The 57,671-nt window shown below is 46.4% G+C and carries 60 protein-coding genes (2 of these 60 only partly in view); 7 read left to right on the top strand and 53 right to left on the bottom strand.

Going from position 1 to position 57,671, the window contains the following annotated elements; genetic code table 11:
- The 4 genes from rapZ to KI350_RS06100 all read right to left on the bottom strand — a co-directional run.
- Positions 1-110 carry the 5' end (the start) of an RNase adapter RapZ gene (gene rapZ, locus KI350_RS06115; RefSeq protein ID WP_020453060.1) on the bottom strand. It extends 778 nt beyond the left edge of the window, so 110 of the gene's 888 nt are visible here — the first part of the coding sequence; its start codon is at positions 108-110; its stop codon lies beyond the left edge, outside the window.
- A 21-nt stretch (positions 111-131) separates the two neighbouring features.
- Positions 132-596, bottom strand: a complete 465-nt coding sequence (locus tag KI350_RS06110) for an 8-oxo-dGTP diphosphatase (protein WP_003185583.1) — start codon at positions 594-596, stop codon at positions 132-134.
- 420 nt (positions 597-1,016) lie between these two features.
- Entirely contained in the window at positions 1,017-1,967 is a 951-nt protein-coding gene (trxB, locus tag KI350_RS06105; protein ID WP_065644286.1) for a thioredoxin-disulfide reductase, read from the bottom strand.
- Positions 1,968-2,133: 166 nt separating this feature from the next.
- Positions 2,134-3,594: a tetratricopeptide repeat protein gene (locus KI350_RS06100; protein ID WP_065644285.1), complete on the bottom strand. Its 1,461-nt coding sequence runs from the start codon at positions 3,592-3,594 to the stop codon at positions 2,134-2,136.
- Positions 3,595-3,888: 294 nt separating this feature from the next.
- Here KI350_RS06100 and KI350_RS06095 point away from each other — a divergent pair, with 294 nt between their 5' ends.
- Positions 3,889-4,368 carry a GNAT family N-acetyltransferase gene (locus KI350_RS06095; RefSeq protein WP_065644284.1) on the top strand — a complete coding sequence of 160 codons (480 nt, stop codon included), beginning with the start codon at positions 3,889-3,891 and terminating at the stop codon, positions 4,366-4,368.
- A 58-nt stretch (positions 4,369-4,426) separates the two neighbouring features.
- Here the strand turns inward: KI350_RS06095 and hisIE are convergent, their stop codons facing one another.
- Genes hisIE through KI350_RS06055 form a run of 8 tightly spaced genes read right to left on the bottom strand, consistent with a single transcriptional unit; the run spans position 4,427 to position 10,854 of the window.
- Positions 4,427-5,059 (bottom strand): bifunctional phosphoribosyl-AMP cyclohydrolase/phosphoribosyl-ATP diphosphatase HisIE, encoded by a 633-nt coding sequence (hisIE, locus tag KI350_RS06090; protein ID WP_065644283.1) that lies wholly within the window; start codon positions 5,057-5,059, stop codon positions 4,427-4,429.
- Positions 5,056-5,814 carry an imidazole glycerol phosphate synthase subunit HisF gene (gene hisF / locus KI350_RS06085; protein WP_020453065.1) on the bottom strand — a complete coding sequence of 253 codons (759 nt, stop codon included), beginning with the start codon at positions 5,812-5,814 and terminating at the stop codon, positions 5,056-5,058. Before hisF ends, hisIE begins: the two co-directional genes overlap by 4 nt.
- Complete coding sequence (hisA, locus tag KI350_RS06080) at positions 5,811-6,548, bottom strand: 1-(5-phosphoribosyl)-5-[(5-phosphoribosylamino)methylideneamino]imidazole-4-carboxamide isomerase (RefSeq protein WP_020453066.1); 738 nt, start codon at positions 6,546-6,548, stop codon at positions 5,811-5,813. The genes hisF and hisA overlap by 4 nt, the downstream gene beginning before the upstream one ends.
- Positions 6,545-7,183 carry an imidazole glycerol phosphate synthase subunit HisH gene (hisH, locus tag KI350_RS06075; protein ID WP_020453067.1) on the bottom strand — a complete coding sequence of 213 codons (639 nt, stop codon included), beginning with the start codon at positions 7,181-7,183 and terminating at the stop codon, positions 6,545-6,547. Before hisH ends, hisA begins: the two co-directional genes overlap by 4 nt.
- Positions 7,184-7,768, bottom strand: a complete 585-nt coding sequence (hisB, locus tag KI350_RS06070) for an imidazoleglycerol-phosphate dehydratase HisB (protein WP_020453068.1) — start codon at positions 7,766-7,768, stop codon at positions 7,184-7,186.
- Complete coding sequence (gene hisD / locus KI350_RS06065; protein WP_065644282.1) at positions 7,768-9,048, bottom strand: histidinol dehydrogenase; 1,281 nt, start codon at positions 9,046-9,048, stop codon at positions 7,768-7,770. The genes hisB and hisD overlap by 1 nt, the downstream gene beginning before the upstream one ends.
- Positions 9,045-9,686, bottom strand: coding sequence for an ATP phosphoribosyltransferase (gene hisG / locus KI350_RS06060; protein WP_065644281.1), 642 nt, complete (start codon positions 9,684-9,686; stop codon positions 9,045-9,047). Before hisG ends, hisD begins: the two co-directional genes overlap by 4 nt.
- Entirely contained in the window at positions 9,679-10,854 is a 1,176-nt protein-coding gene (locus KI350_RS06055) for an ATP phosphoribosyltransferase regulatory subunit (protein ID WP_065644280.1), read from the bottom strand. Before KI350_RS06055 ends, hisG begins: the two co-directional genes overlap by 8 nt.
- A gap of 232 nt (positions 10,855-11,086) precedes the next feature.
- Here KI350_RS06055 and KI350_RS06050 point away from each other — a divergent pair, with 232 nt between their 5' ends.
- Positions 11,087-11,812, top strand: a complete 726-nt coding sequence (locus tag KI350_RS06050) for a C39 family peptidase (protein WP_065644279.1) — start codon at positions 11,087-11,089, stop codon at positions 11,810-11,812.
- Positions 11,813-12,094: 282 nt separating this feature from the next.
- The gene (locus KI350_RS06045; protein WP_081303607.1) at positions 12,095-12,763 is read left to right on the top strand and encodes a pectate lyase; all 669 of its coding nucleotides are present in this window, start codon (positions 12,095-12,097) and stop codon (positions 12,761-12,763) included.
- Between the two features lie 29 nt (positions 12,764-12,792).
- Here KI350_RS06045 and KI350_RS06040 read toward each other — a convergent pair whose 3' ends face one another.
- From KI350_RS06040 to hprK, 5 genes are read right to left on the bottom strand one after another with little or no spacing between them, the layout of a single operon-like run.
- Positions 12,793-13,311, bottom strand: coding sequence for an acyltransferase (locus tag KI350_RS06040; RefSeq protein WP_059230976.1), 519 nt, complete (start codon positions 13,309-13,311; stop codon positions 12,793-12,795).
- A complete protein-coding gene (gene ppaX, locus KI350_RS06035) occupies positions 13,308-13,955 on the bottom strand; it encodes a pyrophosphatase PpaX (protein WP_059230978.1) in 648 nt (215 codons plus the stop codon). Before ppaX ends, KI350_RS06040 begins: the two co-directional genes overlap by 4 nt.
- Positions 13,945-14,892 carry a nucleoside recognition domain-containing protein gene (locus KI350_RS06030; RefSeq protein WP_059230981.1) on the bottom strand — a complete coding sequence of 316 codons (948 nt, stop codon included), beginning with the start codon at positions 14,890-14,892 and terminating at the stop codon, positions 13,945-13,947. Before KI350_RS06030 ends, ppaX begins: the two co-directional genes overlap by 11 nt.
- 24 nt (positions 14,893-14,916) lie before the next feature.
- Positions 14,917-15,729, bottom strand: a complete 813-nt coding sequence (lgt, locus tag KI350_RS06025) for a prolipoprotein diacylglyceryl transferase (protein ID WP_059230982.1) — start codon at positions 15,727-15,729, stop codon at positions 14,917-14,919.
- Positions 15,730-15,740: 11 nt separating this feature from the next.
- Complete coding sequence (hprK, locus tag KI350_RS06020) at positions 15,741-16,673, bottom strand: HPr(Ser) kinase/phosphatase (protein ID WP_020453078.1); 933 nt, start codon at positions 16,671-16,673, stop codon at positions 15,741-15,743.
- 182 nt (positions 16,674-16,855) lie between these two features.
- On the opposite strand from hprK, the gene KI350_RS06015 reads away from it, so the two are divergent.
- Both KI350_RS06015 and KI350_RS06010 read left to right on the top strand, forming a co-directional pair.
- Complete coding sequence (locus KI350_RS06015; RefSeq protein WP_065644278.1) at positions 16,856-17,335, top strand: MarR family transcriptional regulator; 480 nt, start codon at positions 16,856-16,858, stop codon at positions 17,333-17,335.
- 139 nt (positions 17,336-17,474) lie between these two features.
- The gene (locus KI350_RS06010) at positions 17,475-19,034 is read left to right on the top strand and encodes an MFS transporter (RefSeq protein WP_059230986.1); all 1,560 of its coding nucleotides are present in this window, start codon (positions 17,475-17,477) and stop codon (positions 19,032-19,034) included.
- Between the two features lie 16 nt (positions 19,035-19,050).
- Here KI350_RS06010 and KI350_RS06005 read toward each other — a convergent pair whose 3' ends face one another.
- From KI350_RS06005 to KI350_RS05985, 5 genes are all read right to left on the bottom strand, one after another.
- Positions 19,051-23,061, bottom strand: coding sequence for a lamin tail domain-containing metallophosphoesterase family protein (locus KI350_RS06005; protein ID WP_065644277.1), 4,011 nt, complete (start codon positions 23,059-23,061; stop codon positions 19,051-19,053).
- 97 nt (positions 23,062-23,158) lie between these two features.
- Positions 23,159-23,518, bottom strand: a complete 360-nt coding sequence (locus KI350_RS06000; protein WP_065644276.1) for a phage holin family protein — start codon at positions 23,516-23,518, stop codon at positions 23,159-23,161.
- Positions 23,515-23,715 (bottom strand): PspC domain-containing protein, encoded by a 201-nt coding sequence (locus KI350_RS05995; protein ID WP_065644275.1) that lies wholly within the window; start codon positions 23,713-23,715, stop codon positions 23,515-23,517. Before KI350_RS05995 ends, KI350_RS06000 begins: the two co-directional genes overlap by 4 nt.
- A 4-nt stretch (positions 23,716-23,719) precedes the next feature.
- Complete coding sequence (locus KI350_RS05990) at positions 23,720-24,814, bottom strand: DUF4097 family beta strand repeat-containing protein (protein ID WP_065644274.1); 1,095 nt, start codon at positions 24,812-24,814, stop codon at positions 23,720-23,722.
- A 25-nt stretch (positions 24,815-24,839) separates the two neighbouring features.
- Positions 24,840-25,166 (bottom strand): DUF4870 domain-containing protein, encoded by a 327-nt coding sequence (locus KI350_RS05985; RefSeq protein ID WP_065644273.1) that lies wholly within the window; start codon positions 25,164-25,166, stop codon positions 24,840-24,842.
- Positions 25,167-25,380: 214 nt separating this feature from the next.
- On the opposite strand from KI350_RS05985, the gene KI350_RS05980 reads away from it, so the two are divergent.
- A complete protein-coding gene (locus KI350_RS05980; RefSeq protein WP_026580162.1) occupies positions 25,381-25,611 on the top strand; it encodes a hypothetical protein in 231 nt (76 codons plus the stop codon).
- Here the strand turns inward: KI350_RS05980 and KI350_RS05975 are convergent.
- The 25 genes from KI350_RS05975 to flaG form a co-directional block, all read right to left on the bottom strand.
- Positions 25,608-26,000, bottom strand: coding sequence for a VOC family protein (locus KI350_RS05975; RefSeq protein WP_205687121.1), 393 nt, complete (start codon positions 25,998-26,000; stop codon positions 25,608-25,610). The two genes, KI350_RS05980 and KI350_RS05975, sit on opposite strands and share 4 nt — an antisense overlap.
- A gap of 141 nt (positions 26,001-26,141) precedes the next feature.
- A complete protein-coding gene (gene uvrA / locus KI350_RS05970) occupies positions 26,142-29,015 on the bottom strand; it encodes an excinuclease ABC subunit UvrA (RefSeq protein WP_065644271.1) in 2,874 nt (957 codons plus the stop codon).
- Between the two features lie 7 nt (positions 29,016-29,022).
- Positions 29,023-31,008 (bottom strand): excinuclease ABC subunit UvrB, encoded by a 1,986-nt coding sequence (gene uvrB, locus KI350_RS05965; RefSeq protein ID WP_059230992.1) that lies wholly within the window; start codon positions 31,006-31,008, stop codon positions 29,023-29,025.
- 183 nt (positions 31,009-31,191) lie between these two features.
- Positions 31,192-31,425, bottom strand: coding sequence for a CsbA family protein (locus tag KI350_RS05960; protein ID WP_020453089.1), 234 nt, complete (start codon positions 31,423-31,425; stop codon positions 31,192-31,194).
- A 118-nt stretch (positions 31,426-31,543) separates the two neighbouring features.
- Positions 31,544-31,837, bottom strand: a complete 294-nt coding sequence (locus KI350_RS05955) for a DUF5316 domain-containing protein (protein WP_059230994.1) — start codon at positions 31,835-31,837, stop codon at positions 31,544-31,546.
- A 125-nt stretch (positions 31,838-31,962) separates the two neighbouring features.
- Positions 31,963-33,198, bottom strand: a complete 1,236-nt coding sequence (locus tag KI350_RS05950; protein ID WP_081303605.1) for a PDZ domain-containing protein — start codon at positions 33,196-33,198, stop codon at positions 31,963-31,965.
- 273 nt (positions 33,199-33,471) lie between these two features.
- Complete coding sequence (gene swrA / locus KI350_RS05945) at positions 33,472-33,825, bottom strand: swarming motility protein SwrAA (protein WP_003185659.1); 354 nt, start codon at positions 33,823-33,825, stop codon at positions 33,472-33,474.
- 351 nt (positions 33,826-34,176) lie between these two features.
- Positions 34,177-35,595 carry a carboxy-terminal processing protease CtpB gene (gene ctpB, locus KI350_RS05940; protein WP_065644270.1) on the bottom strand — a complete coding sequence of 473 codons (1,419 nt, stop codon included), beginning with the start codon at positions 35,593-35,595 and terminating at the stop codon, positions 34,177-34,179.
- Positions 35,596-35,723: 128 nt separating this feature from the next.
- Entirely contained in the window at positions 35,724-36,782 is a 1,059-nt protein-coding gene (locus tag KI350_RS05935) for a tartrate dehydrogenase (RefSeq protein ID WP_059230998.1), read from the bottom strand.
- Between the two features lie 322 nt (positions 36,783-37,104).
- Positions 37,105-37,800, bottom strand: a complete 696-nt coding sequence (locus KI350_RS05930; RefSeq protein WP_065644269.1) for an ABC transporter permease — start codon at positions 37,798-37,800, stop codon at positions 37,105-37,107.
- Positions 37,800-38,648: an ABC transporter ATP-binding protein gene (locus tag KI350_RS05925; RefSeq protein WP_065644268.1), complete on the bottom strand. Its 849-nt coding sequence runs from the start codon at positions 38,646-38,648 to the stop codon at positions 37,800-37,802. Before KI350_RS05925 ends, KI350_RS05930 begins: the two co-directional genes overlap by 1 nt.
- Before the next feature lie 154 nt (positions 38,649-38,802).
- Positions 38,803-39,756, bottom strand: a complete 954-nt coding sequence (locus KI350_RS05920; RefSeq protein ID WP_236808612.1) for a LytTR family transcriptional regulator DNA-binding domain-containing protein — start codon at positions 39,754-39,756, stop codon at positions 38,803-38,805.
- 187 nt (positions 39,757-39,943) lie between these two features.
- Positions 39,944-41,194, bottom strand: coding sequence for a murein hydrolase activator EnvC family protein (locus KI350_RS05915; protein ID WP_065644266.1), 1,251 nt, complete (start codon positions 41,192-41,194; stop codon positions 39,944-39,946).
- A gap of 92 nt (positions 41,195-41,286) precedes the next feature.
- Positions 41,287-42,177: a permease-like cell division protein FtsX gene (gene ftsX, locus KI350_RS05910; protein WP_065644265.1), complete on the bottom strand. Its 891-nt coding sequence runs from the start codon at positions 42,175-42,177 to the stop codon at positions 41,287-41,289.
- Positions 42,170-42,856, bottom strand: a complete 687-nt coding sequence (gene ftsE / locus KI350_RS05905) for a cell division ATP-binding protein FtsE (RefSeq protein WP_003185670.1) — start codon at positions 42,854-42,856, stop codon at positions 42,170-42,172. The genes ftsX and ftsE overlap by 8 nt, the downstream gene beginning before the upstream one ends.
- A 350-nt stretch (positions 42,857-43,206) precedes the next feature.
- Complete coding sequence (cccB, locus tag KI350_RS05900; RefSeq protein ID WP_065644264.1) at positions 43,207-43,533, bottom strand: cytochrome c551; 327 nt, start codon at positions 43,531-43,533, stop codon at positions 43,207-43,209.
- 48 nt (positions 43,534-43,581) lie between these two features.
- Positions 43,582-44,436, bottom strand: a complete 855-nt coding sequence (locus tag KI350_RS05895) for a YitT family protein (RefSeq protein WP_081303604.1) — start codon at positions 44,434-44,436, stop codon at positions 43,582-43,584.
- Positions 44,437-44,637: 201 nt separating this feature from the next.
- Positions 44,638-45,739, bottom strand: a protein-coding gene (gene prfB, locus KI350_RS05890) for a peptide chain release factor 2 (RefSeq protein ID WP_096748347.1) whose coding sequence is annotated in 2 segments (ribosomal slippage) — positions 44,638-45,666 and positions 45,668-45,739 — 1,101 coding nt in all. Because the reading frame shifts where the segments join, the coding sequence is not laid out codon by codon here.
- Between the two features lie 63 nt (positions 45,740-45,802).
- Complete coding sequence (secA, locus tag KI350_RS05885) at positions 45,803-48,328, bottom strand: preprotein translocase subunit SecA (protein ID WP_065644263.1); 2,526 nt, start codon at positions 48,326-48,328, stop codon at positions 45,803-45,805.
- 160 nt (positions 48,329-48,488) lie between these two features.
- Positions 48,489-49,049: a ribosome hibernation-promoting factor, HPF/YfiA family gene (gene hpf, locus KI350_RS05880; protein ID WP_065644262.1), complete on the bottom strand. Its 561-nt coding sequence runs from the start codon at positions 49,047-49,049 to the stop codon at positions 48,489-48,491.
- Positions 49,050-49,291: 242 nt separating this feature from the next.
- A complete protein-coding gene (locus tag KI350_RS05875; protein ID WP_020453101.1) occupies positions 49,292-49,669 on the bottom strand; it encodes a DUF8042 domain-containing protein in 378 nt (125 codons plus the stop codon).
- A 9-nt stretch (positions 49,670-49,678) separates the two neighbouring features.
- Positions 49,679-50,020, bottom strand: coding sequence for a flagellar protein FliT (fliT, locus tag KI350_RS05870; RefSeq protein ID WP_065644261.1), 342 nt, complete (start codon positions 50,018-50,020; stop codon positions 49,679-49,681).
- Positions 50,020-50,421, bottom strand: coding sequence for a flagellar export chaperone FliS (fliS, locus tag KI350_RS05865; RefSeq protein ID WP_020453103.1), 402 nt, complete (start codon positions 50,419-50,421; stop codon positions 50,020-50,022). Before fliS ends, fliT begins: the two co-directional genes overlap by 1 nt.
- A gap of 18 nt (positions 50,422-50,439) precedes the next feature.
- Complete coding sequence (locus KI350_RS05860) at positions 50,440-51,921, bottom strand: flagellar hook-associated protein 2 (protein WP_065644260.1); 1,482 nt, start codon at positions 51,919-51,921, stop codon at positions 50,440-50,442.
- Positions 51,922-51,939: 18 nt separating this feature from the next.
- Positions 51,940-52,281, bottom strand: coding sequence for a flagellar protein FlaG (gene flaG / locus KI350_RS05855; protein WP_065644259.1), 342 nt, complete (start codon positions 52,279-52,281; stop codon positions 51,940-51,942).
- A 273-nt stretch (positions 52,282-52,554) separates the two neighbouring features.
- Here flaG and KI350_RS05850 point away from each other — a divergent pair, with 273 nt between their 5' ends.
- Positions 52,555-52,941 (top strand): hypothetical protein, encoded by a 387-nt coding sequence (locus tag KI350_RS05850; protein WP_065644258.1) that lies wholly within the window; start codon positions 52,555-52,557, stop codon positions 52,939-52,941.
- A 141-nt stretch (positions 52,942-53,082) separates the two neighbouring features.
- Here KI350_RS05850 and hag read toward each other — a convergent pair whose 3' ends face one another.
- The 6 genes from hag to flgK form a co-directional block, all read right to left on the bottom strand.
- On the bottom strand, positions 53,083-54,030 hold the full coding sequence (gene hag / locus KI350_RS05845) for a flagellin Hag (RefSeq protein ID WP_065644257.1): 948 nt from the start codon (positions 54,028-54,030) through the stop codon (positions 53,083-53,085).
- Between the two features lie 134 nt (positions 54,031-54,164).
- Positions 54,165-54,389, bottom strand: a complete 225-nt coding sequence (csrA, locus tag KI350_RS05840) for a carbon storage regulator CsrA (protein WP_065644256.1) — start codon at positions 54,387-54,389, stop codon at positions 54,165-54,167.
- A complete protein-coding gene (fliW, locus tag KI350_RS05835) occupies positions 54,383-54,814 on the bottom strand; it encodes a flagellar assembly protein FliW (RefSeq protein ID WP_065644255.1) in 432 nt (143 codons plus the stop codon). The genes csrA and fliW overlap by 7 nt, the downstream gene beginning before the upstream one ends.
- A 21-nt stretch (positions 54,815-54,835) precedes the next feature.
- A complete protein-coding gene (locus KI350_RS05830; protein ID WP_065644254.1) occupies positions 54,836-55,402 on the bottom strand; it encodes a DUF6470 family protein in 567 nt (188 codons plus the stop codon).
- Positions 55,403-55,451: 49 nt separating this feature from the next.
- Positions 55,452-56,363: a flagellar hook-associated protein FlgL gene (gene flgL, locus KI350_RS05825; protein ID WP_065644253.1), complete on the bottom strand. Its 912-nt coding sequence runs from the start codon at positions 56,361-56,363 to the stop codon at positions 55,452-55,454.
- A 10-nt stretch (positions 56,364-56,373) separates the two neighbouring features.
- On the bottom strand, positions 56,374-57,671 hold the 3' portion of the coding sequence (gene flgK / locus KI350_RS05820) for a flagellar hook-associated protein FlgK (protein ID WP_059231001.1). 226 nt of this gene lie beyond the right edge of the window; the window shows 1,298 of its 1,524 coding nt (coding positions 227-1,524); its start codon lies off the right edge, out of view — the gene reads right to left on this strand; it ends in the stop codon at positions 56,374-56,376.

Here is a 57,671-nt window from a genome sequence, read left to right as displayed (position 1 = left end):
ACACAGAAAAAACCGAGATCCTCAAAGCTTTGAATCGCCACTGTTTTTCCTGCCCCTGACATTCCGGTTATGATCACAAGCTGTATATCATGGCCTCCATTCGCATTCATGCTTCTCTCCCCCTCTTATGTTTATTCGCCTTGCGGGTCGAGGCGATAGGACAGCAATTCAAAGTCAGGCGTATACGTAAAGGTGCCGTGAAGCAGTCCTTTGCCTTTCAGCATAAAATCCAGAATATGGACGTCTCCCGGCGCCATCGGCAGGCTCCCGACGTCTCCCGCCTGATGCCACCTGATGATGCCTTCTTCCGATTCTTCTACATGTTTACCTGTATAATGATCGGCGACGAATGTGAACATCATCCATTCAGATACGACCTGATCATTTTCTTTTATGATAAAGGTGAATATCCCTTTCAGCTGCGGGTTCAGCACATACAGGCCCGTCTCTTCGCGGTATTCCCTGATGACGGCATCCCTGACGGTTTCCCCGCTTTCCATTTTGCCGCCGGGGGCTACCCACCAGCCGCGTCTGGGCTTTTGCAGCAACAGGACTTTATCACCTGAAGTCAGCACACAATTCGTCACTCTTTGCAAAGTCTGTCACCCATCCTTTTATTCCTTCAATTCTTTTTTCTATTATACCGCTTCCTGTCCCCGCTCACAATGAACATGCAGTTCCGCCGTGAAAATCGCTTTTTTCCGGACTGCTTTAAGGCTTTTCCCTGGTAAAGCTTAAAGAAACGGTTTTTTCAGCGAATGGAAGCGCTTGCGAAAACCGTTCTTTTATTCTATTTTACAGCAAAAACGGACGTTTCAATATTAAAATTTGAACAACTTGTGAAATTTGTAAAAAATTCTCTTTATAGGAAAATAAAACAAAAAAAGGACACGGATAAGATCATCCGTGCCAATAAAATTCATTATAAAAGGGGGTCAATTACTATACCCATCATAACGAATAATTGTTTCACTGGTGTTACAGGGCGGTTAAATCATGATGACGATAAAAATACGTTATTTTACAGCCTTTTCTTTCTCTTTCAGCTCTTCGATATAGTGCTGAACGCTCTGTGCGGCAATGCTTCCGTCGCCTGTTGCCGTTACGATTTGGCGAAGGGTTTTCTCACGGATATCGCCCGCTGCAAAAATACCTTCGACTTTTGTTTCCATCTGTTCATTTGTCACGATGTAGCCCTCTTCATTTGTAATGCCGAGGTTTTTGAACGGCTCTGAAAGCGGCAGCATACCGATGTAGATAAAGACGCCGTCAGTCCGGAACTCTTCTTCGTCGCCCGTGACCGTATCGACCAGCGTTACTTTGCCGACCTTTCCGTCTTTTTCATGAATTTCCTTGACTGTCTTGTTCCAGAGAAAGTCGACTTTTTCGTTGTCAAACGCGCGCGCCTGAAGGATGCTTTGCGCTCTCAGCTTATCGCGGCGGTGGACGATCGTTACTTTCGAAGCGAAACGGGTTAAGTACACGCCTTCTTCAACAGCAGAGTCCCCTCCTCCGACAACGACGAGCTCTTTGTTTTTAAAGAATGCGCCGTCACAAACCGCACAATAAGATACACCGCGGCCGCCAAGCTCTTTTTCGCCAGGTACGCCGAGCTTCTTATATTCGGCGCCTGCTGTAATGATGACTGCGCGCGCTTTAAATTCTTTTGATCCCGCTTTGACGATCTTGTAGTCTCCTTCATCGACGACTTCTTTAATATCGCCATACGCATACTCAGCGCCGAACTTTTTCGCATGTTCAAACATTTTATTTGAAAGCTCGGGTCCCAGAATGCTTTCAAATCCCGGATAGTTTTCGACATCCTCCGTATTGGCCATCTGTCCGCCCGGAACGCCTCTTTCAACCATCAAAGTCGACAGGTTCGCCCTTGACGTATAAACGGCTGCCGTCATTCCCGCAGGACCTGCTCCGATAATAATGACGTCATACATTTTTTCTTCTGACACAATGTTCACTCCTTCATGAATCTTATGCTGCCAAGCAGTCCATTCCTGTTTAATAAGATTCCCTTCTTATATCTTCCTTACCCATATCCTATAAAATATCATGAATAATCGCTATTTTTTTGCTCACATAATAAAACAGGCTGAACAGTGAAGTTCACACCTGTTTCTATAGATGTTCTTTTAATGTACGTTCGTACTTAGAAAGCGTTCCGGGCGATATATGGAAAATTTTTGCAGTTTCAGCTTTTGTCAGCCGCTCCTGATGCTCTGTCTTCCAAATGTAATAGATCGCCGCGGCAAGCCCGCCGGCATTTTTCAGCTGAAGGCCGTAAGCCCTGATCTGCTGAATGACATGAAAAATCCAAAAGCACATGGCCTCCTGTTCCATCGCTGACTGATCCGCTTGTTCAATCGCTTTCGCAGTTCTGTAAGCAAGAAGCGCGTCTTTTGAATCAACGGCTGCACTGCTTTCCCCGTAAAGCACAAGCCTGACAAACTGATCTTCAAACGGCGTTTTTGCCATCTGTGAATCAAGCACCGCTTTCAGCTGGGCTTTTTCCCCTTTTCTTCCGCTGATATAGTACGCGGCAAGGCGCTCCTCAAGCGGCCGCTGGACAGGTTTCTTTTCCTTCCGTTCTTTCCACGGCTCCATGCGGGCGTCATCCGGATACTCTTCCTGCATCTTTTTCCATACAGACCGGGCAAATTGAGTACGGCCGGTGTAATAAGCCGAGCAGGCGAGCCAGTAATAAAAGGTCTCATCACCTTCAAACCCCATGCGGTAGAGTGATTTCAGCCATTTATAGCCGAGATCGTATCTGCCGACGAGGGACAGCGTGGCGCCGAGCTTATACCTTTGCTCAAACAGCATCGGATAAACATTGGAAAGCTGTTCGGAAAGCGACTCGACCTTATCGTCCCGTCGTTCATAGTGATAAAAAATGAGAAGATTGCAAAGCGCATGCAGGTTTCCATGGCTTTTTTCCAAGACCGTAAAAATCGTCGTTTTGGCTTTCTGAATGTCTCCGGCATAAAAATATGCCAGTGCAAGGTTGTTGTAAGCCGACCAAAACTCGGGGTAATCGGAAGTGATTTCTTCAAGCATCACGATTGATTCCTGAAGCTGTCCATTTTCCAGCAGTGATTTCGCCCGATCCTGTTTCAGAATCAAGTCGTCCTGATCGAACTGCGAATAGCCCTCATCTTCCTCTCCCATATCCAATAAATCAAGGAGCTCCGCATTTTCCTCGCTGAACTCGCCGTCCGGGTCTTCTTTTAAATAAGTCTCCGCTGCTTTGTAGGCTTCGTGAAAAAGACCGAGGTGCGCATAGTTGTTTGCTTTAAAATAGTAGCATTCAGTCATTTTTTCGTTGATGTTCTTCAGGATAAAGTCCAAAAGTTCATTTGATTGCTGATAAAATCCCATTTCCGTGTAAATAACCGCAAGTTGGGACAGCATTCCCGTGTTTTCCGGTTCAAGAAAAATCGCTCTCTGAATGAGCTTGCTCGCGCGGGATAAATTGCGTTCTCTATATGCTTTGAGCCCTTTATGATAAAAATATTGCCCATCTTGGAACAGTTGGACAATTCTCGAATCTTTATGGTGTTCAGAAGTGTACTTTCCCACAGATACCCTCCATTTCAAACTATATACCGTGAGTAGTATAACATAGTTCCCCGCCGGCTTAACAGGTCAAAAACAAGTTTCGAGAAAATTCTCTTCATTTTCCACATATGGTTTTTTCACCATTTTATTCCGGACGTTTGGAGCACCGGAGCGCATAGGGCTTTCAGAAGGCTCAAGGCAGGTTTTTTATCGGAAGTGCGCTTTTTATTTTCATCCGGGCAAAATCTTTTTTTAGCACTAGATGGTGACGAATGTACGTTCCCATTGTATGATAATAGAAAGGGGGATCATCATGTGAAAAAAAGCGGATCAATAGAATTGAAGCATTTCTCGGAAGTACATTCAGCTGCGCTTCTCGAATTCGAGCTTCCTGAAGAACAGCATCGATTTACCGCGCTGCCGAAAGAGGTTTTAAAACGGACGGACGGTCAGTTTCCAATCGTAATGTTAAGCGAAGGCAAGCCCGTCGGATTTTTTATCCTGCATGCGACCGAGAGGGTAAAAGACTACTCGGACAACCCGGAAGCCATGCTGTTAACGGCGCTATCCGTCGACAGAAAGCACCAGGGAAAAGGTTTTGCAAAAGAAGGAATGCTCAAGCTTCCTGAGTTTGTCGCCAAGGCGTTCACCCATTGTCATGAAATCGTGCTGGTTGTGAACGTGAAAAACACCGCGGCCCAGCACCTGTATGTGAAAGCCGGATTTGCAGACACAGGGGAAAGAAAAACGGGGCCGATCGGAGAGCAAATCGTGATGAAATTAAACATCAAATAGCTCCCCTATCGGGAAAACACCCAAAAGGCAGTTTGCTTTTTAGGTGTAAGCAATACGCTTATGATTCAGCGCCTTCATGGCGCTCTTTCAGGACGCCAAGCACATCATCAAGCGGAAGGGACTGCTCCCTCAGCAAAACGAGCAGATGGTAAAGAAGGTCAGCCGCTTCCCATTTCAGCTCTTCAGAATCCCGGTTTTTTGCAGCGATAATGACTTCCGCCGCTTCTTCGCCAACCTTCTTCAAAATCTTGTCAACGCCTTCACGGAACAAATATGTCGTATATGCGCCTTCATGCATTTCAGCCTGCCGTTTGGCAATCACCGTTTCAAGTTCATTGATGATGTCAAAGCGGCCGCCGCCAGTCTGTCTGATATGTTCGCCGGGCGAGAAACAGCTGTAGCTTCCTGTATGACAGGCCGGTCCCGCCGGTTCGACCAGCACGATGAGCGCATCCTGATCACAGTCAAGCCTGATGTCTATCACACGCTGAATGTTTCCTGACGTCGCTCCCTTATGCCAGAGCTCTCCTCGCGACCTGCTGAAAAACCATGTCTCCTTCGTTTCCTGCGTTTTTTCAAACGATTCTTTGTTCATATAAGCAAGTGTCAGCACTTCCTTGCTCACTGCATCCTGGACAATCGCCGGAATCAAGCCGGCTTCATTAAATGTCAACTCGTCTGCCTTGATCATCTTACATTCACCCCGCGCTCTTTTAAATAAGCTTTTACTTCTTTTACAGATGTTTCTTTGTAATGAAAGATAGATGCGGCAAGAGCCGCGTCCGCCTGCCCTTCTGCAAATGCATCATACATGTGGTCCGCATGACCTGCGCCTCCGGATGCAATGACCGGGACTGAAACGGCTTCTGATACACACTTTGTGAGCCTGCAGTCAAATCCGTTCTTTTCTCCGTCTGCATCCATGCTTGTCAGCAGGATTTCACCGGCTCCCCGCTGAACGGCTTCCTTTGCCCATGAAACGGCCTCAAGGTCCGTCTTTTTACGTCCGCCGTGTGTATAAACATAATACTGATCAGCTTCCGGATCGAATTTTGCATCAATCGCGACGACAATGCATTGAGAGCCGAAAAAGTCAGCGCCTTCCGTTATCAGTTCCGGACGGAGAACGGCAGCCGTATTAACGGAAACTTTGTCGGCTCCGGCCCGCAGGATCGTTTTCATATCATCCAAACGATTAATGCCGCCGCCGACGGTAAATGGGATCGCCAGCTTGGCCGCCACTCTTTCAACGACGTCAACCATCGTTTTTCTCCCCTCGTGGGATGCCGAGATATCGAGAAAAACAAGCTCATCAGCGCCTTCACGATCATATACTTCAGCCAGCTCAACGGGGTCGCCGGCATCTTTCAATTCAACAAACTGTACACCTTTGACAACGCGGCCGTCTTTTACGTCTAAACACGGGATAATTCGTTTTGTGATCACTTTTCCGCCACCCTTTCAAGCGCTTCAGCCACGGTAAATTGATTGGTATACAGCGCTTTTCCGACAATGGCGCCAGAGACGCCTTCCGCAGCCCGGGAAGCGAGTGCCTCAAGATCGGCGAGAGAGCTGACACCGCCGGAGGCAATGACTTGTTTACCGGTTGCCCTGGCAAGCTCCACTGTACTGCTGATATTCGGTCCTGACAGCATTCCGTCAGTCGCAATGTCGGTAAAGATAAACACTTCCGCACCTTCATTCGCAAGCTCGCGGCCAAGCTCTTCCGCTCTAACGGAGGAGGTCTCAAGCCATCCTTCAGTCGAAACAAATCCGTCTCTTGCGTCAAGACCGATTGCGATATGCCGGCCGTAAGCTTTCAGCATGTTTTTGACAAACTCGGGATTTGATACGGCCGAGCTGCCTAAGATCACCCTTTCAACACCTTGCGACAAGTAGTCATACACGTCTTTTTCGGTCCTGATGCCGCCGCCGACCTGCACTTTAACGTTGAGCTCATCAGCAATGCTTATGACGTGGCTGTCGTTCACTTTTTTGCCTTCTCTTGCCCCGTCCAAATCGACAAGATGAATCCAGTCTGCCCCCGCTTCAGCAAACCGGGAGGCCATATCCAGAGGGGAATGACCGTAAATCGTTTCTTTTTCGTAATCTCCCTGGATGAGCCTGACGCATTTGCCGTTTCTCATGTCAATGGCAGGGTATACAGTAAACTCGCTCATTTTTTCACCTTCTGTTCTTGTGTAAGCTGCTTGAAACGCTTTAAGATCGACATGCCGACCGCACTGCTTTTTTCCGGATGGAACTGGGCGCCGTATACATTGCCAAGACCGACGACAGCGGGCACACGCACACCGTATTCGGCGCTGGCAAGCAAAGCCTCCTCTTCGATTCCGCTGACATAATACGAATGAACGAAATACGCATATCCTTCTTTCGTCTTTGGTAAAAGCGGAGAGTCGCGGTGGACCGTGAGCAGATTCCAGCCCATGTGAGGCACTTTTAAGCGATCTCCCGCTTGATCACGGTCTTTCAGTTTAACGATTTTTCCTTTCAAAAGGCCGAGTCCTTCTGACGCCCCGCGTTCTTCGCTTTCTTCAAACAAAAGCTGCATGCCGAGGCATATGCCGAGAAAAGGTTTTCCTTCGCTTACGGCATCTTGAATAAATGTTTTCAGGCCGGTCTGGCTTAAAGTCTCCATCGCATCCCGAAAAGCGCCGACTCCCGGAAGGATATAGCTGTCCGCTTTCTTAAGTTCATCCGGATGCTCGGACACGAAATAAGGAGCATCGATCCGTTCAAGCGCTTTAGAGACGCTGTACAGGTTTCCCATTCCGTAATCTATGACACCGATCATTTACAGCATTCCTTTCGTTGACGGAATTCCTTTGACCCGCGGATCGATCAATGTCGCTTCATCAAGCGCACGTCCCAACGCTTTAAAAATCGCCTCGATCATGTGGTGGGTATTCGTACCGTAATGAACGATGACATGAAGATTCATTCGCGCTTCCAGCGCAAACTTCCACAAAAATTCATGGACAAGCTCTGTATCAAATGTTCCGACTTTCCGGCTCGGGAATTCGGCTCTGAACTCGAGGTGCGGCCTGTTGCTCAGATCAATCGCAACCTGGGCGAGCGCTTCATCCATCGGCACCATGCTCGAACCGTAGCGTTTGATTCCTTGTTTATCTCCGAGCGCTTCCAAAAGCGCCTGTCCGAGACAAATACCGATATCTTCCGTCGTATGGTGGTCGTCGATTTCAACATCGCCTTTCGCTTCAACTGAAAGGTCAAACTGCCCGTGTTTTGTAAATAAATCGAGCATATGTGTCATAAACGGGACATCTGTTTGAATATCCGCTTTCCCTTCTCCATCAATATGAAAGGATAATTTAATATCAGTTTCATTGGTTTTTCTTGCCCGTTCGGCTTTTCTCATCAGTTTTCCTCCCGGTTTCTGGATTCAATGGCTCTTGCATGGGCTTCAAGTCCTTCTAATCTTGCAAAGGCTGCGATGTTCTCGGCATTCTCGCGGAATGCATCCCTGCTGTAGGAAATGATGCTGGAGCGCTTTTGGAAGTCAGTCACATTTAGCGGGCTTGAAAATCTGGCTGTGCCGTTAGTCGGCAGAACATGATTAGGGCCTGCAAAATAATCGCCCACCGGCTCTGAACTGTAGCGGCCCAGAAAAATGGCGCCCGCGTGTTTAATCTGTCCGAGCAGGGCGTCAGGCTGAGCTGTTAAAATTTCCAAATGTTCAGGAGCGAGCTCATTGATGACGGAAACGGCTTCATGCATCGTCTTTGTAACATAGATCAAACCGTGGTTGTCAATCGACTGCCGTGCAATCTCTTTTCTCGGAAGATGTTCGAGCTGTTCGTAAACCTCTTTTAAAACAGATTCGGCAAGCTCCTTTGAGTCGGTGACAAGAATGCTCGATGCCATCGCATCGTGCTCAGCCTGTGAAAGTAGATCAGCGGCGATTTCCCGGTGGTTTGCCGTACTGTCAGCGAGGATGGCGATTTCACTGGGGCCCGCGATCATATCGATATCAACCTGGCCGAATACTTCCCGTTTAGCCAAGGCGACGTAAATATTGCCAGGTCCGGTGATTTTATCGACGGGGGAAATGGATTCCGTTCCGTAAGCCAATGCGGCAATCGCCTGAGCGCCGCCCATTTTGTAAATCTCTGTGACGCCAAGCTCGGCCGCAGCCGCCAGCACTCCCGCCGACAATTTGCCGTCTTTTCCCGGAGGTGAGGCAAGGACAATGCGATCGACGCCGGCAACAAGCGCCGGAATGACATTCATCAGGACGGATGATGGGTAAGCAGCCGTTCCGCCGGGCACGTACACTCCCGCTGAATCAAGCGGCGTAATTTTCTGGCCGAGCATCGTTCCGTCCTTGCGGTGGTAAAACCATGATGATGCGAGCTGCCGCTCATGATATTCTTTAATGTTGAAAATCGCCGCCCGAATAATCTCGAGATCCCGTTTTTTGAGCGTGGTGTATGCTTCCTTGATTTCGTCTTCAGAAACGCGAAAGTCAGCCACATCCGCTCCGTCAAATTGCCTTGTGAATGCGGAAACAGCTGAATTCCCGTTCTTTTTCACTTCTTCGATAATGCGGCGGACTGCTTTTCTTTGTTCTTCTGTTCCGGCGTCAATGGTCCGCTTTAGTGAAACCGACGTATTTCCGCTGATGGATTTGATCTTCATTTTGCTTTTTCCCCTTCCACAATAAGAGAAAGTTTTGAAGCCATTTCATCGATGACTGCGTCTTTCATTCGGTAGCTGACAGGATTTACGATGAAACGCGACGTGATATCGCAAATTTTTTCGGTTTCAACCAGACCGTTTTCCCTTAAAGTCTGTCCTGTTGATACGATATCAACGATTCGGCCGGCAAGCCCGATCAAGGGAGCGAGTTCAATCGAACCGTTGAGCTTGATGATTTCCACTTGTTCTCCCTGCTCCCTGAAGTAGCTTGACGCGACATTTGGATACTTGGTCGCAACCCGGGGTGCAACGCTGTCGGCCGCCGTCTCTGGCAGGCCGGCTACGGCAAGACGGCATTTGCTGATGTTTAAATCAAGAACCTCGTAGACATCGCGTTCTTCTTCCAGCAGGACATCTTTGCCGGCGATTCCGACATCGGCCACCCCGTGCTCGACATATGTTGTGACATCCATCGGCTTGGCGAGGATAAAGCGAAGGTTTTCTTCAGGCACTTGAATGATCAGCTTTCTCGAATCGTCGAATTCTTCAGGGAGCTGATAGCCTGCTTTTCGAAGCATATCGGCAGCTTCCTCAAATATCCGCCCTTTCGGCATCGCAATCGTCAATTCCTTACCCATGCTTCTCTTCCTTTCTGGCCCCGATAAAATAGGTCACGTTTTGAAAAGACTTTGTCATTTGGTCAATATCTCCGATTCCCGCTAAGTCCTGTATGACGACTTTTTTGCCTTTTCTTCGCTCTTCTTCGGCAAATTTGATCGCCTCTTTTCTCTGTTCCGTGCTGAAGATGACGACATCGATTTTTTCTTGCTCTTCCGCCGGCTTCAATGCTTCCAGCAGCCTGTCAGTCCTGATGCCGAAACCGGTTGCCGGAGCGGGTGAGTCGAAGCGGCCGAGAAGCTGGTCATATCTGCCGCCGTTTCCGATCGGAAAGCCGACGTTTTCAGCATAGATTTCAAACAAAACGCCGGTATAGTAGCTCATATGGCTGACCATGCCTAAATCGAGCTTAATGTCGTCCGTGCAACCATAGTCGCCGAGCGTCTCCCAAAGCGTCTTCAGTTCTGAAACCGCGCGTTTTCCTTTTTCAGAATCGATGATCGATGCCGCCTTGCTGCACGTTTCAATACCGCCTCTCAACTCCAAAAGCTCGAGCAGCCTGCTTTTATCAATTGAGGATAAATTGAGGGATTTTACATGCTCCCGGTAGCCGACATAGTTCTTTTCGTATAAATAGCGCCGCAGGACATGAGCCCTTTCTTCGTTTCCTAAAACCTCCACAAACAGAGCGTCTGAAATTCCGACATGGCCGATCGAGATTTTAAATGAAGTCAGGCCGGCTTTTTTAAGCGAAAAAATGACGAGCGCAATCACTTCTGCGTCAGCGCTTGTAGATCCATCGCCGATCAGTTCGACGCCGACTTGCTCAAATTCGGCGGCACGCCCGCCTTCACGCTCCTGTGCCCTGAACACATTTGCAGCATAGCCCACTCTGAGCGGGTGATCATCTTTATGAAGTTTTGAGGCCGCTACCCTTGCGATCGGAGCCGTCATATCAGGTCTTAACACGAGCGTCTGCCCCTCCTGATCGAGGAGTTTAAACAACTGCTGATCCAATATGGCCGACTGCACACCAACCGTATCATAAAATTCAAGGGCCGGTGTCTCCATGAACTGATACCCCCACAGAGCCATCACCTCTGTTAATGAAGAGCGCACCTTTTTCTTTGTTTCGTAAAGCACAGGCAGCGTATCCCGCATGCCATGCGGTTTTTCAAACATAAACATCTACACTTGCACCCCCATAACCGTTTGAAGGAAAATTCCGAATCCTTTAGTTCGCTAATATGATAATATGCTAACAGATAAAAGAATCAAAATCAACAGCCGTTCTTAAAATAGACTCCGGCCCGTATCGGAAATGATAACTTTTATGTAATGAACATCTTGATGGTATAATATAAACGATCGCAAATCTTTGCCTTAACCAAACCAGCAACGGGAAGACAGGAGACTCAGAATGAAATTTTTCAAAACTCTTTTTTTTATTTTCTTCGTAGCAGCTCTTATGACCGCCGTTCTTATACTGTTTTCTAAAGATGCGTTAAGCCCGTTAGCCGAAATGCTGCACAGCAGCCATAAGAATGCTGCTGACAATAAAGAAGTACGTCAGCCGCTTGACGTCCCGCTGATCAACCAAATGGACTCGCCGAAGCTTTATAACGGCTGTGAAGTCGCCAGCCTGGCGATGATCTTAAACTACAGCGGATATCATGTCACAAAAAATGAGCTTGCCAATGAGGTGAAAAAAGTGCCTCTGCACTATGAAAACGGCTTAAAGGGAAATCCTAACGACGGCTTTGTCGGAGATATGGAAAACGGACCCGGACTGAGTGTCTACCATGGCCCGATTTACGATTTGGCCTATTCATACGCAGGTACTAAAGCTGTCGATTTGACGGGAAGTGAGCCGGAGAAAATATATGAACAGCTGAATCAGGGAAGACCGGTTTGGGTGATCACCACTGTACATTTCACCCCAGTCAACGATATGGAAACATGGAATACACCGTCAGGCAAAGTCGATGTGACGTACAGCGTTCACAGTGTTGCCGTGACAGGCTATGATGAAGATTACGTTTATGTGAATGATCCGTACGGATATAAAAACAGAAAAACAAACAGAGAACATTTTGAAAAATCATGGAAACAGATGGGCAGTCAGGCGATCGTGATCGCCGCTTAAAAAGGCAGATTAACCCTCTGCCTTTTTTTAGTTCTTTCAACCCCTATTAAAATAAGCCCCTTTACCCTTTCGTCACATCCAAAATACAGAAAACAACCCCATTTCACGTGTTTTATTTACTGTTTTTTCACAATATTCAAATTATTTGTTTACACGTCAGCAAACTCGCATATATGATAGTACCGAAATAGGTGTCTCATCTTATTGCAAATGGACCAGAAACTGCTTTCACCTACGGGAGACAAAATCTGTTTTGAACAATATGTCATGAGGAGGATGAAAATGATGAAGAGATTAGCAGGTACGGTTATTTTGTCAGGTTTGCTCGTCTGCGGGTTTGGACAGGCTCTGTCCGAAAAAGCCTCGGCCGCCGAGGTTGTTCACAAAACGATCGTAGTCGAAAAAGGACAAACGTATGACGGGAAAGGCAAGCGGCTGATTGCAGGTCCGGAGCTCGGGGACGGCAGCCAGCGCGAAGATCAAAAACCGATTTTTAAAGTGGAGAATGGTGCAACGCTCAAAAATGTCGTGCTTGGCGCTCCTGCTGCTGATGGTGTTCACACTTATGGCAACGCTTCCATAAACAACGTTGTTTGGGAAGATGTCGGCGAAGATGCCCTGACTGTCAAAAGCGAAGGAAATGTCACGATTAACGGAGGATCGGCCCGGCTTGCCGCGGACAAAATCTTTCAAATTAATAAAGCGAGCACATTTACCGTGAAAAATTTCACTGCCGATCAAGGAGGCAAATTCATTCGCCAGCTCGGAGGCTCGACATTTAAGGCCGTGGTCAATATTGATAACTGTACGATTACAAACATGAAAGAGGCGATCTTCAGAACCGACAGCAGTACAAGTTCCGTTACGATGACAAATACAAGGTACTCAAAAGTCGGAAAGAAATGGATCGGTGTGAAGCATATTACGGAAAGGAACAATCATGAATTTTAACGGTGATTGCAAATAAAGGCCCCCGTTCCTTATTCAGCGGGGGTCTCCAATCTTTTTTCCATTTCTTCTTTTGTATAGATCAGCCGCATCGGATTGCCGCCGACAAAAGCGCCCGGAGGCACATCTTTATGAACGAGCGTACCGGCGGAAATGACGGCGCCGTCTCCGATTTCGACGCCTGGAAGGATCGTCGTATTGGCTCCGATCATGACTTCATCGCCGATGACAACCTCGCCGAGCCGATATTCTTTTATTAAATACTCGTGCGCCAAAATGGTCGTATTGTAGCCGATCACGGTGTTACGCCCGACGGAGATCTTTTCAGGAAACATGATATCCGGCATAACCATTAAAGCAAATGAGCATTTCTCTCCGATTTTCATCTGCAAAAACGTCCGGTACATCCAATTTTTCATTCCAAGAAACGGCGTATAGCGCGCCGCCTGAATGACGATAAAGTTTTTGATCACTTTAAAAAACGGAACCGTCTGATAGATGTGCCATAAGGAATTGGGGCCGGACACCGGATAGCGCTTCGTTTTTCTCAAGCTTTCTCCACCTCAAGAATGCGAAGGAGATCGCTCATTTGCTGAAGCATAAAATCAGGCTCGTGTTTGGCAAGGCTTTTTTCTCCTTTTATCGTCCACGCAACGCCTGCTGTTTTCGTTCCGGCATTCTTCCCTGCTAATATATCGTGGTAATTGTCACCGATCATGATCGCTTCTTCCGGACGGCTGCCAAGCTTGGAAAGGGCGAGCAAAACAGGCTCGGGATCAGGCTTCGCCCGCTTAACGTCATCCAGCGTCACAACCGTCTCGAAAAAGGCATCAAGCCCGGTCAGTTTAAGCCCCATGATAACGGTGTCCCGCAGCTTTGTCGTGACAATCCCGAGCTTATACCCTTCTTCCGTAAGACGTTCAAGCGTCTCGTAAACCGTCTCATACTCGGTTACCAGTTCATCATGCTTCTGATGATTAAATGTCCGGTACATGCTGATCATTTCTTCAGCCTTATCCTTTTGAATGCTTGAGAACGTTTCATAAAGGGAAGGTCCGATAAAAGCAAGGACATCCTCCCGTTTATAGCGTCCCGGTGCATAATGTTCGAGCGTGTGCAAAAATGAGGCAATAATCAGCTCATTTGTATTGATGAGCGTTCCATCCAAATCAAATAAAACCGTATTAACTTTCATACAAAGCTTCCTTTCTGCGAACGGAATAACCCGGCTTTCTCCAGAAGCGCGAAATCGCGATCGTCAGCAGGACCGCGGTCACAAGCCTGATCAACAAAAGAGGCCAGACCGGAATGCCGAGCGGGATAAATACCAATGTGTCTTCAACAACCGCGTGGCAGGCGACGAGAAAAATAAACGCGAGCGTTACATCTCTTTTGCTGACGCCGTCTTCTTCGACCGCTTTGATCATGACACCGGCCCCGTATGCAAGACCGATCGTCAGCCCGGCAACCATCGTCATTGAGGTGTTCTCCTTCATTCCGAGCATTCTCGTCAGCGGTGCAAACCACTTTGAAAAAGTATGCAGCCAGCCGAGGTCTCTCATATATTGAATGATGATCATCAGCGGTATCACGATGGCTGCAAGCTGAAGGACACCAAGGCCCGCCTTGGTGACGGCTTCAAGCGCAATGTCAAGCCAGCCGGAAGGAGCGGCGCTTTTCGCAGAGATCAAGCCGTATTTAGCCGCATCCTGACCGCCGTGCCAGACAAGGTTAATGATAAAAGCCGAAAAAACGGCGAGACCGATGCGCACGAGCAAAATAAGCCATATTTTAATTCCGACCCTTGAAGCAACGGTCGATTCGATAATCAAATTGTGGCAAAACGACAGCATCACCGCTAAAATAAACACTTCTTTAACCGTCAAATCAAGCGTTAAAATCCCCGCAATTCCGGCATACAAGTTCAGCATGTTTCCGAGCACAAGCGGTATCGCCGCTTCCCCTGACAACCCGAAAATCTTCATCGCCGGCGTGATCAGTTTGATCAACCAGTCCATCACCGGTGTATGCTGAAGCAGGCTGACAATCAGCGTGACAGGAAAAATCACTTTTCCGAGCGTCCACGTCGTTTTCAGCCCCGCCGCAGCGCCGGCTTTTAAAGTTCCCTTCATCGCTGTCTCCCCTTTGTAAAATCGCTACATCTCCTGATACCGTTTAATCTCTCTGCCTTTGAAACGTCTGTAGGCTATCAGCGCAGCCGCACAGAGGATCAGGACGATCGAAATCACCTGTGCGATGCGAAGGTTCGCCGTCAGCATCAGACTGTCCGTTCTAAGGCCTTCGATATAGTAGCGTCCCATCGAATACCAAATGACATAGATTAAGAACAGCTCGCCTCGCTTTAAATTCGCTTTTCTTAAAAGAAGCAGAACGACGACTCCCGTGAAGCTCCACAGCGATTCATACAAAAAGGTAGGCTGATAGTACTGTCCGTCGATATACATTTGATTGATGATAAAATCAGGCAGGTGGAGGTTTTCTAAAAACGCTCTTGACACCGCCCCACCGTGCGCTTCCTGGTTCATAAAGTTTCCCCAGCGGCCGATCGCCTGACCGAGCAGGATGCTTGGAGCAGCGATATCAGCCAGCTTCCAAAACGAAAGCCCTTTGACCTTCGCATAAATGATTCCCGTCAGCACGGCGCCGATCAGACCGCCGTGGATCGCAAGGCCGCCGTTCCATATTTGAATAATCTGGTCCGGGTGTTCACTGTAATAGCCCCATTGAAAAATGACATAGTACGCCCTTGCGCATAAAATCGCAATCGGGATCGCAAAAAGCACCAAATCGACAAAGGTGTCCTTATGCAGTCCCCTCCGTTCGCCTTCCCTGACCGCCAGCCACAAGCCCAGCAAAGCGCCAAGGCCGATGATAATGCCGTACCAGTGGACAGCAATCGGCCCCAGGTGAAAAGCAATCGGATTTAAAGGTTCAATCGTTTCATTCATATTGTCAGCTCCTATTCTTCAAGCTCACCATCTTCAATCACATCCGCAAGCTTATGGGTAAATTGCTCAGCGGCATTCAGCCCCATTCTCTTCAGTCTGAAGTTCATTGCGGCCACTTCGATGATAACGGCAAGGTTTCTTCCCGGACGAACCGGAATTGTCAGCTTCGGAACGTCTGTATCAATAATTTTCATCGTGTCTTCTTCAAGCCCTAAGCGGTCATACTGCTTTCCTTGCTCCCAAAGCTCCAGACTCATGACAAGGGTAATCCGTTTAAAGCTTCTGACCGCCCCCGCGCCGAATAACGTCATGACATTGATAATGCCAAGACCTCTGATTTCCAGGAGATGCTCAATTAATTCAGGCGCGCTTCCGATCAATGTATCCTGGTCTTCCTGTCTGATCTCAACGCAGTCATCCGCCACAAGGCGATGGCCTCTTTTGACAAGTTCCAAAGCCGTTTCGCTTTTTCCGACGCCGCTCTTTCCGATAATGAGCACCCCGACGCCGTAAACGTCGACGAGGACGCCGTGAATCGCAGTTGTCGGAGCAAGCTGGCTTTCAAGAAAATTCGTCAGACGGCTCGTCAGGCGCGTCGTCTTCAACGGGGATCGAAGCACAGGCACACCGTTTTCTTCGGAAGCCTCGATGAGTTCAGGCGGAATCGGCAAATCACGGGAAAGGATGATCGCCGGTGTAATTTCCGTGCATAACGACAGCATCCGCTGCTTTTTTTCTTCCTCTGGAAGCTTTTCAAAAAAGGTAATCTCGGTCTTCCCAAGCAGCTGAACCCTCTCTTTAGGATAGTATGTAAAATAACCAGCCATTTCAAGGCCCGGTCTTGATAAATCGCTCATCGTAATCGGGCGGTTGATCCCTTCTTCTCCGCTGATGAGCTCAAGCTTAAATTTATCCATCACATCTTTTGTTCGAACTTTCGGCACGATTGATGCACCCTCCTCTTCTCAGATGAAGAACTAGACATTCAGCTTTATTCTATCACTTTCAAAATGAACCTAAAACATTTTTTGAAAATGGCCGCCTTGACACTTCGATGAAGTGCTTTCTTTCAAAGCGAAAAATCAGTAGTATGTAAAGAGGAACGCGAAAAGGAAGTGAAGAACCGTTGAAATACAATATCCATGATACAACCGTGCTGAACGAAGACATTTTGACCCCGGAAGAAAAAGAGACATGGGTTCTCTATATGAAAGTACTGACCGCTGCCGGCCTGGGGGATGTCTCCGAATGGATGAAGCTCGATCTCAGCATGCCGCAAATGAAGGTTTTAATGCTTCTGAACAACCACGGCACACTGAAAGTCTCCGAGATCGCTGAAAAAATGGGCGCTTCCCTTTCAAATATGACCGGACTGCTCAGCCGCCTTGAACAAGCGAACTTCATCAAAAGAACACATTCCGAGCAAGATCGGAGAACGATTGTTGTTGAACTAACCGAAGATGCAAAGGGGATTTTTCGAAGCCTTTACAAAAAAGGCCACGAAAAGCTCAAAAAAGCGCTCCAGAAGCTGAATGAACAGGAAAAAATCAAAGTGAATGAAGGCCTTACCATTCTTGAACAAGCGTTAAAAGCTGACGATGAATAGACAAGCTGCCCGGAAACCGGCGCAGCTTTTTTTGTTGAAAAATTTCTTTTGACAAAACGTGTTTTTTTAAGGATGATTAAAATAGTTCACTCAAAGTGAATTATTCATTTTGAATTAATAAAAAAGGAGGATAAATGGTGTGAACCAAAAGTGGGCCGTTTTATTATTTACGATCGGCGTGTTTATGGCTGCTTTAGACAATGGCATCATTTCAGCCGCACTGACGACAATCAACGATTCGTTTCAAGTATCCCCCTCATGGGGAGCTTGGGGCATCACGCTTTATACGCTCGGTTTGGCAGTCAGCGTCCCGATCGTCGGAAAGCTGTCTGACCGGTATGGACGAAAAAAGCTGTTTATCATCGAAGTCTTGCTGTTTGGCGCCGGTTCGCTGCTGGTTGCATTGAGCCAAAACTTCCCGATGTTTTTATTGGCGAGGCTGATTCAGTCGCTTGGCGGCGGCGGAATCTTCATTATCGGAAGCTCGCATATTCTCACTGCGCTGCCTAAAGAAAAACAGGGAACCGCACTGGGGCTTTTAGGTGCGATGAACGGGATCGCGGCAGTGCTCGGTCCGAATATCGGCAGCTTTATTTTGGATATGACCGGAAGCTGGCACTGGCTGTTTTTGATCAACCTTCCGATTGCCGCAGCGCTGATCATTCTCAGCGTTCCATTGATGAAGGAAACAAAAGGCGGAACACAGAAGCCGCTCGATCTGGCCGGAACTGTGCTGTTGTCTCTCGCGATTTTAGCTGTGATGTACGGAATAACGAATATAAACGGCCAGCACATGTCCGCCGCCCTGTCCGATCCAAAAGTATACTGTTTTCTTCTGATCGGCTGCGCGCTTTTTGCGGGACTCATCTTTTACGAAAAACGCATAGAACTGAAAGGCGGCGACCCGATACTTGCCTACAGCTTATTAAAAAACAAGGTGTTTCAATGGACGCTTTTTATCGGATTTTTATCCGGCGGACTCTTGGCAGCCGTCATTTTCATTCCTGCATATGCGGAACAATATTTGCATGTCGCTCCTGAAAAAGCGGGGTATTGGATGACGCCTCTGGCGCTGGCTTCAGGAATAGGAGCAGGGCTCGGCGGAATGCTCGCCGATCGGAAAGGACCGGTAAAGGCGGCATGGCTTTCGGGAATCATTTCGTTCGCCGGGTTTTTACTTTTATCCGTCTGGGTGACAGAGAAGTGGGAATTTGTTTTGGCAAGCATTATCGCAGGGATCGGTTTTGGTTTTCTGTTAGGCGCGCCGTTAAATATGCTTGTATCAGAGGCAGCAAAACAGGATTACGGGACAGCGCTCGGTACATTATCGCTCGTCAGGCAGATGGGGATGACTTTGGCGCCCGCGCTGTATGCGGGATATATAACGGCCGGCTACGAAAATATCGGCACACATATCAAACAAAAACTGAATGATGCAGGGACGCCTTTAAATGAATTTACAGGCGGCGAGACGGACTTATCGCGTCTGAACGAGTCACTCAGCCAGATTCCCGACCCAAAAGTCAAGGACATCATAAGCGAAGCGATCCATGAAAGTGTGGGAACGGGGTTTTTCAACCTCTATTTCACAGCCGCCGTCCTTTCCCTTGCCGTCATCGCTTCTGTCAGCATTTTATCGCTTTACAGAAAAAAACAAACCGACACGGCAACCCGTCTGAAAAAAGATGTGACAAACTAAAAAGCATTTGCTCCCCTTAGGAAAACAAATGCTTTTTACGTTCACAAATGAATACCGCCGCCAGCCAAAAGCCGATTACAGCCATTGGGAGGTTTTTTATACATGACGGCTCAAGTGTCGCTTGCTTTAACATCATGCCGGCCGGCGGAAGGCTCCCCGACAATTGCCGCCGGGCTGAGCCCGCCCCTGCTGTTTGGTCTATTAAAAAGGATTTCATGCCATCATCTTTTGTCGTCAATTTCCACATCTGAGACCTGCTTTTGCCGCCGTATTGATCAGAAGCTGCGGCGTACCAGAAATAGGTTGTATTCGGCTGTAAATCCTTCCATGTCACTGAAGCCGTCTTTCCGCTTTTCACCGTTTTTGCTTTCCCAATTTCCTTGTTCGAAAAGACATTCAGCTCAAAATAATCGGTTTCAACCTTTTTCTTCCGCGGTTTCAGATCCGTTTTGATGTTGAACTCGTCTTTCGGGCCGAATTGGTGCGGATCATAAAAATTATAGTCGTCGAGATATGGCGAATACGTTTTGACATGGATCGTGTCATGCTTCGGATCCACATGAAGAATTCTTAAATAACCTTGGCCTCCTTCAGGACCGCCCTGATAGTCGGCAAGCATTTGATACACTTTGCGATCCGGCTTGCCGTCCCCGTTATCATCAAGCTTATCGACTTTTAAGTTGGAGCTGTGATAGTGGCCGCTCAACACGGCGATCACATTCGGATTCCGCTTGATGATCTGTTCAAATATTTTCTCCCCGATTGGACTTCTGCTTCCGCTGACAAGCAAAAACTCGTGAAATGACAAAATCGCTTTTCGATCGGGATGGCGTTTCAGAACATCATCTATCCACTTCAGTTCTTTTTTTCCGATTCCCCACCCCATCGATACCATGATATAGTCGTTTCCTCCGCTGGAAATGAGATCGTAATGCCCTTTGTTATTCTGATAAGACCCGCCGTAATGCGGTTTTTGTTTAAAACGTCTTTCACCGAAATACCTGCCGAATTTCAAATAAGAGCGGTCTTTATGGCTGACATCGTGATTGCCCGCCAGCACGCCGTAAGGAACTTGATGGTCGTCGAGAACTTTCATGAACTGGTCGGCGCGCTTCCATTGCAGCGGCTGATCCGCTTCATCCACAAGATCCCCTGTATGAAAGACGTACTGAATGTTCAGCTTGTCCTTTTGTTCGGCGATCCACTTGACCTGACGTTCAAAAATGTGCGGATAGCTTTCCGAATAATATTGCGTATCAGACATCCACACAAATGTATAGTCATTTTGCGAAAGCTGAATTTGATCCTGAATGATGATGCTCGCCTTGGATTGTCGGACATAATCGGCAGCTTTGATGCTTCCTTTGAGGGTGAAAGATTTGTCATCCTTTGCAACATGGAATGTCAGCGTCTCCCACCTCTTGCTCGACCAATTCCAGGCGAACATGGAGACTTTTCTGCCGGGAAGCGAACTCCCGCGCCACAGCACTTCCACCTTGTCGTTCGGCCCCGTATTTTCATCCACTTTGACATCAAAGCGATGGTACGGAAACTTTGTTGTTGATGACATTTCAAAACCTTTACCGTCAGGTGCGGACATGCTGCTGCGCTCTTCTTTTGTCAGTGCCTTTTCCCCGCTGACCGCAAAGCTTTGCGGAGGTTCCGTCACGCTTTCGTTCGCTGACACATCAACATGCTCTTCGTCTTTTACAGTGTACTGAAACCCTTGATGGAATGACACTCTCATCTTATCTTTTGTCGGGTCCTTGACGCGGACGGCCAGCTTAGCCTGTGTGCTGCCGGGGGCATTTTTGACTTGGGCGGGCTTGTCCGGCTTTTCCTCTTTAATATAAAATGCCTTTTTCACGATTGACAGGTTGCCGGCGCTGTCCTCCGCTTTTATTTTCAATTCGTGCTTTCCCGCATCCAGGCCGGCGGAAGATATAAAATAGGGAAGCGCTATTTTTTTGCCGTCAAGAACGGCTTTGATGCTTTTCACGCCGCTCCATTTATCGTGTGCGGCCGCATTGATCTCAAACGATCCTTTATACGTCCTGCCGCCTTTTAATGACGTTTTGATCTCAGGGCCTGTGTTATCGATTGTCACCCTGCGGATGAGCCTTTCTTCGCCATTTTCCGCTTCAACGATGTGCGGCCCTTCATCCCAGGCGCGTGTATGCCATTGACTGACGAGCGATGTAAACTTGGCTTTCGGAATCGAAAAACGGAATTCATACCATTCGCGCGCCCCTGGGCCGTCGCCGGCCGGAAGCTCAGCTTTCGGATCGTCATACCGCTCATCGCGGATGATGGTTCCATCCGCTAAGATAAGGCGGGGATTCTTGAGGACAAAATCATCCCTGTTTTCTTCTGCAGATTGTTCAAATGGGGTTGACTTCGTGCCTGAACGAACTTTAATCGTAAACGGCTTTCCTTTTTTAAATTCCTCCGGAGAAACCGGAACCGTAATCGTCGTATACCGGCGGCGCGAATCGTCAAAAACTTTTTGAACCCTCGTGCCGATAGTTACAGCATTTTTAAAATACAGATTTGTTTGATTGACATCGAAGGCAAAGTAGGCTTTTTTTTCAAGCGCTGATTCACCTTTTTTTTGTTCAATTCCGTCAATCCGAATTGTCGTTTCAGAAGGCGGCTTTTCTGATGTGGCTTTCAGCAGCATCTTTCCGGAAACGGTTCCGCCTTCGCTTACATTCAGCCTGAGTCCCTTCAAAATCCGCTGATCAAGCGGTATCGTTTTCTTTTCAGTCGCCGTAACATTTGATCCATCGCCGGCCCGCATATAGTATTCCACTTTTTCTTTACCAATGAGCTCGGCAAAATAGATATTGTGACGGTACAAACCGTCATTGCGGCTTTTTTCAACACGGACTTCAGTAAACGGCTCATCATCATTCATACGGTAGAAAAACTGCGCCTGTTTCACTTGCCGATTGTCTTTCATATCAGCTAAGAGCTGAATCGTTTCACCCGGTTTGACCGCTTGATGATCCGTCATATCATGGATCGCCGGCTTTTCTCTGTCAGGCATGACCGTCACCGTCTGTGAAGGAACCTGCGCCTTCAGGAGCGAACCAGGAGACGGTTTTTCTTCCCCGGCCGATATCATTTTCATATGCTTCGTTCCGTCCAGCGGATATCGATAAAGAAGCGCTTTATTTTTAGTGACATCGGTTTTATCCGGCTCGCTTTGATAACGGGCGGATGCGACCTCTTCCCCGCTGTTTGTGCAGATGATCACTTCCCTCGGCCCGGTATTCGCCATGCCGCTCCCTTTGAGAACAGAAAGCGTTTTGCCTTCATGAAGGTGAACACCGTAATGCTGATTGAAGTCATCTTCCGTCAAATGCCCGTTTGAGCGGTTTTTTACCCAAAACACGTGTGTTTGACCGGAAGGAATCGTCACATCATCATGTTCAAAAGGCCAGGTGGTATCTGATTCCTTGCCCTTTTCAGGATGTCTGTATTTCATTTTGTAGCTGTTCAGATGAACAGCTTTATTGGTATTGTTATAAACTTCAATAAATTCATAGCCATCCTTTGCACCGGTGTTTGACGTGTCGACAGCCATTTCTGTGATCAACAGTTCCGGAAGCTTTTGGGTATCTGTACGCATGCCTTTCAGGGCGACAGTATACACATCCGTCTTCACAGAGGAACGACCGGCTTGAGCTTCAATGTAATACTGGACTTTGTCGGATGCTATGGATTCGCTTTCCAATTTGGCAATATAGCCGTTCTGTTTGCCCGGCTCCACTTCCATCGGAATCGCCCGATACGGCAATTCGTCATGCTGCTTGTAATACAGAATGACCGTGTCGGCGGCCGCCTCCGCGGAAAAATATAAGTCGTCTCCTTTTTTTACTTGTTCAACAGAAGTATGCCTGATGGCCGGTGAACGAGGCTGAATGCGCTCTTTTCCCGCCGCGGACGAAATCGGCATCTGTAAGGCAAAAAGCAAAACTGCGGCCAGAAACAAAAGGGTTTGGCGATTTCTGTACTTTTTCATCGTCTACCTCCCTTTCGTATTTTGCCTTTACAGATCATTTTTATGAAAGAGACATCCGTGCAAAAAAAAGAAGCCTGATGATTCATCAGACTTCAGTTTATTTTTTGGACATCGGTTCGATAATTGCTTTTTGAATGAGCAAGTGGAAAACCGACAGGACGATCGACGCAAAAATGGCTGTCCCAAAGCCGTCAAGGTCAAAACTGTCCCCCATAATGGACGCGGTCATATAAAGAGTAATCGCATTGATGATAAACAAAAATAAACCTAACGTAATCACCGTGACAGGCAGCGTCAAAATCACGAGCACCGGCTTCACAAACATATTTAAGATCGATAAAATCACGCTTGCCGTAATGGCTGCCCCGATGCTTCTGACGTGAACCGCATCAAAGTAACCGGCAATGACGATTAATAATAAGGCATTGACAAGAACGTTTATGATCCATTTCATCATCTGTCGACTTCCCCTTCATTCGGCACTAGGAATACCCAGACTATATAAATCAGCAGGACGGGAAATCCGATCGAAAATATAAATAATAGAACCGTAATGATTCTCAGCAACGACGCATCCATATTTAAATATTCAGCAAGACCCCCGACGACCCCGGCAATCTTTCTGTCTGTTTCGGATCGAAATAGCCTTTTCATTGTATCACTCCTGTGTATGGTTTAAATGGATCGATCCTGTCTTCGATTCCAAAAAAACAGTCATGCTATGATCATGATTTTGATTTGCTTTTAGATACATTTCTTTCTGGATTGTCTCGTTTTTTTCTTTTAAAATTTCCGCATCTGACAGATCATGAGACAGAGAACCGAGATTGCTTTTCAGCTCCGCTGTTACAGCGCAGTCCCGGGGAACATTCAGCTCTACGCTTCCAGTCGTTGTTTTCACATATGCCGTCCGGCAGTGCGGATTTTTGACTGTTGCAGCAATATTGCCGTTAAAGCTCTGCAGGTCAAGGGCATCGCATGAACCTTTTAGATCGATCAATCCATTGATGGTTTCCGCTTCAATCTCTCCGCAAGTATGGTCGGCAAGTTTGATTTGTCCATTTGCAGTTTCCAATGAAGCTTTTCCTGCCGTGAGAGCAGAGAACGACAGCACGCCGTTCGTCGTTTTGGCGGACAGCTCTTTTACGTTTAAATGTTCCCCTCTGACCGGGCCGTTAAACAGCTTAAAGCGGATTTTGCCGTACTCTTTGTCCGGTATATAGACGGTAAGGTTGGTCTTCATTGTTTTTTTCTCCGTACGGATCGTGAACTTATCGCCTTCCACACCGCAGTCGATATGCTGGAGAAAAGCCTGCCTTGCTTCATCCTGATTTTCGGTGCGGTACACTTTTGCCTGGCATTCGACTCTGATGTCGGAATCGCTCCATGGTACAAGGTTGACGCTGCCGTTGGCAAGCTGAATATCCAGAGTCGAAAAATCGGAGTCTTTGAACTGGAATATATGCTGGACCTCGAACGATTGCCCGAAATTCAAATCCAGGTCTGCTTCTTTCACTTTTTTTACAGCGGTATCAATCCATTCGAACAGTTTCGAACCGATCGAAGGCTTCGGTTCTTTTTTCTTTTCGCTGTAGAAGTCCTCCGCATCAATGACATCCTCAGACAGAGCTGTCACCTTGCTCTCTGTTTCCCTGTAGTCTTCTTCAAGTTTTTCGATCAGGATCAGCGCCTCTTTCGCAGACAGCTTTCCTTCCTCGACCAATTTTAAAATTCGCTCTTTCTCCTGTTTCATGAAAAGCTCCCCCGTTCTCCTTCTTTTAGGCCTGAGTCAGCATTTTAATCCCTTGAACAACGTTCCAGACCACAATAATCAAACTGATGATCCCGAAAAAAACGAAACCTCCGATCATGAAAATGACCGCCAAATAACCGCCGTCATTAAAGATAAGCGAACCGCTGATCGCACCTGCTGCCAATATGACTACGCTTATAAACGGAATAATATGCGAAATAAGCGAACGCATTGCATGCTTTTTCGTTTCTTGATCATCTGTTATAAAATACGCAGCGATTGGCAAAATAAGCGGGGCAAAAAAAACGCTAAAATAACAAATTGCAGAAATCAGCGCGTTGTTTCTCGTCATACAAAACACTCCTTATCGATGTAAAGCGTTCTTGTGAGTCTAATGTACAGTGACCTTATACTCAGTTTACGTGTATCATGGCCTTTTGGTTTCATTTTCATTCGATCGGCGTGCGTCAAACTTCGCGAATTGATTTTTTTAGATTTTATGAATAGATTCTTTTTTTATAACCCTTTAAAATATGTGGCAAAGCTAAAGAAAAGGAGCGAGCGTTATGAAACAGAAATCGGAAGTACACGCCTCATCCGCCTCCCAGCTTCTTAGTCTGATTCAAGAACAAAAAAGGATGAATCAGGAGATCGTGAACCGATTGGAAGCGATCAACTCCGCTCCTCCGCTTTCAAGCGAAATCCGCTATTTAAAGGTTCTGCTGAACAGCAGCAGCACTCACATTTTAAACAGTATGATTGAAGCGGCCAAACACATCAGCCGGACTGAACGTTAAACGTTCTCATGAAGTTCGTTTGATATTTCAAGCAGATTTCCGTCGGGATCTCTGATATAAACCGAAACGATCGGTCCTTCAGCGCCCGTCCGCTCTGCGGGGCCTTCTTCAATCTGAATGGACAGCCCCTCCAGATGACGGATCACATCATCAATGTCTGTATTTGTGATGAAACACAGGTCCTGGGAGCCGGGCACCGGGTGCTGTGCCTTCGGCTCAAACTCTTTTCCGGCCTCGTGGAGGTTTATTTTTTGCCTGCCGAATGTCAGCGCTTTTCTTCCTTCTCGAAAAGTGACCGCATCCATCCCCAACACACGGCTGTAAAATTCGCATGTCGCATCAATGTCTTTTACCGTCAGGACCAGATGATCCATCCGATCGATCTTCATCACCCCATCCCCCTTTATGGTTTGTTTTTTACGTTATAACAGCTATTGAATAAAAGAGCAATGAAAATCTTTTGAACAAAGCTTGCCGCTGAGCATTCGGCCATTGAAAAAGCTGCCGACGTGACATCGGCAGCATGTTTTTTACGGTTTGACAGCTTCTTTTTCTTGAAGCCGCTTCTTCATTCTGTTTTTGTCGCGTTCAATGATCGGTTTTAAATAGCGGCCGGTATATGACCCTTCGACTTTCATGACTTCTTCGGGCGGTCCGGAGGCCACGATCGTCCCCCCGCCGTCTCCGCCTTCAGGACCCAAATCGATCAAATAATCAGCTGCTTTTATAATATCGAGATTGTGTTCGATTACAAGCACGGTATCTCCGTTATCGACCAGGCGCTGCAGAACGGCTAAAAGCCTTGCGATATCATCGACATGCAGTCCTGTCGTCGGCTCGTCCAAGATATAGAGTGATCTTCCCGTTGAACGGCGATGAAGTTCAGATGCCAATTTGACCCGCTGCGCTTCTCCCCCGGAAAGCGTTGTAGCCGGCTGTCCGAGCGTAATATAGCCAAGACCGACATCATAGAGGGTCTGCAGCTTGCGCTTGATTTTCGGGATGTTCTCAAAAAATTGAACGGCATTTTCGACCGTCATCTCAAGCACATCAGAAATGTTTTTACCTTTGTATGTGACCTGAAGCGTTTCACGGTTGTACCTCTTTCCGTGGCAAACCTCGCAAGGAACGTATACATCTGGCAGGAAGTGCATTTCGATTTTGATAATTCCGTCGCCTTTGCAGGCTTCACAGCGCCCGCCTTTGACGTTAAAGCTGAAGCGCCCTTTTTTGTATCCTCTGACTTTCGCTTCATTCGTCTGGGCAAACACGTCACGGATGTCATCGAACACGCCGGTATATGTGGCCGGGTTTGACCTCGGCGTCCGGCCGATCGGAGACTGGTCGATGTCGATCACTTTATCGAGGTGCTCGATTCCTTTTATTTCTTTGTACTCTCCCGGTTTTGCCTTCGCCCGATGCAGCTTCTGAGCCAGCGTTTTGTGGAGAATTTCATTGACGAGCGTGCTTTTCCCTGATCCCGATACACCGGTGACAGCTGTGAAGACGCCGAGCGGAAACTTCACGGAAACATTTTTCAAGTTGTTTTCCTTTGCGCCTTTTACCTCGATAAAACGGTTGTCAGGCTTTCTTCTCTCGGCAGGAAGAGGAATGAATTTTTTCCCTGAGAGGTACTGCCCTGTCAGCGATTGATCATCGTTCATCACTTCTTCCGGTGTTCCGGCGGAGATCACTTCTCCCCCGTGTACGCCCGCGCCGGGTCCGATATCAATTAAATAATCGGCGGCAAGCATCGTATCCTCGTCATGCTCGACGACGATCAAGGTGTTTCCGATATCCCTCATGTTTTTGAGCGTATCAATCAAGCGGTCGTTATCGCGCTGATGAAGACCGATTGACGGCTCATCAAGGATGTAGAGGACACCGGTCAGCCTTGAGCCGATTTGCGTTGCAAGCCTGATCCGCTGCGCTTCTCCTCCCGACAGAGTGCCGGCTGCGCGGCTGAGCGTCAAATAGTCAAGCCCGACATTGTTTAAAAATCCAAGGCGCTCTTCAATCTCCCGCAAAATGAGGTTGGCGATCTTCATGTCTTTTTCCGAAAGTTCAAGTTCACGGAAAAATTGAAGTGCGTTAGAAACCGACATTTCGGTTATCTTGCCGATGTGAAGGCCGTTTATCAGCACGGCGAGGGATTCCTTTTTCAGACGGTAGCCTTTGCATGAAGGGCACGGCTGATTGGCCATGTATTTTTCCATCAGTTCACGAACATAATCAGAGCTCGTTTCTTTATAGCGCCTTTCGATATTGCGGATGACGCCTTCGAACTCAATGTAGTTTTCCCGGACCTGTCCGAAGTCGTTTTCATATCTGAAATAAATCTGCTCGTCTCCGCTGCCGTAAAGGATCTTTTCAAGCTGGTGCTTCGGCAGCTCCCTGACCGGAACATCCATATCGATTCCATAATGGCTGCATACCGCTTCAAGCAGCTTCGGATAATACTGAGAGCTTTGCGGTTCCCAAGGCGCAATCGCATTCTCCTTTAGCGACAGCTCATCGTTTGGAATGACGAGTTCTACATCGACTTCCAGCTTGGACCCGAGACCGTCACAGCTCGGACACGCGCCGAACGGGCTGTTGAAAGAGAACATTCTCGGCTCCAGTTCACCGATTGAAAAACCGCAGTGCGGGCAGGCATGATGTTCGCTGAAAAGCAGCTCTTCCTGTCCGATCACATCGATGATCACGCGGCCTTCGCCGAGGCGGAGCGCCGTTTCGAGCGAGTCTGTGAGACGGGCTGTTACGCCTTCTTTTATGACGATGCGGTCGACGACGACTTCGATCGAATGCTTTTTATTCTTTTCAAGCTCGATGTCTTCTGAGAGGTCGTTCATTTCGCCGTCGATCCGGACTCTCACATAGCCTTGCTTTCTGATTTGATCGAGCACTTTCACATGCGAACCTTTTCTTCCCGAGACGATTGGCGCGAGCACCTGGAGCTTCGTGCGCTCAGGATATTCCAAAATTCTGTCCGTCATCTGTTCGATCGTTTGCGAGGTAATTTCAATGCCGTGAACCGGGCAGACCGGCTTTCCGATTCTGGCAAACAGCAGCCGGAGATAATCATAGATTTCCGTCACCGTTCCGACTGTCGACCGGGGGTTCCGGCTCGTCGTTTTCTGATCGATGCTGATCGCCGGTGACAGACCTTCGATCGCATCGACGTCAGGTTTGTCCATCTGTCCTAAAAACTGGCGGGCATATGCGGAGAGAGACTCGACATAGCGCCGTTGCCCCTCTGCATATATCGTATCGAACGCAAGGGATGATTTCCCTGATCCCGAAAGACCTGTCAGCACGACAAGCTGGTCCCTCGGAATAGAGACATCGATATTTTTCAGGTTGTGGGCCCTTGCACCTTTCACCTCAATTCGTTTCGTTGCCATTCTCTATTCATCCTTCCGATTTTAACTCTAGGAGCAAGTCGCGAAGCTCAGCGGCACGTTCAAAGTCAAGCGCTTTTGCGGCTTCCTTCATGTCGTTTTCCATTTGAGCGATCACTTTTTCCCGCTCTTTCTTCGTCATCTTCGAAAGCTTCGGCTCCTCTTTTACTTGATATTCTTCCTGCTCTTCAGCAGCATGAGTTGCCCGGATGACGTCCCTGATCTTTTTGTTGATCGTTTTCGGCGTAATGCCGTGTTTCTCATTATAAGCCTCCTGCTGTTCGCGGCGGCGCTTCGTTTCATTGATTGCGATTTCCATCGAATTGGTGATTTTGTCGGCATACATGATCACGCGGCCTTCGGCATTTCTGGCGGCGCGGCCGATCGTTTGGATGAGCGAACGCTCAGACCGCAAAAAGCCTTCTTTGTCTGCGTCAAGGATGGCGACAAGTGAAACCTCGGGAATATCGAGTCCTTCCCTCAGCAGGTTGATGCCGATGAGAACGTCATGCTTGCCGAGGCGAAGATCGCGGATGATCTCGATCCGCTCCAGCGTTTTAATCTCGGAATGCAGATACGTGACCTTGATTCCGATTTCCTTCAGATAATCCGTCAAATCCTCGGACATTTTTTTCGTCAGCGTAGTGACGAGGACGCGTTCATTCCGCTCGATTCTCTGCTGGATTTCGCCGATCAGATCATCGATCTGCCCTTCAATCGGCCTTACCTCAATGATCGGATCGAGGAGCCCTGTCGGCCGGATGATCTGCTCTACCATTTCAGGCGTATGCTCAAGTTCATAAGGGCCCGGCGTAGCCGACACATACACGATGTTGTGAATGTGCTTTTCAAACTCTTCAAACCTGAGCGGACGGTTATCCAAAGCGGAAGGGAGCCTGAATCCGTGATCGACGAGAACCTGTTTTCTCGCCTGGTCTCCGTTGTACATTCCTCTGATCTGCGGCATGGTGACATGCGACTCGTCTATGACCATCAGAAAATCGTCCGGAAAGTAATCGAGCAGCGTATATGGAGTCGAACCTGCCGGACGAAGCGTCAAATGTCTTGAATAGTTTTCGATGCCCGAACAAAAGCCCATTTCGCGCATCATTTCCAAATCGTATCTCGTCCGCTGTTCCAGACGCTGGGCTTCAAGGAGCCTGCCTTCTTCACGAAGCGCTTTAAGGCGCTCTTCCAGCTCCTCTTCAATGTTTATGATCGCTTTCTTCATCTTTTCTTCCCGTGTGACGAAGTGGGAAGCCGGGAAGATCGCGACGTGTTCCCTCTCCCCTAAAATTTCGCCTGTCAGGGCATCCACTTCCCTGATCCGTTCAATTTCGTCCCCGAAAAATTCAACCCGGATGCAGTGCTCATCCCTTGAAGCCGGGAAAATCTCGACGACATCGCCGCGCACCCTGAATGTTCCGCGCTGAAAGTCGATATCATTCCGTGCATATTGGATGTCAACGAGCTTTCTGAGCAGCTCATTCCGCTCGATTTCCATTTCCGCTCTGAGCGAGAGCACCAGTTCCCTGTATTCCTCAGGAGAACCCAAACCGTAAATACAAGAGACACTCGCCACAATGATGACATCTTTGCGTTCAAAAAGAGCAGATGTGGCGGAGTGCCTTAATTTATCAATCTCATCGTTAATGCTGGCATCTTTTTCGATAAATGTATCAGTCTGAGGCACGTAAGCTTCAGGCTGGTAATAGTCATAATAGCTGACAAAATATTCGACTGCGTTGTTTGGGAAAAATTCCTTAAACTCGCTGTACAGCTGTCCGGCGAGCGTTTTGTTGTGGGCGATGACGAGAGTCGGTTTGTTGACTTCTTTAATCACGTTTGACATCGTAAACGTCTTTCCTGTACCGGTCGCCCCCAAAAGCGTCTGATGCTTTCTGCCTTCATTGATTCCTTTGACAAGCTGATCAATCGCTTTCGGCTGATCCCCCTGGGGCTGATAATTCGAGACTAATTCAAAGCGGTCTTTCACAAAAAAGCCTCCGTTTCTTTACGAAATCTTCCTGCTTATTATTTTAACACACCCGAAGTAAAAATACGAACTAAAGTTCGGTTTCTGTGTTTTTCCACAAAAGCCGGCCCTTCCTGATCTATCAAAAAACCCCTCCTTTTTGTCATCAAAAGCAGGGCTTCACGGCAATCATTCTTACGGTTTCTATGAGTCTTCCTTCTTTTCGCCCGCCTTTTTCGCCGCATAGAGCGAACCGGCTACGAGCGATACAATATCAAGTCCTACAATAAAAAAGGTTTCCGTATAACCTTTTAAATATGAAGCGAACAACAGCGCTGCGGTCAGCGCAATCCCGACGTAATGGTTATAGGTCACCCTTGTAAAAAACAAGACAAGCAAGAAAGGAAATATCAGTGCAAAAACGGCTTTTGTAAACACAAAAACCCTCCTCACGTTTCTTGATCTTATTCGATTATATTAAAGAACAAAGAAACGGACAAACATGGACACTCATTCATTTTGTCCATCATCATGCCACGTTATTCGGAATCAGACGTTAAAAGGCGAAAAAGAACGAGATTCCGGCGGCCAGGAGGTTCGGCATGGCGAAAATGGCGAGCGTGTTTGCCAGTTTGCCGTTCCACTCCCTGTGCTCTTTCGTTTCCGAATCGTGATTTCCCCTGAACCGGTCACCGCTGACAAATACGCCGGAACATAAAGCAGACAGCAGAATCGCGCCTAGTCCGGCGGCTCCCGAAACTTTGAAAATCAATGTCCAATCCCCGGCCGCAGCCGAAATCAATACAGCTATCAAACAAACAAAAACACCGCCGAGAAAAGCCTTTTTCATCAATCATTCTCCTTCAATCAGTTCTATCCATCATCCTAGCGGAACGTTTTGTAAAAGACAACCAAAAAGTTTCCCTAAAAGGAAAAGCAAAAGCGCCCGAATAAGCGGCGCTTTATTAACATCAATTATTCTGTTTCTTGTGAGGCGGCTGCCTCGGCATGCTTCATCGCCGCATCCTCTTCTTTTACAAAGATGATGCCAAGCTCATGATGCTCTCCTTCATATGAAGCTCTTTGTTCAAAACGAATTTCATTGTTTAAACCGACGACTTCAAGTTTGAAGAAAGCACCGTTTTTCTGAAGCGCTTCGTAGAAATCCGCCGCATTTTTCACTGAAATCCCGTTGACCTTCGTGATGATTTCGCCAATCTTGAGACCGAGATCGGCTGCCGGCGTGTTCGGAATAATGCCGAGCACCACGAGCCCCTGGTCTCTCTTTGAAAAATGGAAAGGCGCGGAATTATCGTTCATCCGCTGTTTCCATGATAAAAAGGCCCTTCCTGCGATCGCCGCTCCGGCGGCAAGGGCGGCAAGCGGCGTCCACCATACGCTTCCGGCCGCGACCAGCAGAATGATAATACCAAGCACGCTGATGCGCTTCGCTGTAATTTTAATGCTTTCAATCGGAAGCGATCCTTGAACTCTTTGGCCGAAGCCGATGAAATAAGGAATCCACAGGAGCTCAAAGCCGCCGTTAAATGACAGAACGGGCCACCACGGAACCGATGATTCGATCGCATGTCCCGGAATGAGAATGAACAACGGCAAAAGCCAGGTTCTGCCCGCAATCTGCTGGCCGATCGGGAGCCCCCTTTTGCTCATGACGATCGCAGGGGAAGTTTTGATATGTGCCGTTTTGTAGACGAGCACTCCTTCCGCTACCAACAGAAGTCCGAGCAGGACGGCAGCAGCCGGCCAATTCGCGAGGGACAGCTGCGGAAGAAATGCGTCAAGCGCTCCGAAACCGGTGTATTCAATACATAAACCGGCGACGATGCTCACGCCAAGCGTATATGCCGCTGACAGCAGACTCTGTCTGAAAGTTAAAGCTGCGGCAACGCTGACCGCCGCTATTAAAACCAGCATACCCATCGGGAGAGACAGCCCTAAGCCGAACGAAACAATGGACAGCACGAGTCCTGCCAAGAGTCCTTTGGAATATGTAAACTTAAACTCGTCATAAATATCTTCAATACGCGTATGAAACGTCTTTCTTTCACGTTTGATCCGGGCATAGCCGTAAGCAAGACTCATGATCATCATAAAATAGAAGAGCGGGTGCAGAAAAAACAATCCTGCTCCTTTTAAAAGTTCAATTAAGCTTTCTTCAACTGACAAGGGAACGTTCACCGCCTCAGCCAAGCATTTCAGGCCGCCTTAAATACGGCAGCTTTTTAACGTTGGATATTTTAGGGAAACCCAGCTTGTCTAAAGCGTCGGCACGAGGAAATGACGGGCGGCCGTTCAGGCGGGATGCCTGAGCCGTCAGCCGCAGAAACTTTCGTCATGATGCTTTAACGCCGGTGCTTTTCAAGCGCATTCGTGACGACAAATGCTGGCACCTTTAGGCAAGCTGGTGCATTTTATTATTATTTTAACAAATAATAAAATGCTTGGGTATGGTAAACGTGAGGTTTATTTCTCCTGGCTCATCCAAAGCGTCACATTCGACAAAGAAAAGTCTTTCAGGTAATGATTGACTTCGACATCAAGAATATCTCCTATCAGCTGCATTGACCGCTTGATATCGGTCAGATTGATGCCGAGCCGCTTGTGGTTGTCCATCAAGTAGTTGAAATAAAGTTCCGCGCAATCCTCATTGATATCCTCCACACTTTCGACCGAAGTGTAGTTTACGAGGTATCTGCTGAACAGCATAAGCAATCCTACTGCCTTTGTAGCGGAAAACGTAACGTCTTGTGATCGAACTTTTAACTGCTCCACTAATTCATAGTATTTTTTCTCTCTCACAATACTTGCCCTTTTCAATCGTGTACCCCCATTTATTATTTATATATAAGAAAAGCGCAAGCGTCAGACGACTCCACCAACAGAGACGAAGAACGCAAACAGCGCTAACATTCTCCGCAAAAAAAATGCACACATTATAATTCTTGAAAAAGCTTTGGTTCTATTTTAAAAAGTTTTCCTTAGTTATACAACTTGCAAAAGTTACATTTTTACTGCATCTTTACATCCTTATAAAGTCTCCCATACACTTATGTTATCGGGTCAATTCTATTCATTATGAATGTTTTTTTATGAAAAAACAAAAATTTTAGGTAAAAAGGTTGAGAATTTACTTTCTGGGAATAAAAAAAGTGAGGACATCCTGTATCCTCACTTTTTGTTAAACAGCACTTTTAATGCGGTTTGCAGCTGAAGATCGTTCTTTTCTTTCATCTTTTTCTCTTCAATCCGCAAGTTCATTGTATTTGCCGTTTTTTGGTCAATGATGCCCGTTTGTTTCAGCTTGTTTTCTGCCTGAAACGCCATGACAGCTTTTTTTGTGCCTTCATTGTAATAGCCGTCTTCCCGGCCAGGGACAAACCCGAGGCCTTTCAAGAGGTGCTGCGCCCGCTTAATTTCATTGTTGTTCATATCCGGCTTAAGAGGCTCCTTCAACTGTACAGGCCCCAGTGAGAAATATGCAGGCTGGGCGACTGGAACGGTCGGCTGAATTCCCTGCTTATGGATCCAATTTCCTTTAGGTGTCAGCCATTTGTACAGCGTCAGCTTAATATTGCTTCCGTCTCCCATCGGGACCGCCTGCTGGACGGTTCCCTTTCCAAAGGAAGGATCGCCCACCACGTCGTAGCCCTCGGCTTCTTTTAATGCACCAGCAAGAATTTCCGACGCTGAAGCGCTGCCCTTGTCCGTAATCACGCTCACAGGATATGGTTTTTTCTCTTTTAATTTTGAGAAGTATTGTTTTTTATTTCCGTTTCTTTCGGCGATTTGTATATACGGATGATCTTTTGTCACAAAATGTTTTAAAATGTCTTCCACGCTTTGCAAGTACCCGCCCGGATTGCCTCTTACATCCAAAACGAGCCCTTTTATTCCCTTTTTCTCAAGCTTTTTCAGTTCAGCAGTAAAATCTTTTGCCGTATGTTCGGAAAAGGAAGATATTGCGATATAGCCGACAGGTTTGTCCTGTACTTTTTTAATGGAAGCAAATACCGTCTCCAGCGGAATTTCATCGCGCTTAATCGTAAATGTCAGCTGGTCTTTCATGCCGGGCCGGTGCACTTTCAGCGTAACCGTCGACCCCTTTTTGCCCCTGATTTTTAATACGGCGTCATTCAAATCCATTCCGGCCATGGAATCGCCGTCGATGCTGATGATTTCATCGTTCGGCTTTAATCCGGCTTTCTCTGCCGGAGACTGTTTAAAAGGAGAAACGATAATGATTTTCCTGTCTTCCATTCCGATTTCTGCGCCGATTCCTTCAAAAGAGGAATCAAGGGAATCTGAAAACCGCTTTGCAGTCTGTTTATCCATATAAACCGAGTATGGGTCATTCAATGTTGAAAGCATGCCCTGTATGGCTCCTTCCAACAGCTTTTCCCTGTCGACCTGCTCCACATATTCATTTGAAATCAGGTCATATGCTTTCTCAATTTTCTCCAATTCGTTTCTGGCGGCAGCTGCTGATGCTTTTGGAACGACATCATGAAACGGAATCGGGCCGGCGCCTGTTACCAAGCCGCATAACAGGCTGAGCGCAATGATGAGCCGTGCAATCTTCTGATTCATCCTATACCTCCTCTTCTGCCTGCACTATGTTTTCTTGCTTGAAGTAGTATGCGCCAAAACCGCCCGTATCATGTAATCGTTTTTCCATTCACAGCAAAAAAAGCTGCCGGAGTGCAGAGAGCTTTCGCTTATATGGACCTCACGCGCTTGATGATTTCTTTTGTCACTTCATCCGTCGTACTTGAACCGCCGATATCAGGCGTCAAGTAACCGCTTTTTAGAACGTCTTCGATCACGTCAAGCAATCTGGCACCGAGTTCTTCTTCTCCAAAATGATCAAGCATCATTTTAGCCGTCCAAATTTGCCCGACCGGGTTTGCAATTCCTTTGCCGATAATATCCGGAGCAGAGCCGTGCACAGGCTCAAACATGGACGGATATTTGCCGTTTACATTGATATTGGCGGCCGGCGCCACACCTATGCTTCCCATAATCGCCGCCCCGATATCGGTCAAAATATCGCCGAATAAGTTGCTGGCCACAATGACGTCAAGCTTCTCCGGCTTCGTTACAAAAAAGGCCGACAGCGCGTCTATGTGCTGCGAATCAGCGGTAATACCAGGGTAGTCTTTTGCCGTGTTCGCAAAGACTTCATCCCAAAAAGGCATTGAATAAACGATTCCGTTCGATTTTGTTGCGCTTGTGACATGCTTTTTCCGTTTAGCCGCCAACTCAAATGCAAAGCGCATCGCCCTCTCCGCCCCTTTTCTTGAAAAAACGGCATTTTGGATGGCGATTTCATCTTCATCTCTGAAGATTCTCCCTCCGATCGAGCTGTATTCCCCTTCACTGTTTTCCCTGACGACAAGAAGATCGAAATCTTTTGGATTGGCCAGCGGAGACTTGATTCCTTGCAAATATTTTGCTGGTCTAACATTGATGACCTGTTCAAATTCGCGGCGGATTTTAATGAGCAGCCCCCATAGGGAAATATGATCGGGGACAAGCTTGCTGTTTCCTACCGCTCCAAGGAAGATGCTGTCGAACTCTTTCAGCTGCTCCATACCGTCATCGGGCATCATTTCCCCGTGTTCCAAATAATACTCGCAGCTGTATGGAAACTCCGTAAACCGAAATGAGAGTCCCCCGTGAACATCAGAAACCGCTTTCAAAACTCGCTGTGCAGCAGGTACGACTTCTTTTCCTACTCCGTCACCGGGTATGCTGGCAATGTTGAATACTTTCATTAGATCATCCCCTATTTAAATAGTCGACTGTCGACAGATGTCACTTTCATTCTATACCCTGTGTTATTTTCTGACAAGATGATTTTAAGAGCGTAAAGGAGGGGGTTGTTTATTTTCAGTGTAACAATAGCTTTGTTGGCTTTCACTGGATGTACACGCAGCCTTGGATGGTGAAGAAATACCATATGTAAAAAAGACGAAATAAAAAAAGCTGCACTCTTATCGCAATGCAGCTGCATGAGGCTGGAAAAGGTACACGTTTTCCAGTCTCACTTCAATACCATGATGGGCGGGGTTTCCCCAGCCTTATTAAAAAGCCCCATTAATCGTCTGTCATCGTCTTCTTAAAACAAACATACATAAACAGGGCTGCGCCTAGAACCCAAACAGCTATAATACCGAGCGGCAGCCAGGAGTTGGTTTCGTGTATTTCAATCGCTTGCATAATTGGAAAAGTATCGGCAACTTTAATGATGATACTGTCTTTATCCAAGCCAAGAAATTCAATCATCGGTGTAAACCCGAACAGCAACATCACTGGCATGATATATGCAGACGTTGCAGCGATTGACTTGGAAAATAGGCCTATACCAATGCCAAGAAATAAAAAGTATAAGAACAATAAGATCAACCCAAGAAGCGCTCTGACATTAAGGAACGGGTCAAAACCAACGATGATGAGTGATACGACAAGGGAAATCAAAGTCATCAATCCGATCACAAGACTTTTGCCGACAATGATATCCAGAAACGACGCTGGTGACTGAATCAGACCGCGTAATGTCTTCTTTTCATTTTCCTCCGCCATCATTGTCATCATGCCGCTTGAAGTAACCGATGTATACGTTACCCCTACTATGATATACATGACAAAAATAGGGAGCTCTTTACCACCACTCATCCGCCCATATAAAAGCGATAATATAATCGGGATTACCGGCATCATCAATAGCATCATATTTTTCATAAAATCTTTTATATCTTTTTCAAAGATGGCACTTATACGTTGAATATTCATTATACCAACTCCTCCCCAGTCACTTTCAAAAAGATTTGGCCCAGCGTCGGATTGTCCGTATGCATTGATTTCACTCGATTGTTGACCATCAATTCCTTAATGTGATCCGCATTCTCTGGTTTATTTTTGATGACGATCCGTTCTCCATCAAATGTTTCAACATGAAATGCGTGCGTCGAGTACTTGTAACGGATTTCATCCGGACGATCCAGTTCCACTATTTCACCTTTGTGCAAAAACGCAACACGGTCACACAATTGATTCGCTTCTTCCATATTGTGAGTTGTCAGGAAAATGGTTGTTCCCGCTTCATTCAGCTTCTTTAGTCCACGGTGAATGTGCGCCATATTTCCCGGGTCCAATGCAGATGTTGGTTCATCCAGAAATACCAGTTCAGGTTTATGAATGAGTGCTTTAGCCAGTAGTACACGCTGTTTCATCCCTTTTGACAACTTCGAGACCGTTTTCGTTCGCTGATCGTGCAGGTTAACCTCACGCAAAATCACATCGATTTGACTTAACGGAGCATGGTACAATTTACAAAATAATTTCAGATTATCATAGATCGTCAGTCGCTCATATAGTGAACTGTTATCAGATAATATCCCGACCTTGGATTTAAAATCGGCTGTTCCAATCCGGGATGAATCCATCCCGAGTACCATAACTTTACCCGCCGATTGTCCAAGTTCTCCCGTTAAGATTTTAATCGTTGTTGTTTTGCCAGATCCGCTTGGTCCAAGCAATCCAAAAATTTCACCCTTTTTCACATGAAAACTGACATCTTTTATAGCTGTGTGGCGTCCAAACGATTTCCGCATTCCTGTTACTTTCATTGCATATTCCAACTGAAAACCCCCTTCGATTAGCTGCTCTCATCGTAACGGATATAACCAGCTGATGCCGTAATATGAGAACGGAATGTACCATCACGAAGGTAAACTGTACCTGTCTTCAGTTGTAAAATACGTGCAAATGCTGTTTGTTTAGGGTGAACGGTACCTATTTCAGACTGAATTTTTCCTGAATGTCTTGTATTTTTGTTCGTGACAACGGAATCGTCGACTGGGATTTGTTATCGATTCGCAGTGAATAGGTATTTTTAGACCATGTAATGATTTCACGGACTTTTTGTAAATTGACGATATATGAACGATGACATCGATAAAATCCATAAACCGCTAATTTTTTCTCGATTTCTGCCAGTGTGGAATCCATCGCATATGATTCATCCTGAACAACGATCATCGCTTTGCCATCCTGACTTTCGATGTAGTCAATCTCCAAGGGATCAAATAATATCATCTTGTCATCGACTTTTGCCGGAACCTTGAAAAAATTTGCAGTCGCCGCTGTTCCAATGTTTTTAGCTTCCGACGCACTTTCTTCTGCTTCGATGATTTCGATTTGCTGTATACCATTTTTCTGAAGTTTGTATGCGATATCCCCAAGCAGCAGAGCGTGCTCCATATTGGATACTAAGATCATGACAGGTATGTGATGATCCCTCAATTTTTGCAGCATGTTCATAAAAGTATTCATTGTTCTGACATCAGCGCCATGGATCGGCTCGCGGAAAATCATCGGCTGAACACCGCTCATGAAATACTTAGCAAAATAGACACGGCGAATGTCAGATTCCGAACATTTATGCAGTGTTTTTTTAGCACAGTTTTGTAATTCAAACAGCACAAGAATTTCAGGCAATGGTGTTTCACAGCCGAACCATTTATGGAAAAAAGTGATATTCTCCTCCACCGTCAGGCGCTGATACAAACCTTCCTGTTGATCAAAAACGGTCCATTTGCCATTGTTCTCGAGCACCTTTACCAGTTCGGCCTGCATCTCCGTATCACTATATACTGTCGCGGCATAAGTATCCTCGATCGTAAGCGTAAATGGCGGAAGCGACTCGCTGTTTATCATCTCTTCATGAATTGTAAAATGTGTCATCATGTAAACTCCTGTTCAAACAGATCTTCTTTTTTAAGATTAATTTAGTATACCATGAAGTGCTTTGGAGTTTATTCTACTTTTTTGGCTTAATGATTCCATAGCAAAATCTCCAGAAAAACAGATGAAGCCACTTTTTAAATGACAAAAAGCCGATTCGGTCCATTTCCGGACGAATCGGCTTTCATTTTTAAAGCGGTATATAATTGGCCGGGTCAACAGCATTGGATTTCGCGTTGTTCCAAAGGCCTTTATGAATTTCAAAGTGAAGATGCTGCCCGTAGGATTGGCCTGTATTTCCCATCGTTCCGATCACTTGTCCCTGTTCAACACGCTGGCCTGTCTGCACTTTAATCGAAGACATGTGAGAGTAGACCGTCTGATATGTTTGCCCGTTGATGTTATGGGTAATAAACACAACATTGCCGTAGCTGGACGAGTAATGGGCGTTATAGACCGTTCCGGCGGCTGCCGCATGAATCGGAACCCCTGAACCGCGCTTGGCGATATCTACGCCGAAGTGATTCCCGAGCGAACGATTTCCGAACCCGGAAGTAAATGTGCCGGAAGCAGGACGGATAAAGCCTGAGCTGCTTGGTGCCGACGGTTTAGAAGAAGAGGCTTCCGATTGGCCGCTTGCAGCCCGGCGGCTCGCTTCAGCTTCCTGCTTTTTCCGATGCGCCTCTTCAGCTTTGATCGCTTCATCCTGACGCTTTAAAATTTCTGCTTCATTTTCGAGTGAACCAAGTTCTTCATGTGCGTGATCTTTATCTTGCTTCACTTTTTTCATGACGTTTGCTTTCTCTTTTTGCTGCTTGTCGAGCGTCTTTTTTAAATCTTCCAGGTCTTTGAGCGCTTTTTCAAGCCTTTCAAGATCCTTGCTCAGCTTTGTTTCCTTTTCCTCAACAAGCTGAAGATCGCGCTTTTGCTCTTCCATCAGGTCTTTATCAGCTTCGACAATTGTCGAAACCGCACCCGCACGGCTGATGAAATCCCCAAAGCTTTTCGAGCCGAGAAGCACATCTATGTATTGAACGGAACCGCCGTTTTCCTGCATGGATCGAACCCGGTCTTTCAATATTTTATTGCGTTTCTCAATCTTTTCTTTAAGCTTTTTGATTTGCTTTTTCAGCTCTTCAATGCTTTTCTTTGTTTGGTCGATTTCTTCGTTTTTCTTTTCCAGCTTTTCATTCGTGTCCGTCATCTGACGGTCGATTTTCTCGATCTCGCTTTTCAGGCCTGCTTCCTTTGATTCAAGCTTGGAAAGCTCCTGTTTCTTTTTTTCGAGTTTTGACTCGTTTTCAGATTTTTTGCTTTGAACGTCGCTCTTTTTTTTCTCCAAGTCTTCATAAGCTAAAGCATGGTTGCTTTTTAAGGGGATCAGCACTGCCGACGATCCGAGCACAGCGGTCAGCCCCAGCGTCATAAGCTTTCTTTTCAACCTTGGTTCCTCCTTGCCTTCAGAATCAAGGGAGCCCGGCGCTTTGCAGGCATCCCAGCTTTAAACATGATACAACCGGCGAGAGCGCCGGTTTAAACTTTTAAGAATTTGCGAATCGACATCAAGCTTCCCCATACACCGATAACGGCTCCGATCAGCACAAGGATCGCTGAAATCTGGAAGACGAACGGATTGTACGGCAAGAGCTGTATGAATGTGCCCTGAACTTTCGGAGCGATCCACTGAACGGCATGATGATACGTTCCGAGCAAAATAGCGATCGGAATGATAGAACCGCATACGCCCAAGAGCAGACCTTCAATGAAGAATGGCCAGCGAATGAACCAGTTTGTCGCGCCTACAAGTTTCATAATCTCGATTTCTTTGCGTCTTGCAAAAATCGTGATTTTGATCGTATTAGAGATTAAAAACATCGCCGTAAACAGCAGGCCGACAACCAATGCAATCCCGATTACTTTGGTGACACCGCTGATTTTAAATAAGCGGTCTACCTGCTCCTGCCCGTATGTCACTTTATAGACGTTGGTCAGCTTCTCTAGCTTCTTGGCAGCTTTCGGCGTGTCTTGAGGGTCTGTTGTTTTTACGACAAACGCATCGTTCAGCGGGTTTTCCTGCTCGAACATCGCAAAGAATTTCCCGTCTTCACCAAAGCTGTCTTTCAGGTTTTTCAGCTCTTCATCTTTAGATGAGTATTTGACACTGCTGATTTCCGGTATTTGTTTAATTTCTTTTTCCAATGTATTTTTTTGATCCTGGTTGGCCGTCAAGTCAACAAGCACTTTGACTTCGACTTCCTGTTCGGCTTTTAATGTCATATTGTATACGTTCAGCATGATGACCATGAACACGCCGACCAAGATAAGTGTAACAGTTACAGCACTGATGGATGCGAAAGTCATCCACGCGTTTCTCCCGAGAGATTTTAAGCTCTCGCGCAAATGCCGTCCGAGAGTTCTAATCATAAGAACCATACTCCCCTCTAGCTTCATCACGCACAATGACCCCGTCTTCGATTGCGATGACCCGTTTCTTCATGGTGTTTACGATTTCTTTGTTATGAGTCGCCATAACGACTGTTGTTCCGCGGTTGTTGATTTCCTCGAGCGTCTTCATGATTTCCCAAGACGTCTCAGGGTCAAGGTTTCCCGTCGGCTCGTCAGCGATCACGACATCAGGGTCGTTGACGATTGACCGTGCAATTGAAACCCGCTGCTGTTCTCCCCCGGACAGCTGATCAGGGAATTGCCTTGCTTTGTGTTTCAGCTGGACAAGATCAAGCACTTCAAGCACTTTTTTTCTGATCACCTCTGGACGCTCCCCGATGACCTCTAAAGCAAATGCAACATTTTCAAACACCGTCAGCTTCGGCAGCAGTTTAAAGTCCTGGAATACAACGCCGATTTTCCTTCTGATAAAAGGAATCTCTTTTTCTTTGAGCTGCGCCAAATTTTTATTGTTTATGACAATCTTCCCTTTGGAAGGCTTTTCTTCGCGGTAAATCATTTTAATGAAGGTTGACTTTCCTGCTCCGCTCGGTCCTACAACATAAACAAATTCTCCGGGATATATAGAGATGCTTATTCCGTTCAGCGCCGAGACCCCGTTGGAATAAGTCTTATATACATCTTTTATTTCGATCATGTAATCACCTAATCTTCTATGTTTATACGGTCATACTCTTCGAAAGGACATGTCGTTTTGTGTCCTGCTAATTTCACGATAAATGGTATTGATTCAAGCCCTTTTTCAACAACACCCATTATACGTCAAGATTAGACAAAATGATATTACAGTTTTGTTTCAATGCCGACATAAGTTATAGGAAAAACGCAAAATCAGACAAAAAATTTGTACTCTGGGCCTTTTCTGAGATAAAAGAACTTGTTTTTCTTCGTTTTTCAATAGGTATAAAGTCCTTTTAAACAAAAAAAGAACCTTTTTCACCCGAATGTGAAGAAGGTTCTCTTCGCCGCCTGACCGGCAAGGCAATCTTATTTTTTCTCTGAAAGCCACTTCGCGACCGCTTCAGCTTCTTTTTCGTTTACAAGATTGCCAGGCATTCCGCCGCGGCCGTTGACTACAATGTCCTTAATTTCGCCTTCCTTATACTTGCCGCCAACCTCTTTCAAGCTCGGGGCGGAACCGCCGGCCAAATCCTTACCATGGCAGCCTGTGCAGTTTTGCTGGTAAATCTCTTCCCCGTCCGTTGCAGTTGCTTGCCCGCCTGTGTTTTTCTCTTTGCTTTCGTTGTTATTGCCCCCGCAGGCAGCCAGCACAAAAGAAACAGCCATAAACAGAGTAAACAGCTTCATTTTCATTTTTTCAAGTCAGCTCCTTTAACAAGTCAACCTTTATTATAACCTCGATTACGCGCGTTTAAAACCCTCGCCAAGCACCTCTGAAGCATCCATCGCAATGACAAATGCAGATTCATCAATGTGTTTCACGAGTTGTTTCAGCTTTGTGAACTCGGTCTGGCCGACCACGCACATCAGAATGGGCCGCTCATCATCTGTATAGCCTCCGACCGCTGATATTTTCGTAATCCCTCTGTCGATTTTATTCAGTACCGCATGTCGGACTTCCTCTTCCCGGTTGGTAATGATCATCGCCATTTTGGAACGGTTCAGCCCGATCTGGATGACATCGATGGTTTTGCTTGATATATAAACGCCAAGCATAGCATACAGTCCCTGTTCGATGTTAAACACAAACATCGCCGACAGGACAATCGTACCGTCGATCAGCGCCAAACATTTGCCTTGCGAAAGCCCGGTGTACTTATGAATGATTTGCGCAGCCAGCGCAGTTCCGCCAGTCGAGCCTCTTCCGAGAAAGACCATCCCGATACCGACTCCGATGCCGACACCGCCGAAAATGGCAGCTAAGAGCGGATTCTCTGTCGCCGGAGCAATGTCCCGCGTCATATATACGACAAACGGGAGAAAAACAGACCCGACAAGCGTTTTAATGCCGAATTTTCCTCCGAGTATGAGAACCCCGGCAATAAATAAAGGAATATTAAATGCCCATTGCACATAGGCGGCTTCAAAGCCGAACGATTGCAAAATGGTGCTGATGCCGCTGACGCCGCCGGCTGCAATCCGGTTGGGAAGCAGAAACATATTAAATGTCACAGCGACGACGGCTGATCCAAACAGGATATAGCCGTAGTCACGCAGCGCCGTAAACAATTGATATCTCGTTTTGTCCATATTCATACCTGTCATCCTCCGCACGATTCGTTACCAATCGAGAGTATAGCATTTAGCTTATTGTAAGTAAATAACAGCCAAATAACGTATTAAACGGATAAAGCGGCAGAGGGACAAAGCTTTATAAGGTTTAGGCTGTACATATCCAGGAGATTTACCCGCAAAAAAAGACACATCCTCACAATATGGATGTGTCTTTCTTCAATTTTAGGAAAGCTTGGAACGCAAATATGCGTCGATGAAAGAGTCAATATCTCCGTCCATGACTGCCTGCACGTTCCCCATTTCCGTGTTCGTTCTATGATCCTTCACTAGGGAATACGGATGGAAAACGTATGAGCGGATCTGGCTTCCCCAGCCGATTTCTTTTTGTTCACCGCGAATTTCGTCAAGCTGTGCCTGCTGCTCTTCGATTCTGCGCTGATACAGCTTCGACTTCAGCATTTTCATGGCACGTTCGCGGTTTTTAATTTGGGAGCGCTCCGTTTGGCAAGTGACGATGACCCCTGTCGGCAGGTGGGTGATCCTGACGGCGGAGTCTGTCGTATTGACGTGCTGGCCGCCGGCGCCGCTTGCCCTGTACGTATCGACTTTAATATCTTCCGTGCGGATCTCAATGTCGATTTCTTCGTTAAATTCAGGCATGACATCACAAGACACAAACGACGTGTGCCTGCGCCCTGATGAGTCGAACGGAGAAATTCTGACGAGCCTGTGCACACCTTTCTCGGCTTTTAAATAGCCGTAGGCATTGTGGCCTTTGATCAGGAGAGTGACAGACTTGATTCCCGCTTCATCCCCCGGGAGGTAATCAAGGGTCTCCACCTTAAATCCGCGGCGCTCTGCCCACCTGGTGTACATTCTCAGAAGCATTGAACCCCAATCCTGTGATTCGGTGCCGCCGGCTCCCGGGTGAAGCTCAAGGATCGCATTGTTTTTATCATACGGCTCGCTTAACAACAGCTGCAGCTCAAATTCGTTAAACTGCTTTGTTAAACTTTTCAGCTCGCTGACCAGTTCATTTTGCAGGTCTTGGTCAGGATCTTCTTTTAAAAGATCGTGCGTCATTTGCAGTTCTTCATGAGATTCGCTCAATTTGTTGTACGTGTTGACATAGTCTTTTAACGCATTCGCTTCATTAATGATCGTCTGCGCTTTTTGCTGATCTCCCCAAAAGTCAGGGTCAGCCATCTGCTCGTCTAGTTCGCTGATTCTTGCTTCCTTTGTTTCGAGGTCAAAGAGACCCCCTGAAGTCCGCTAACCGAGTAGCCATATTTTCAAGTTCCTGTCTGATTTCTGCCAATTCCATTATTCTTTCACCTCATCATATATTTCAGCCTGTTCAAAATAAAAAGAGGCTAAGCACCTCTTTTTATTCTGTTCTTCCGCAGCAGTTTTTATATTTTTTTCCGCTTCCGCAGTAGCAAGGATCATTGCGTCCGATATCCACCGCTTTGCGGACCGGTTTTTTCTTCGCTTGTTTTTCCTCATCGCCTTCTTTCGGCTGATGAGCTGTTGTCTGTCCTTGAATGACCTCTTCGCGCTCAAGGTTGTTTTCGATTTCAGCCTTCATGACGAATTTGGCTACATCATCTTCGATGGCCGCGATCATGTTTTCAAACATTGCAAAGCCTTCCATCTGATACTCGCGGAGCGGGTTTGTCTGAGCGTAAGCGCGCAGATGAATTCCTTGACGCAGCTGATCCATCGCATCGATGTGATCCATCCATTTCGTATCCACTTCGCGGAGAACGATGACTTTCTCAAATTCGCGCATTTGTTCAGAGCCGTAGCGCTCTTCTTTCTCATCGTATTTCGTCTTGATGCGGTCATAAATGAGCTCTGTGATTTCCTCAGGCTCTTTTCCGAAAACATCGCTTTTCTCCACTCCGCCCTCATCAAGGAAATTCGCATTTACAAGTTCGACAAGGCCGTCAAGATTCCACTCTTCAGGCAGATCTTCCTTTGGCGTGTATGAAGCAACAGCCCGCTCAAGTGAGGCTTTAATCATAGTTTCGACGATGGAGCGGAGGTTGTCGGAATCGATGACCTCAAAGCGCTGTTTATAGATGACTTCACGCTGCTGGCGGAGCACGTCATCGTATTGCAGAAGCTGCTTACGGGCATCAAAGTTGTTGCCTTCCACACGCTTCTGTGAAGATTCGACCGCTCTTGAAACCATCTTGCTCTGAATCGGCGTCGAATCGTCCATTCCGAAGCGGTCAAGCATCGCCATCGTCCGTTCTGCGCCGAAGCGTTTCATTAATTCATCTTCCATGGAAAGATAAAATTGGGTGATACCAGGGTCCCCCTGACGGCCTGAACGTCCGCGCAGCTGGTTGTCAATCCGCCGTGATTCATGGCGCTCCGTACCGATGACGGCCAGTCCGCCCAGCTCTTTTACGCCTTCGCCAAGCTTGATGTCCGTACCGCGTCCCGCCATGTTCGTCGCGATGGTGACCGCGCCTTTTTGCCCGGCATCTTCGATAATCTGGGCTTCCCGCTCGTGGTTTTTCGCGTTTAACACCTGATGCGGAATTCCTTTATTTTTAAGCAGCTTTGAGATCAATTCAGATGTTTCAACCGCAACCGTACCGACAAGAACCGGCTGGCCAACCATATAGCGCTGGGCGACATCCTCTGCAACAGCTTTAAATTTTCCTTCCATGGTCCGATAAATTAAATCCGGGCGGTCATCACGGGCGATCGGCTTGTTGGTCGGAATCGTTACAACCTGCATGTTGTAGATGTTGCGGAATTCTTCTTCTTCCGTTTTTGCCGTACCCGTCATTCCGGCTAATTTTTCATACATGCGGAAATAGTTCTGGAAGGTGATCGTCGCGAGCGTCATGCTCTCATTTTGGATCTCAAGCCCTTCCTTCGCTTCAATGGCCTGGTGGAGCCCGTCGCTGTAGCGGCGGCCTTTCATCAGACGGCCTGTGAAAGAGTCGACGATAACGACCTGGCCGTCTTCGACGACGTAATCGACGTCTTTATGCATCGCCGCATGGGCTTTGAGCGCCTGGCCAATATGATGGTTTAAGGCGACATGGCGGACATCAAACAAGTTTTCGATGCCGAATGCCTTTTCGGCTTTTGTCATCCCTTCTTCAGTCAGCTGAACGCCTTTTGTTTTCACATCGTATGTGTAGTCCTGATCCGCTTTTAATGTGCGGACAAACGCATTGGCCTGAACGTACAGCTTTGTGGATTTGGCTGCTTGTCCGGAAATGATGAGCGGCGTTCTTGCTTCATCGATCAAAATCGAGTCGACTTCATCGATGACCGCAAAATGCAGCGGACGCTGAACCATCTGCTCTTTATAAAGCACCATGTTGTCGCGCAAGTAGTCAAAGCCAAGCTCATTATTCGTAGAGTACGTAATATCGGCTGCATAGGCTTCACGCTTCTCGTCTTTTGAAAGGCTGTTCAGGTTTAAGCCGACTGTCAGCCCGAGAAATTCATAGATTTTTCCCATCTCTTCAGCATCGCGGCTCGCCAGGTATTCGTTGACCGTCACGATGTGAACGCCTTTCCCTGACAGAGCGTTCAAATAAACGGGCATTGTGGACGTCAGCGTTTTACCTTCCCCCGTTTTCATTTCGGCGATATTCCCTTCATGAAGGGCAACGCCCCCCATCAGCTGAACCTTAAACGGGAACATGCCTGTCACACGCCGGGAAGCTTCTCTGACAACGGCAAACGCTTCAGTCAAAAGATCGTCAACTGTTTCGCCTTTTTCGAGGCGCTCTTTGAACTCGATTGTCTTTTGTTTCAAAGCTTCGTCTGAAAGCTTCTCTATATCTGCCTTGAGCGCATCAATCTCGTTCGCTTTCTTTTCATAACGGCTGAGCGTGCGTTTTGTCGGATCAAACACTTTATTTAAAATTCCAAGCATAGAATAACGCTCCTCTTTAATTTCCTTGTTTAAGTATGAGTAAACAGTAATTTTTATATATGCAATATCATATCATACCTTTTGTCATTTCCAAACAATTTACCGCGGGGAAACGGAAAAAATCCCCTCTGCGGAAGATCCGGGAGGGGACTTGATATATTTATTCGTTCGGCTCGATCAAACCGTATTTTCCGTCGTTTCTTCGGTAGACCACATTGGTCAGATTGGTTTCGGCGTTCGTGAATACAAAGAAGCTGTGTCCAAGCATATTCATTTGTAAAATCGCTTCTTCATTATCCATCGGTTTTAAATTAAAGCGCTTTTGACGGACAACCTGCGGCTGTTCATCCTCAGTGTCATCCTTCACGGCCGTTCCGATGCCGTTTCCTTCGGCAAAAACATACTTCGGAGAACCTTTTTCGCGGAATTTCCGGTTCACTTTTGTTTTGTGCTTGCGAATTTGACGTTCCAGTTTGTTCGTTGCGAGATCGATTGCATTGTACATATCTTCGTGGTGAACTTCCGCACGGAGAGAGAGGTCTGTCATTGGAATTGTCACTTCCACCTTAGATTCCTGATCGTTGTAGAATTTCAAGTTGACGTGAACAATCGCATCAACGTTATTTTCAAAATAACGCTCAAGCTTTCCAATTTTCTTCACGACGTGTTCTCTTAACGCTGGTGTTACCTCAATGTTTTCTCCTCTGACGTTGTACTCCATCAAAAGAACGCCTCCTTTATATTAAGGATATGTAAATACATTTCGTCTTTTCCCTGCTGAATTCCTGCATAAACGTAAAAATTATGTGAAAAATCCGTGAATTTTGACGAAGATTGTCTCCTGTCATTTGAACCCCTTTATTAAATCTTAAATATATTCACATGCGAATCAAATCAGAACGCCATTTTTGCTTTATAAAAAAATATGGCATACACCTGCAGAAGCCGGTCCGGTGTATGCCGTCAATGGATAACGTAAGGTCTCATGCATTGGTGGATCGTTTTCATCCATTCCCGATAAAGCGGTAAAAAATGATGGGTTAAGTCATGCTGAAATTCAGCAGACGGATAATTGTAATAAATCAGACTGTCAAACTCACGGAAGACTCTGTCAAAAAAACGAATCGAAGATTTGGCACAGCTTGTCTCCAAAATCGACAGCAATACAGCGTGCGACGAATCCAACTGAAAAAAAGCATAGATTAAATCGTTAAAAATCCGCTCTCCTTCTGTCTTCGCCAAATCTTGATTCGCTTCTATTAAATAGCAAAACCCCTCTTCAATCGTAAACAAAAGCTGATAATAAGTCGTTAAGAGCATGTAATCGTCGGTGCTTGTCAAAGCGATCACCTATTTGCGCTTGTCATAATATGTGCCGTCAATCGTCATGTTGGCGTACGGATTGATATAGGAATGATGCATGGCACGCTTCTGCTTCACCTGAAGCAGCTCCTGTTTGACAGCCTGCTGCAGCCTTTTCAGTTCGGCCATGAGCAATGGCTCCATATCCGTCACTTGCCGCAGCTGCTGTTTTTCTGTCTCAGAAAGAGGCGGCTTGATCTCTTTGATCAAGCCATCGCGTTTTTCAAGAAAATTTTCAATTGCCTGAACCAGCTCATCGCTTTCGGGGGCGTCTTTTATTTGAGCGAGCATATGTTTTGTTTCGCTGTACAGCAGCTCAATCTTTTCCATTACGCCAGCCCGCCCGATCCGAACCGGCCCTGCCGTTCGATTTGAAGCGCCTGCTTCCAGGCATCGCGTAAATCTTTGACATACCCTTCGACTTCCGTCACGATATCTTTGTCATTGCGAATGTTGGCTTCAACAAGGCGGCGGTGGATATACTCGTACATTGCCCCCATTGAAGCGGCCAATTCGACTTTCCGGTCAAGGGTGATATTGAGCTCCTGGATAATCTTTTGAGCTTTGACAAGGTTCGTATTTTTCGTTTCCATATCCTCTTGTTCAATCGCCTGTTTCGCCAGCTTCATAAATTTAAGGCAGCCGTCAAATAGCATAAGCGTCAATTCTCCAGGAGTCGCCGTGTTGATTGAATTTTGCTGATAAGCTGCATACGGGTTGTTTAAAGCCATTCTTGATCCTCCACAATATTATTGTCCAAGCATTTGTAATAAGTATGTCGATTGTTCGTTCGCTTTTTGAATCGCTTTTTCCATCGCCGTGAATTTTGTGTAGTAGCGATTTTCGACTTGTTTCAGGCGGGCGTTCATTGACGAAATGTCAGATTCAACTGTATTCAAGTTTTTTCCGATCGAGAATTGATTGTTTGCCATTGTTGAATTTCCGGCTTTATCTTCAATCTGCTTCTTTGTATCGGTTAAAACAGACTGAATCCGCCTCAATATCCCTTTTTCATTATAGTTTTCAGTACTGCTAGTTCCCGCCATAAAAAGGTTAGCCACACTGTCGGGGTCCTCTGCGATCTTTTCTCTCAGTTTTTTTTCGTTTATCTCTAAATGACCGCGCTGACTGTAAACGCTTGAAGTAGAAATTCCAAACTGGGTAAGCTGCAGTGATTCTCCATTAGCAGATACATTAGCGTAAAAATCAGTCCGCATTTGGTTGGTGGCACCGCTTAAAATCGTGTCACCCCTTAACAGTCCGCTTTTCGCTTTTTCTTCCCACAGCTCAATTTGCTTTTCCGTCATATCTGCTTTTTGTTCTTCTGTCAGCGGCGTATAGTCGCGGTATTTCTTTTCCGTGAGCTTTCCGTTGACCATATCGATCAGTTCATTGTACTGTGTGACAAAGTCTTTAATCTTTTCATAAATCCCGTCAACATCAGTTGCTACGTCAAGCGAAACGGGGCTGGTTGTCGTGTTCTTCAACTGATATGTCACATTATTAACGGTAAAGTTGTTGGTTGTTTTCTCAATCTGCAATCCGTTGATGATAACTTCAGCGTTTTGACCGACCTGGCTGGCTGTCAGCTTGTTGTCTGCGTCAAGCGAAAATCCGAGCTGATTGGACATAAAGCTCGCCGTCGCATCATCAGCTGCCTGTATGCTTCCCCCTGCGCCGGTTGCTTTTGATGTGAAGGCGATCGTTTCCACATATTCAGACCCGTTATAAATCTTTTCCTTCATAGCGGTTACGCCCAAATTTGATTTGTTGACTTTGGAAACGATGTCATCCAGCGTATCCGTACTGCTGACGCTGATTTCAACTTTTTTTGCAGTCGTTTCTCCAGGAGCTGTCACTTGGAAAGTTAACGTTTGATCGCTTCCTGTATACCCTGAAAGGCTAGAAGTCTTATAGGTGGCGGCGGTTGCCAGGTTGTTGATTTGAATCGTGCCTGATGCTGCATTCGTGGTACCTGTTGCCGTAACCGCTGACTCGTTAGAGCTTGTCACCTTTTTCGCGCCGTACGTGCTGGGGCGGAGCATAAGGTTGATTGATTCCTGCAAATCTTTAATTTTCGTATTGATTTCACGATAGCTGTCGCGCTGCCACTCCAAAGTCTGTTTCTTTTGTGTGAGCTTATCGAGCGGAACGCGCTCCGTCTTCATTAATTTGCTGACAATGTCATCAATATCCATGCCTGAAGCTAATCCTGATATTCTGATCGCCATATCTTTTACACTCCTGTTCTATGTAGTTTTATCGACAATTAATCCCATGAACTCCGCCATCGCTGCATAAAAATCGAGCCACTCTTTTGGCGGGATCTCACGGACGACTTCCTCTGTCCGATTGTCCACGACCTTCACATAATACTCTCCCAATTTTTCGTGAAGTACAAACTGAAGGTGGACTTGAGACGGCTCTAAAAGATTGTTTGCGCCTTGTACCGTTTTTTCAAGCTGAGCAAATGTAAATTCTGCAGCATCCGTCTGCTGCGAACGCTCTGCCGCTTCATACTGCTTATTCATCATCTGTGTTTTGTAAGCATCAATTATGGGTTCTAAAGATGACAATCTACCGATCGACAATTTTTACCATCCCCTATGCTATGATCTAAAACTTATATCGGCTAAGGGCGAATGAGATTAAACATCTTTATGGAAAAAAACTAATGCAAGGTGATAGAAACTAGCCACTCACTGTATATTTGAAGAGTAAAGACCATGATAGAACTTCCTTATTATCACCTTTATTATAAATCCTTTTGGATAAGAAAATATCTTTCAATAAATATTCAAATTTGTTATTTTTTATAATGTTATAATTGAATTGACAATATCTACAAGAAAGGGGATTTGATCATGAAAAAAATCTTTGTGTCGCTCGCAATAACCTTTGTATTGTTATTTAGTTTTTACACTTCTTCGAAGGCAGCAGTTTTGGCTCGAGTAGCTGTATACCCTGGTGAAGTTCGCCAAAGCGCTGATATTTTTCATGGCGTTGGGGAAGGCGATTTCCGGTGCAGATTTTATTATGCAACACGTTTAGGTGGTGGTACTTGTTCACTCTACGAAATTACTCCGGATGGAAGAAATAAATTAGTTGCCTCTTCCAGTGTAGATTACTCGCTACAACAAGAAATTCAGACAGTTTATACTGATCCAGATCACCTCTACTACATAAAAGGTAAGAATTCTGCACTAAGTGGTACAAGAACACTTATTATTAGCGATTTCTCTAATAAATAGGCATTCTATATTGAGACACCCTAAGGTCAATGATTGAGTGTCTCTTTTCTAATATTACAAAAAAGGACCTTAGCAATCTTTATTGGGTTTGATATTACAATAAAAAAGACCTTGGCTTTTGCCAAGGTCTTTTTTAAACAATTAACGAAGCAACTGAAGAACGTTTTGCGGCTGTTGGTTCGCTTGAGCAAGCATCGCTTGAGAAGCTTGAGAAAGAATGTTGTTCTTCGTGAACTCACTCATTTCTTTCGCCATGTCAACGTCACGGATACGAGACTCAGCAGCTGTTAAGTTTTCACCAGAGGCACCCAGGTTGTTGATTGTGTGCTCTAGACGGTTTTGTACCGCACCAAGTTTAGAACGTTGAGTCGATACTTGTTTGATTGCGTTGTCGATCGCACCTAATTGTTTATCAAAAGTGAATCCAGAAGGATCAGCTGAAATATCATTCCCTTCTGAGTCTACTTTTCCAGTTAGTGCTACAACATCAATTTGTTCCACCGTAAAGTTCTGAGTCGGATCAGCTGGATCAGCGATTGTTCCGATTTTATTAACGGCCATGCTTTCGATATTAACTGAAATCGTTTGACCACTGTTTGCTCCGATTTGGAATTGCAACTGGTCTCCGTCAGTAGAGTTGAATGTACCATCAAGAAGGTTTTTACCGTTGAATTGTGTACGGTCAGAGATACCTTTACTTGCTCCAGCCTTAGTTGATCCACCAATCTCTTCTTTCAGTGCATTGATTTCATCTTGGATTGCAGAAAGGTCGGTAGTATCTTGTGTACCTGTGCTGTTCGCTTGAACTGTAAGTTCACGCATACGTTGAAGGATTGCATGAGTCTCAGTCAATGCACCCTCAGCAGTTTGGATAAGAGAGATTCCATCTTGAGCGTTTTTCTGAGCCATTTCTAGACCGCGGATTTGTCCTCTCATTTTTTCAGAGATGGCAAGACCTGCTGCGTCATCTCCGGCACGGTTGATGCGAAGACCTGAAGAAAGCTTCTCCATGTTCTTTTGGCTTGCGCTGTTGTTTGAAGACAAACGGTTCAGCGTGTTAAGCGCTGCAATGTTGTGGTTGATTCTCATTGTGTATTTCCTCCTTGAAATGTGTTTGATTGCACGTCCATGTGCATATTTTGAAGCATTCAGGCTGTCCTTCCTGCTACATACTATATATCGGAACTCCCTTTGATTTGTTTATAGCAAAAATAAAAAAATCCTCACTTTTTTTGTGAGGATAATTTAGCAAGCAAATCGTTTGAGATGGAAGCGGCCCGGCTGTTTTCTTCCTGGATCGCCAAATAGATTTCCTTGCGGTGAATTTCGATATGCTTCGGCGCGTCAATGCCGATTTTCACCTGGTCGCCGTCAATGGATATAATTTTCACTTCAATATCGTCTCCGATTTGAATCGCTTCATTGAGCTTGCGGGATAAGACTAGCATGCTTCCCCTCCTATCGGCTGCTTTGTCTGATAAGAAGAGTCATGCAAAATCACTTGTTTGGCAAGCATTGTTTTTCGGTTCACGACAATCGGCGCCATCAAATTGGCCGTTGATTTTTCGAATGGCTCTTCGATCGTTAAAATCGCCATCACTTCAACGTCTTCGGCAGACTCGATTTCAAGAAGCTCAACCGTTGTTTCATCGAGATCAAAACCGTAATCTTTGAAAAAGACGAACGGACTGGCGACAATGAATGCCAGCTCTTCCGACTGCACCGACTGAAGGACGACGAACGGCGAATCCTCGGACAGCGGCAGAATGACAAATTTCTTTTCGCCTGTAAATCCGGGCAGGCCGTTTTTAAACACGATTGTCTGGTCTTCTTGAATTTGCGTTTCTCCGTGATACTTCGTTTTAATGATCATCATTCACGATCCTTTGCTGAATTACTTTTGTTTTGGGTATTCCACCTCTATTTTTACCTCCGGATATTGGAGCATGTCAACCTTCACACTGCCCGGCGTATAGTTAACAACCGGTTTATTCGGCGTTGCTTCGATAACAGGCTTGCGCGGCGTCGCTTCAATGTTCACTTTAGCCGGTTCATATGCGATCTTCACCCTGTCAAATGACGGCGTAAAATGAACGCCGATTTGAATCGGTTCAGGCTCGCCGATTCGTCTCGCCTGGTCTGCAAGCGGATTGCCTTCGATTTCGATCCGCATCATCTCGTCCCCTTCTTCAGCGGTCCGAGCCATTCCGGCAAGCCAATCTTGATAGCCCTGCTGCGCTCCTTCTTCAATCCTTTTAAAGATATGCTTTCTTTCTAAGTCTTCCCAAGCTTTTGTCTGGTCAATCGTGAGCTTTGAAGGGGTGGTTGTGATCTCCAGTTCAGCCGGCGGCTGCTCGATTTTCAAGTCGGCGCGCGGCTGTTCCATTTTCAAATCCGGCGGCGTTGTTGTTAAACCGATGCGGCCGGGGATATTTTGCATGATCAGCCTCGGCATCTCCATTATGATATCCTCCTTTTGCTGAAAAAAAGCAACTCGGATAGAGTCGCTTTTATCTTAAAAAGTCAACCAGTGTCGGCTGAACGATTTTCGCATTTATGGCAAGTGCAGCTCTGTGAACCGATTGCTGTGTAATAAATTCAGTAATGATTTCTTCAAGCTCAACATCTTCGTTGTCTGACAATACCTTTGTCGCCGTCTCTTCCTGTTCGCTCAGCCGCGCATTGATCAATTCGAGCCGGTTGTAGCGCGCTCCGATATCAGACCGCTCATTGCTCATCTGATTGGAAAACTGGTCAATATCTGAGAGGGCGTTTTCCATCCCTTCCATTGTTCCCGCTTTTAAGGCGTTCTCGAGAGACTCAATCATTTCAAAGACGTTTTGTCCGCTGCCTGACTGCCCGCCAAAAGCCGAAATCGGATTTGAGTTTACATTTAAGGTTGCATTTGGCGAAACATTGATGTTGACGTCAGAGCTGCTTGTATAGTTTTCAAAATTGTATGTGTAAGTACCATCGGCGTTTTTGGTGATCGGAGCGACGTCAGAGTTCGTACCGTTAAAGAGGTAGCGGCCGTTAACCTGCGTATTGGCGATCTGAATCAGCTGGTCTTTCAGTTGGCCGATTTCGACTCCGATCGCATTTAGTTCATCCTCGCCGTTTGTACTGTTTTGAGCCTTAACGGTCAGCTCCCTGATTTTCCCCATGATATCAATGCCTTCTGTAATGTTCGTTTCCGTGTTTTCAAGCCATGTAAAAGCTTGGGAGGCATTGCTTTGATATTGTTTAACCTGGGACAATTGTGTATTGTACTTCAGGCTTTTCATTGCGACGACGGGATCATCGGACGCCTTTGAAATCTTTTTTCCTGACGAAATCTGGGATTGAAGCTTATCCAGCTTACCATAGCTTGAATTGATGTAGCGCAAAGAGTTTTTTGCGATCATCCCTTGGGTTACCCGCATGAATCTTTACCTACCTTCCTACGACACCCATGCCGTTAATAATTTTATCGAGGACTTCGTCCTGCAGCGTTATCATTCTCGCAGCTGCGTTATAAGCATGCTGGAATTGGATCATGTTCGACATCTCTTCGTCTAATGATACGGCGCTCACAGATTGCCTGTTCAACTCAGCAGTGTTTACAAGCGTTTCTGTATTTTTGGCCAGTCTGTTTGTTTCCTGAGCTTTTACACCCATTTCACCGATAATGCCTGCGTAATAGTCTAAAACGGTCGTCGTTTTGTCGCCGATTTGAATTTTCTTGGTGAAGACATTAGCGAGATTTGTCGCGTTGGAGTTGTCGCTCGCTTCACCATTCAGCGATGCGGCGATTTTATCGCCTTTTGAATTCATGATCTCATCGGCTACTTTGATTTTTCCTGCGGCTCCCTTTGCAGGCTCAGCCTCTCCCCCGGTAAATTCAAAGAAGATGCCTCCCGGTTCTCCCGATGAAGTAAACCCGCTTTGGTGGACTGCATTAAACTCTTTCGCAAAAGCAAGCGCCAGCGTATCCAGGTCTGCAAGCATTTCAGGATATAAACCTTTTTCTGCACCGTTTGACATATATCCGAAGGACTCGATTAAACCGCGCAGCGATCCTTTACTAGTAAACGAATCGATGCCGATGTCCGTCCCGCCGAGGGAAACGCCTGTCACAAGGCCGGTATCGTTGTCGTAATTTACTTTGACAGTTTCAGTCGTGAAGTTTGGTCCGTCAAGAACCTTGCCCAGAGACTGGCCGTTTTCGTCCAGGATTTCTATTGATGCAATGCCTTCAGCGGTTGCAAGTGGGTTGCCGCCGGTTTTCGTATAGCTGACTTTGATATTAACCATTGAAGACAGTTCATCAAGGAGCTGATCACGCTTATCGTACAAATCATTCGGGAGATAGCCGTTCGGCTCGACTTTGGCGATTTGCTCGTTCAAGCTGTTCAGCTGTGACAGAAGCGAGTTGATCGTCATCACATTTTGATCAATCTGGTCGCCTAAATTTGATTGAACGGTTGTCAGCGAATTATACAAAGTGTTAAATGTATCGGCGACCGCCTGCCCTTTTTGTCCGACGACAGAAGCAGCGCTCGGTTCGTGAGCGTTGTTCGTCAATTCCTGAATGGAATTCCAAAATGAATTCAGAACCTTGTTTAATCCGGTGTCGTTCAGTTCATTCATAATCCCTTCCATTTGGTTAAAAGCGTCCACTTTTGCATTATAATAGCCGGCCTTTGTATTCTGCGTCCGGTATTGATAGTCCAGAAAGCTGTCTCTAACCC

It is taken from the genome of Bacillus sp. J41TS8 (genome assembly GCF_018333035.1).
Lineage (GTDB): Bacteria > Bacillota > Bacilli > Bacillales > Bacillaceae > Bacillus > Bacillus paralicheniformis.
Note: the sequence above shows the minus strand (reverse complement) of the source record. Positions and strands in the feature narration are given on the sequence as shown.

Excerpts from the sequence above, each read along its gene's own strand:
- hisD (WP_065644282.1), bottom strand. The coding sequence starts at position 9,048 with ATGAAGATCAAATCCATCAGCGGAAATACGTCGGTTTCACTAAAGCGG.
- KI350_RS05955 (WP_059230994.1), bottom strand. The coding sequence starts at position 31,837 with ATGAAAAAGGCTTTTCTCGGCGGTGTTTTTGTTTGTTTGATAGCTGTA.
- fliS (WP_020453103.1), bottom strand. The coding sequence starts at position 50,421 with ATGGCTTTAAACAACCCGTATGCAGCTTATCAGCAAAATTCAATCAAC.
- KI350_RS05980 (WP_026580162.1), top strand. The coding sequence starts at position 25,381 with ATGAAACAGAAATCGGAAGTACACGCCTCATCCGCCTCCCAGCTTCTT.
- KI350_RS06005 (WP_065644277.1), bottom strand. The coding sequence starts at position 23,061 with ATGAAAAAGTACAGAAATCGCCAAACCCTTTTGTTTCTGGCCGCAGTT.
- KI350_RS05860 (WP_065644260.1), bottom strand. The coding sequence starts at position 51,921 with ATGGCGATCAGAATATCAGGATTAGCTTCAGGCATGGATATTGATGAC.
- KI350_RS05850 (WP_065644258.1), top strand. The coding sequence starts at position 52,555 with ATGAAAAAAATCTTTGTGTCGCTCGCAATAACCTTTGTATTGTTATTT.
- KI350_RS05995 (WP_065644275.1), bottom strand. The coding sequence starts at position 23,715 with ATGAAAAGGCTATTTCGATCCGAAACAGACAGAAAGATTGCCGGGGTC.
- KI350_RS06000 (WP_065644276.1), bottom strand. The coding sequence starts at position 23,518 with ATGATGAAATGGATCATAAACGTTCTTGTCAATGCCTTATTATTAATC.
- hpf (WP_065644262.1), bottom strand. The coding sequence starts at position 49,049 with ATGGAGTACAACGTCAGAGGAGAAAACATTGAGGTAACACCAGCGTTA.
- lgt (WP_059230982.1), bottom strand. The coding sequence starts at position 15,729 with ATGAATGAAACGATTGAACCTTTAAATCCGATTGCTTTTCACCTGGGG.
- KI350_RS06045 (WP_081303607.1), top strand. The coding sequence starts at position 12,095 with ATGATGAAGAGATTAGCAGGTACGGTTATTTTGTCAGGTTTGCTCGTC.
- ftsX (WP_065644265.1), bottom strand. The coding sequence starts at position 42,177 with ATGATTAGAACTCTCGGACGGCATTTGCGCGAGAGCTTAAAATCTCTC.
- secA (WP_065644263.1), bottom strand. The coding sequence starts at position 48,328 with ATGCTTGGAATTTTAAATAAAGTGTTTGATCCGACAAAACGCACGCTC.
- KI350_RS05830 (WP_065644254.1), bottom strand. The coding sequence starts at position 55,402 with ATGGAGATGCCGAGGCTGATCATGCAAAATATCCCCGGCCGCATCGGT.
- KI350_RS05930 (WP_065644269.1), bottom strand. The coding sequence starts at position 37,800 with ATGAATATTCAACGTATAAGTGCCATCTTTGAAAAAGATATAAAAGAT.
- fliW (WP_065644255.1), bottom strand. The coding sequence starts at position 54,814 with ATGATCATTAAAACGAAGTATCACGGAGAAACGCAAATTCAAGAAGAC.
- KI350_RS05990 (WP_065644274.1), bottom strand. The coding sequence starts at position 24,814 with ATGAAACAGGAGAAAGAGCGAATTTTAAAATTGGTCGAGGAAGGAAAG.
- cccB (WP_065644264.1), bottom strand. The coding sequence starts at position 43,533 with ATGAAAATGAAGCTGTTTACTCTGTTTATGGCTGTTTCTTTTGTGCTG.
- hisH (WP_020453067.1), bottom strand. The coding sequence starts at position 7,183 with ATGATCGGTGTCATAGATTACGGAATGGGAAACCTGTACAGCGTCTCT.
- KI350_RS06055 (WP_065644280.1), bottom strand. The coding sequence starts at position 10,854 with ATGTTTATGTTTGAAAAACCGCATGGCATGCGGGATACGCTGCCTGTG.
- KI350_RS06050 (WP_065644279.1), top strand. The coding sequence starts at position 11,087 with ATGAAATTTTTCAAAACTCTTTTTTTTATTTTCTTCGTAGCAGCTCTT.
- KI350_RS05935 (WP_059230998.1), bottom strand. The coding sequence starts at position 36,782 with ATGAAAGTATTCAACATTGCCAGCATACCCGGTGACGGAGTAGGAAAA.
- ftsE (WP_003185670.1), bottom strand. The coding sequence starts at position 42,856 with ATGATCGAAATAAAAGATGTATATAAGACTTATTCCAACGGGGTCTCG.
- ppaX (WP_059230978.1), bottom strand. The coding sequence starts at position 13,955 with ATGAAAGTTAATACGGTTTTATTTGATTTGGATGGAACGCTCATCAAT.
- fliT (WP_065644261.1), bottom strand. The coding sequence starts at position 50,020 with ATGGAAAAGATTGAGCTGCTGTACAGCGAAACAAAACATATGCTCGCT.
- hisA (WP_020453066.1), bottom strand. The coding sequence starts at position 6,548 with ATGAGCGAGTTTACTGTATACCCTGCCATTGACATGAGAAACGGCAAA.
- hisIE (WP_065644283.1), bottom strand. The coding sequence starts at position 5,059 with ATGATCAAGGCAGACGAGTTGACATTTAATGAAGCCGGCTTGATTCCG.
- KI350_RS05985 (WP_065644273.1), bottom strand. The coding sequence starts at position 25,166 with ATGACGAGAAACAACGCGCTGATTTCTGCAATTTGTTATTTTAGCGTT.
- flgL (WP_065644253.1), bottom strand. The coding sequence starts at position 56,363 with ATGCGGGTAACCCAAGGGATGATCGCAAAAAACTCTTTGCGCTACATC.
- hisB (WP_020453068.1), bottom strand. The coding sequence starts at position 7,768 with ATGAGAAAAGCCGAACGGGCAAGAAAAACCAATGAAACTGATATTAAA.
- hisG (WP_065644281.1), bottom strand. The coding sequence starts at position 9,686 with ATGGGTAAGGAATTGACGATTGCGATGCCGAAAGGGCGGATATTTGAG.
- uvrA (WP_065644271.1), bottom strand. The coding sequence starts at position 29,015 with ATGGCAACGAAACGAATTGAGGTGAAAGGTGCAAGGGCCCACAACCTG.
- KI350_RS05975 (WP_205687121.1), bottom strand. The coding sequence starts at position 26,000 with ATGAAGATCGATCGGATGGATCATCTGGTCCTGACGGTAAAAGACATT.
- csrA (WP_065644256.1), bottom strand. The coding sequence starts at position 54,389 with ATGCTAGTCTTATCCCGCAAGCTCAATGAAGCGATTCAAATCGGAGAC.
- KI350_RS06030 (WP_059230981.1), bottom strand. The coding sequence starts at position 14,892 with ATGAAGGGAACTTTAAAAGCCGGCGCTGCGGCGGGGCTGAAAACGACG.
- KI350_RS05895 (WP_081303604.1), bottom strand. The coding sequence starts at position 44,436 with ATGAATATGGACAAAACGAGATATCAATTGTTTACGGCGCTGCGTGAC.
- KI350_RS05920 (WP_236808612.1), bottom strand. The coding sequence starts at position 39,756 with ATGATGACACATTTTACAATTCATGAAGAGATGATAAACAGCGAGTCG.
- ctpB (WP_065644270.1), bottom strand. The coding sequence starts at position 35,595 with ATGAATCAGAAGATTGCACGGCTCATCATTGCGCTCAGCCTGTTATGC.
- hag (WP_065644257.1), bottom strand. The coding sequence starts at position 54,030 with ATGAGAATCAACCACAACATTGCAGCGCTTAACACGCTGAACCGTTTG.